General features: G+C 67.3%; 39 protein-coding genes and 1 riboswitch. Of the genes, 24 read left to right on the forward strand and 15 right to left on the reverse strand.

From position 1 onward, the window contains the following. Nucleotides 1-421 precede the first annotated feature (421 nt). The 4 genes from AAF604_18610 (at nt 422) to AAF604_18625 (ending at nt 3,088) form a co-directional block, all read left to right on the forward strand. A complete protein-coding gene (locus AAF604_18610) occupies nt 422-586 on the forward strand; it encodes a hypothetical protein (protein ID MEM7051686.1) in 165 nt (54 codons plus the stop codon). 62 nt (nt 587-648) lie between these two features. Continuing rightward, nucleotides 649-1,056 carry an ATP-binding protein gene (locus AAF604_18615; protein MEM7051687.1) on the forward strand — a complete coding sequence of 136 codons (408 nt, stop codon included), beginning with the start codon at nt 649-651 and terminating at the stop codon, nt 1,054-1,056. Between the two features lie 13 nt (nt 1,057-1,069). Then, on the forward strand, nt 1,070-1,423 hold the full coding sequence (locus AAF604_18620) for an STAS domain-containing protein (GenBank protein MEM7051688.1): 354 nt from the start codon (nt 1,070-1,072) through the stop codon (nt 1,421-1,423). Between the two features lie 120 nt (nt 1,424-1,543). Further along, entirely contained in the window at nt 1,544-3,088 is a 1,545-nt protein-coding gene (locus tag AAF604_18625; protein ID MEM7051689.1) for a SpoIIE family protein phosphatase, read from the forward strand. Between the two features lie 26 nt (nt 3,089-3,114). Here the strand turns inward: AAF604_18625 and AAF604_18630 are convergent, their stop codons facing one another. Then, entirely contained in the window at nt 3,115-4,428 is a 1,314-nt protein-coding gene (locus AAF604_18630; GenBank protein ID MEM7051690.1) for a metallopeptidase TldD-related protein, read from the reverse strand. 126 nt (nt 4,429-4,554) lie between these two features. Here AAF604_18630 and AAF604_18635 point away from each other — a divergent pair, with 126 nt between their 5' ends. Then, a complete protein-coding gene (locus AAF604_18635; protein MEM7051691.1) occupies nt 4,555-6,225 on the forward strand; it encodes an amidohydrolase in 1,671 nt (556 codons plus the stop codon). After that, nucleotides 6,222-6,962, forward strand: coding sequence for a protein-L-isoaspartate(D-aspartate) O-methyltransferase (locus AAF604_18640; GenBank protein MEM7051692.1), 741 nt, complete (start codon nt 6,222-6,224; stop codon nt 6,960-6,962). Before AAF604_18635 ends, AAF604_18640 begins: the two co-directional genes overlap by 4 nt. Nucleotides 6,963-6,996: 34 nt before the next feature. Here the strand turns inward: AAF604_18640 and AAF604_18645 are convergent, their stop codons facing one another. Both AAF604_18645 and AAF604_18650 read right to left on the reverse strand, forming a co-directional pair. Beyond that, the gene (locus AAF604_18645; protein ID MEM7051693.1) at nt 6,997-8,967 is read right to left on the reverse strand and encodes an AAA family ATPase; all 1,971 of its coding nucleotides are present in this window, start codon (nt 8,965-8,967) and stop codon (nt 6,997-6,999) included. A gap of 10 nt (nt 8,968-8,977) precedes the next feature. Continuing rightward, nucleotides 8,978-10,285 (reverse strand): DNA repair exonuclease, encoded by a 1,308-nt coding sequence (locus tag AAF604_18650; GenBank protein ID MEM7051694.1) that lies wholly within the window; start codon nt 10,283-10,285, stop codon nt 8,978-8,980. 231 nt (nt 10,286-10,516) lie between these two features. Between AAF604_18650 and AAF604_18655 the strand changes: the two genes are divergently transcribed. Genes AAF604_18655 through AAF604_18685 form a run of 7 tightly spaced genes read left to right on the forward strand, consistent with a single transcriptional unit; the run spans nt 10,517 to nt 17,358 of the window. Next, nucleotides 10,517-11,200, forward strand: a complete 684-nt coding sequence (locus AAF604_18655) for an RDD family protein (GenBank protein ID MEM7051695.1) — start codon at nt 10,517-10,519, stop codon at nt 11,198-11,200. After that, nucleotides 11,197-12,165: a stage II sporulation protein M gene (locus tag AAF604_18660; protein ID MEM7051696.1), complete on the forward strand. Its 969-nt coding sequence runs from the start codon at nt 11,197-11,199 to the stop codon at nt 12,163-12,165. Before AAF604_18655 ends, AAF604_18660 begins: the two co-directional genes overlap by 4 nt. Continuing rightward, nucleotides 12,162-13,211: a hypothetical protein gene (locus tag AAF604_18665; protein MEM7051697.1), complete on the forward strand. Its 1,050-nt coding sequence runs from the start codon at nt 12,162-12,164 to the stop codon at nt 13,209-13,211. Before AAF604_18660 ends, AAF604_18665 begins: the two co-directional genes overlap by 4 nt. Beyond that, a complete protein-coding gene (locus AAF604_18670; GenBank protein ID MEM7051698.1) occupies nt 13,208-13,993 on the forward strand; it encodes a hypothetical protein in 786 nt (261 codons plus the stop codon). The genes AAF604_18665 and AAF604_18670 overlap by 4 nt, the downstream gene beginning before the upstream one ends. Then, a complete protein-coding gene (locus AAF604_18675) occupies nt 13,990-15,069 on the forward strand; it encodes a hypothetical protein (protein MEM7051699.1) in 1,080 nt (359 codons plus the stop codon). The genes AAF604_18670 and AAF604_18675 overlap by 4 nt, the downstream gene beginning before the upstream one ends. Beyond that, nucleotides 15,062-16,006, forward strand: a complete 945-nt coding sequence (locus AAF604_18680; protein ID MEM7051700.1) for a MoxR family ATPase — start codon at nt 15,062-15,064, stop codon at nt 16,004-16,006. The genes AAF604_18675 and AAF604_18680 overlap by 8 nt, the downstream gene beginning before the upstream one ends. A 53-nt stretch (nt 16,007-16,059) precedes the next feature. After that, nucleotides 16,060-17,358, forward strand: coding sequence for a DUF58 domain-containing protein (locus AAF604_18685; protein ID MEM7051701.1), 1,299 nt, complete (start codon nt 16,060-16,062; stop codon nt 17,356-17,358). A 189-nt stretch (nt 17,359-17,547) separates the two neighbouring features. Here AAF604_18685 and AAF604_18690 read toward each other — a convergent pair whose 3' ends face one another. Continuing rightward, nucleotides 17,548-17,757, reverse strand: coding sequence for a hypothetical protein (locus AAF604_18690; protein ID MEM7051702.1), 210 nt, complete (start codon nt 17,755-17,757; stop codon nt 17,548-17,550). 293 nt (nt 17,758-18,050) lie between these two features. Then, nucleotides 18,051-20,324: a 5-methyltetrahydropteroyltriglutamate--homocysteine S-methyltransferase gene (gene metE, locus AAF604_18695; protein MEM7051703.1), complete on the reverse strand. Its 2,274-nt coding sequence runs from the start codon at nt 20,322-20,324 to the stop codon at nt 18,051-18,053. A gap of 216 nt (nt 20,325-20,540) precedes the next feature. Next, a riboswitch (SAM riboswitch) is annotated at nt 20,541-20,657 on the reverse strand. A gap of 435 nt (nt 20,658-21,092) precedes the next feature. Here metE and AAF604_18700 point away from each other — a divergent pair. Then, the gene (locus AAF604_18700; protein ID MEM7051704.1) at nt 21,093-23,999 is read left to right on the forward strand and encodes a hypothetical protein; all 2,907 of its coding nucleotides are present in this window, start codon (nt 21,093-21,095) and stop codon (nt 23,997-23,999) included. Between the two features lie 113 nt (nt 24,000-24,112). Then, nucleotides 24,113-24,598, forward strand: a complete 486-nt coding sequence (locus AAF604_18705; GenBank protein MEM7051705.1) for a hypothetical protein — start codon at nt 24,113-24,115, stop codon at nt 24,596-24,598. Here AAF604_18705 and AAF604_18710 read toward each other — a convergent pair. After that, the gene (locus AAF604_18710; GenBank protein ID MEM7051706.1) at nt 24,595-24,822 is read right to left on the reverse strand and encodes a hypothetical protein; all 228 of its coding nucleotides are present in this window, start codon (nt 24,820-24,822) and stop codon (nt 24,595-24,597) included. The two genes, AAF604_18705 and AAF604_18710, sit on opposite strands and share 4 nt — an antisense overlap. A 351-nt stretch (nt 24,823-25,173) precedes the next feature. Here AAF604_18710 and AAF604_18715 point away from each other — a divergent pair, with 351 nt between their 5' ends. Next, entirely contained in the window at nt 25,174-27,000 is a 1,827-nt protein-coding gene (locus AAF604_18715; GenBank protein MEM7051707.1) for a hypothetical protein, read from the forward strand. A gap of 1 nt (nt 27,001) precedes the next feature. Here the strand turns inward: AAF604_18715 and AAF604_18720 are convergent, their stop codons facing one another. Both AAF604_18720 and AAF604_18725 read right to left on the reverse strand, forming a co-directional pair. Then, nucleotides 27,002-27,574 carry a YciI family protein gene (locus AAF604_18720; GenBank protein MEM7051708.1) on the reverse strand — a complete coding sequence of 191 codons (573 nt, stop codon included), beginning with the start codon at nt 27,572-27,574 and terminating at the stop codon, nt 27,002-27,004. Next, nucleotides 27,571-28,089 (reverse strand): sigma-70 family RNA polymerase sigma factor, encoded by a 519-nt coding sequence (locus AAF604_18725; GenBank protein MEM7051709.1) that lies wholly within the window; start codon nt 28,087-28,089, stop codon nt 27,571-27,573. The genes AAF604_18720 and AAF604_18725 overlap by 4 nt, the downstream gene beginning before the upstream one ends. Before the next feature lie 139 nt (nt 28,090-28,228). Here AAF604_18725 and AAF604_18730 point away from each other — a divergent pair, with 139 nt between their 5' ends. Beyond that, nucleotides 28,229-28,846 (forward strand): hypothetical protein, encoded by a 618-nt coding sequence (locus AAF604_18730; GenBank protein ID MEM7051710.1) that lies wholly within the window; start codon nt 28,229-28,231, stop codon nt 28,844-28,846. A gap of 156 nt (nt 28,847-29,002) precedes the next feature. Here AAF604_18730 and trmH read toward each other — a convergent pair whose 3' ends face one another. After that, nucleotides 29,003-29,668, reverse strand: coding sequence for a tRNA (guanosine(18)-2'-O)-methyltransferase TrmH (gene trmH, locus AAF604_18735; protein ID MEM7051711.1), 666 nt, complete (start codon nt 29,666-29,668; stop codon nt 29,003-29,005). Nucleotides 29,669-29,831: 163 nt separating this feature from the next. On the opposite strand from trmH, the gene AAF604_18740 reads away from it, so the two are divergent. After that, entirely contained in the window at nt 29,832-30,881 is a 1,050-nt protein-coding gene (locus tag AAF604_18740) for a class I fructose-bisphosphate aldolase (protein ID MEM7051712.1), read from the forward strand. A 99-nt stretch (nt 30,882-30,980) separates the two neighbouring features. Here the strand turns inward: AAF604_18740 and AAF604_18745 are convergent, their stop codons facing one another. After that, complete coding sequence (locus AAF604_18745; protein MEM7051713.1) at nt 30,981-32,297, reverse strand: ADP-ribosylation factor-like protein; 1,317 nt, start codon at nt 32,295-32,297, stop codon at nt 30,981-30,983. A 947-nt stretch (nt 32,298-33,244) separates the two neighbouring features. Here AAF604_18745 and AAF604_18750 point away from each other — a divergent pair. Continuing rightward, on the forward strand, nt 33,245-33,601 hold the full coding sequence (locus AAF604_18750) for a roadblock/LC7 domain-containing protein (GenBank protein MEM7051714.1): 357 nt from the start codon (nt 33,245-33,247) through the stop codon (nt 33,599-33,601). 104 nt (nt 33,602-33,705) lie between these two features. Here AAF604_18750 and AAF604_18755 read toward each other — a convergent pair whose 3' ends face one another. Both AAF604_18755 and AAF604_18760 read right to left on the reverse strand, forming a co-directional pair. Continuing rightward, entirely contained in the window at nt 33,706-34,872 is a 1,167-nt protein-coding gene (locus tag AAF604_18755) for a patatin-like phospholipase family protein (GenBank protein MEM7051715.1), read from the reverse strand. Nucleotides 34,873-34,900: 28 nt separating this feature from the next. Continuing rightward, the gene (locus AAF604_18760; protein MEM7051716.1) at nt 34,901-35,938 is read right to left on the reverse strand and encodes an NAD(P)-binding domain-containing protein; all 1,038 of its coding nucleotides are present in this window, start codon (nt 35,936-35,938) and stop codon (nt 34,901-34,903) included. 85 nt (nt 35,939-36,023) lie between these two features. Here AAF604_18760 and AAF604_18765 point away from each other — a divergent pair, with 85 nt between their 5' ends. From AAF604_18765 to AAF604_18785, 5 genes are all read left to right on the forward strand, one after another. Then, nucleotides 36,024-37,550, forward strand: coding sequence for an NADH-ubiquinone oxidoreductase-F iron-sulfur binding region domain-containing protein (locus tag AAF604_18765; GenBank protein ID MEM7051717.1), 1,527 nt, complete (start codon nt 36,024-36,026; stop codon nt 37,548-37,550). Further along, nucleotides 37,547-40,321, forward strand: a complete 2,775-nt coding sequence (gene fdhF / locus AAF604_18770) for a formate dehydrogenase subunit alpha (protein MEM7051718.1) — start codon at nt 37,547-37,549, stop codon at nt 40,319-40,321. Before AAF604_18765 ends, fdhF begins: the two co-directional genes overlap by 4 nt. 14 nt (nt 40,322-40,335) lie before the next feature. Then, nucleotides 40,336-41,388, forward strand: coding sequence for a nucleotidyltransferase domain-containing protein (locus AAF604_18775; GenBank protein ID MEM7051719.1), 1,053 nt, complete (start codon nt 40,336-40,338; stop codon nt 41,386-41,388). A gap of 19 nt (nt 41,389-41,407) precedes the next feature. Beyond that, complete coding sequence (locus AAF604_18780; protein ID MEM7051720.1) at nt 41,408-41,722, forward strand: HepT-like ribonuclease domain-containing protein; 315 nt, start codon at nt 41,408-41,410, stop codon at nt 41,720-41,722. Between the two features lie 99 nt (nt 41,723-41,821). Then, nucleotides 41,822-41,971 (forward strand): hypothetical protein, encoded by a 150-nt coding sequence (locus AAF604_18785; protein ID MEM7051721.1) that lies wholly within the window; start codon nt 41,822-41,824, stop codon nt 41,969-41,971. Between the two features lie 160 nt (nt 41,972-42,131). Here AAF604_18785 and AAF604_18790 read toward each other — a convergent pair whose 3' ends face one another. From AAF604_18790 to AAF604_18800, 3 genes are all read right to left on the reverse strand, one after another. Next, entirely contained in the window at nt 42,132-43,961 is a 1,830-nt protein-coding gene (locus tag AAF604_18790; GenBank protein MEM7051722.1) for a winged helix-turn-helix domain-containing protein, read from the reverse strand. 192 nt (nt 43,962-44,153) lie between these two features. Next, complete coding sequence (locus tag AAF604_18795) at nt 44,154-46,001, reverse strand: winged helix-turn-helix domain-containing protein (protein ID MEM7051723.1); 1,848 nt, start codon at nt 45,999-46,001, stop codon at nt 44,154-44,156. A 402-nt stretch (nt 46,002-46,403) separates the two neighbouring features. Next, the gene (locus AAF604_18800; protein ID MEM7051724.1) at nt 46,404-48,203 is read right to left on the reverse strand and encodes a winged helix-turn-helix domain-containing protein; all 1,800 of its coding nucleotides are present in this window, start codon (nt 48,201-48,203) and stop codon (nt 46,404-46,406) included. Nucleotides 48,204-48,661 lie beyond the last annotated feature (458 nt).

The following is a 48,661-nucleotide window of genomic DNA, read 5'->3' on the forward strand; positions in this document are numbered from 1 at the left end:
CAGGCTGCTGTAAAAAAGGCCGCTTTGCGGCTTTTCCAGCGCTGCTAGCTGGCTGTTTCAGGAGTGCGCGGCGAGGGGGGCTAGAGGCGCGGAGTGACACAAATGCGGTCGAGTCTCGTAAAGACAGTGAAGAGCTTGCTCTTAGCGTATGGATTTACATGTGGTCCAAAATGACCCGCACGCGACATTTTGTCCCTTTCGATTGAAACGAGCCCCAATTTGGGTCCTTGGGGCATTGCCACGGGACACTTGTCCGACAGGCGCGACAATTTGTCCCGGAAGATGTGGGTCAGTAGTTCTCCTTGACATTGCGGTGAACCCTTTAAGCTTCTGAAAACAGGGATCTTAGATCCAAAGTTCGTGGATTCTCGACGAAGGTGGCAGAGCCTTTGCTTAGTAAGAGGGCAAGGGAGCAGAGGAGATGACCACCATGCTAGAATCCGTCCGCAGGCACGTTGCAGTTCCGCGCGTATCGTCCAAGATCTTGTTCGCCATCGGAACGACGGCTAGTTTTGGCTGGCTTCTGATGAACGACATGATTCACCCGATCGTGATCTATGCTCTCGAGCTCTACCTGACTTTCTGAGTCCTCCTGTACGAGCGCCCCGGAATAAGATGGCTGATCAGGCCATACTGAGGGAGGTCAGTTTGACGCTCCCGCTGGCACCGGACGTCGAAGTTGCGGCGAGCAATGCCGCGACGGCGATGGCCGAGTTCATGAGCATGAGCACGGACAGGATCGACGAAGTGCGCATGGCGGTGATCGAAGCTTGCATCAACGCCATCGAGCACAGTCGAGCGCCGGACCGCAAGGTGTTCCTGACCTATGAAGTCCTCGGCTCGGAAGAGCCCGAAACCCTCCGCATCACGGTGCGTGACGGCGGGATCGGCTTTCATCCGGACGAGGTCGAAGAGCCCAAGCTACGCGAGAAGATCGGGACCGACAAAGACAAGCGCGGTTGGGGGCTGAGGATCATTCGAGGCCTGATGGACGACGTGCAGATCCACTCCGGTGGCGATGGCACGACGGTGGTCATGACGAAGGCGAGAGGATGATGGGGACGCGGAGATGACTGAGAGTCTCAAGGTCACCGTCGATCAGCGGGGTGATGTCTCGGTGATCCACACCGAGGGCTACATCAACAACCAGGGCGGTGAAGAGATCGCCCGGGTGGCCTACCGGCTGATGGATGAAGAGGGGCGTAAGTGCCTTCTGCTCAACCTGGCCGGCACCAAAATCGTCAACTCGATCGGTATCTCGATCCTGATCGAGATCATCGAGCGCATACTCGAAGTCGACGGCAAGATGGCGTTCTGCTGCCTGACCCCGACGATCGAGAAGACCTTTCAGATCATGGGGCTGGCTCAGTACGCCGGAATTTTCGCCAGCGAAGAAGCGGCCCTCGAAGCACTGGCCGCCTAGCCGTCCGTGGAAGAGCGCTCTGAGCGGTTCCGGCTGTGTCGCGCCGCGGCCGGATGCCCCGCAGCTTCAACAACCCGCGCCCTCTCGCCGAGAAATCCGGTGAGAGGGGCCGGCTAGCGCGTGTCGACCCAGGACTACGCCAGCCTGCTGGCGGATCTCGGGAGGCGGGCCAATGGCCGCTCCCTGGCGCGCCATCTCCTCACCCTCTGGTATCAGAGCGTCGGCGCCACCGGTGCCGCCTTCTATCGCCGCAGCGACGACCAGCTCTGCCGTGAGCTGACCAGCGGCGAAGGCACCTTCCCGGCCGAGGCAGCATCGTCCGATGAGCATCTCGTCCTCGGAGACGGCGTGCTGGTCGTCGCGGGGGATGCGCAACCCCGGGTCAATGCCGAAGCCCTGGCCTTGGCGGCGGTGATGCGCGCCGATCGCCTCGAGCAGGAGCTCAAGCGGCAGCATTTTCAGGCCAACTTTCGAGGTGTCGAGCTCGAGGCTCTCTACGACGTCGGCCTCGCCATCGCCTCGACCTTGGACCTCGAGGATCTCTCCGACGAGGTGTTGCTGCGCGCCGTGTCGTTGCTCGATGCGCGCCGTGGAGCCCTCTTTCTCGCCGAGGGCGGGAGCTTCCAATGCCGCCAGACCTTCGGCGGCGAGGCGCGGCAGGCCTGCCCAATGGACCATGCCGGCCTCGAGCGCCTGTTCGCGGCGGCGCCGGGGGCGGACGATCACCTCTTCGCCGATCTGCTGCCGGGGGTGAGCCATCTGCTGGCCGTGCCGGTGGGAGATCGGCGCGGGCTTCTGCTGCTCGGGGACAAGGAGAGTCGACGCGGCATCGGTCCATTTCCGGACGAAGATCGCCGCACCCTCTCGCTGTTCGCCAATCAGGCGGCCATCGCCCTCGAGAACGCTCGCCTCCACCGCCAGGCCCTCGAGGCCGAGCGCCTGGGTCGTGAGATGGAGCTGGCGGCGGAGATTCAAGGACAGATTCTTCCCGATCGTCTGCCCGAGGTGGCGGGTCTCGAAGTGGCGGGCTGGAATCGGCCGGCGCGCCAGGTCGGCGGCGACTACTACGACCTGGTGTTGACCGGCGAGGGGCGCCTCGGTCTGGCCCTGGGAGACGTCACCGGCAAGGGTATGCCGGCCTCGCTTCTGGTCTCGACCCTGCACTCGTCGCTCACCTTGCTGCGCGACCGCAGCGATCTCGGGCCGCGGCTGGTGGAGCGCCTCAACCACCACGTCTTCGAGAGCTCGGCGTCCAACAAGTTCATCACCTTGATCGTCGCCGAGCTCGATGCCACCAGTGGCAATTTGGTCTACGTCAACGCCGGACACAATCCCGGCCTGCTGGTGCGCGCCGATGGCGCGGTGGAAAAGCTCGTCGCCGGTGGTCTACCCCTGGGCCTGCTCGCCGACAGCCGCTATCAGGCGCGTTCGATCATGCTCGAGGCCGGCGATCTCCTCTGTCTCTACTCGGACGGCATCACCGAGTGCGCCAATCCCGAGGACGACGAGCTCGGCGAAGAGCGCTTGGCTGAGATGTTGGTGGAGCGCCGCGAGGTGGCCCTCGGCGACATCATCGCCGACATCGACGCCGAGACCCAGGAGTTCGCTGCCGGCTTACCGCAGGGTGATGATCAGACGGTGGTGCTGGTGAGACGGTCGGGCTAGGTGCCCGCGGCTTCCCAGGTCATCGCTCAGGACAGGCCGACCGCCTCCGGGAAGGCCATCGGCGGCGTGACGATACCCCCCAGGACGGACTGACGCAGGTCGAGACAGAGGGCTTCCCGGCCGAGGCCGGCAATTCGCGAGAAGAGGCGCGAGAGGCGATCCTCCCAGAGCAATTCGCCGATCGACTCGGCGCGCACGCCGCCGCGGATGCGGCGCACTCCCCGTGCCCTTGCCCGGAAGGAGAGGGTCGCCGGGTCGTAGCATTCGAGGCCGTCGATCCAGCCGATCCACAAGCCCTCGCCGGTGAGCTCGACGAGCTCTGTCTCGCGCAGCTTCCCGGCTCCGACGAACAGGTTGCCGGCCACCGATTCCTTGGCGGCGACGGCGAGCGGCGTCACCGGCCGGCCGAGGGTGGTCGAGAGGGCGTGATCCACCGCCGGGCTGCGCACCACACCCTCGACGATCAGCTCGATGTTGCGTTTGCGGGCGCCATAGAAGTCGAAAGGGAAGGGCAGGCCGGCGTCGTCTTCGCCGCGATCGCCGAGCGACAGGGCGGCGTCGAAGACCTGGTGCCCGAGGGAGCTTCGCAACCACGAGCTCTCGTCGTGGAAGGACTGCGCCGACAGGGCGTGGTGGTTGAGTAGGAAGATGAGCTGGGCGATCACTTCCGCCGACAGCACCAGACCGAAGGGCTCCGCCGGGAGCTCGCCACCGGCCGCCGGACCACGCCGCTGACGAGCCCGTTCCAACGTCGCCGCGGCGTCGAGACGGCTCAACTGCCGGGCCGAGGCGGCGGCTCGACCGGCCCCCGCTCCCTGGCCGCAGGTGATCTCCAGGGTGGCGCTGGTGACTTCGGCCTGGCGCTCGAGTCCCTTGCTGTTGGCGACCACCACCCGGGCCTCCGCCCAGGACAGTCGGCCCGCTTCCTGATCGTCGAGGCCACGCTGCAGGATCTCGTGCGCTGCGGCGCCGTCGAGGGCTGCCAGCTCGGGGTCGTAGGCACTGTCGAGGGCGGGGGCGCTGCGCCCCCGCTTCGAGATCGGCCGAACGTCTTCGTCGCTCGGGCCCAGTCGCGCCAGGCCGAGGGCCTCGCGCACCGCTCCCTGGAGCTCGCCGCGGGTTGGAAAGGGGGTGCGATAGGAGCCGTAGCGGCCGCGCTCGAGCACCCGTACGGCGATGGTGCGCTCGACCTTTTCGGGCGGGGCGTCGTCGGCGGTGTCGGCGGAGCGTCGGCGGACCTCGATCCAGGCGAGCTCCGTTTCGTCCGCTGGAGAGGTCTCGAGGGTGTCGGCGATCAGGGCTCGAATGTCGCTCACGGCGAGGAGCTGGGCGTGCGGCACGGCAAAGATCTTAGCAGCCGCTCCCGACCATCGATCGCCGGTGACCTTGCCTCGGCGGATGGCTTGTCCTTTGCATTCTCAAGCGGCAGAATGCGGGACGAGACCAGACTTGAGAGAGCCCAGATCATGATCAGAATGCTCCTTTGCTCCGTCCTCGTCCTCCTTTCGCCTCTCAGCGCGGCCGCTCGAGAGGACGCTGCCGACCTCTTGCTGAGGCAGGGGGTGTTCTATCCGGTGGAGCCGCCGGAGCCGGTGGCGGGTACCTTGGCGGTGCGCGATGGGCGCATCGTCTATCTCGGTCCCGACGACGGTGCCGATTCCTTGGTGGGGCCGGATACGGAGGTCATCGACCTCGCCGGCCGCGCCGTGATTCCCGGGTTGATCGATGCCCACTCCCACCTCGCGGGCCTCGGCGATGCGTTGGTCCAGGTCGACCTGGCCGGGGTCGACACCTACGAGGAGGTGATCGAGCGCATCGCCCGGGCCGCCGCCCAGAGCACTCCGGGGAGCTGGATCCAGGGCCGCGGTTGGGATCAGAACCGCTGGCCGGGCAAGCAATTCCCGCACCACGCGGCGCTCAGCGCGGCGGTGCCCGACCATCCGGTGTGGATGCGTCGCATCGATGGGCACGCGGCGTTGATCAACCAGCGCGCCATCGAGGTGCTCGAGATCCCGGCGGACATCGCCGATCCCTCCGGTGGGCTCTTTCTACGCGATGCCGAGGGGGGCCTGACGGGGGTCTTGATCGACAACGCCATGGCGCCCTTCCGCAACCGCCTGGACCGCGCCACCGGTGCCGAGCTCGAGCGTCGCATCCAGCTCGCCGCCGAGACCTGCGTCGCCCTCGGGCTGACCACCGTGACGGATCTCGGAGTCGGCGACGAGGTGATCGCCGCCTATCGGGCGCTGGCGCGACGTTCCGAGCTGCCGCTGCGGGCGTCGCTGTTCCTGGGCGACGATGCGGCGCTGCTCGATCGCTGGTTCGAGGCCGGGCCGCTGATCGACCCCGAGGCGCGTGTTTCGGTGCGGGCGATCAAGCTCTATGCCGATGGTGCCCTCGGTAGCCGTGGCGCCGCCCTCATCGAGCCCTATTCGGACGATGCCGCCAATCTCGGTCTTCTGACCTCGACCAGTGCCCACCTCGAGACCGTCTCGCGCCGCGCCCTCGAGCGCGGCTTCCAGGTCGGCGTGCACGCCATCGGTGACCGCGCCAACCTGGTGGTGCTCGACGCCTTCGAGCGCGCCTTCGGGGGACCGCGGCCGGCAGCCCGCTTCCGCATCGAGCACGTCCAGGTGGCGCGGCCGGCGGACCTCGAGCGCATGGCCCGCCTCGGCGTGATCGCTTCGATGCAGCCGACCCACGCCACCTCCGATATGCCGTGGGCCGGCGACCGGGTCGGCGACCAGCGCTTGGTCGGGGCCTATGCCTGGCGCAAGGTGCTGGACGCCGGAGGCCGGTTGGCTTTCGGCAGCGACTTCCCGGTCGAGAAGCCCGATCCCCGCCACGGGCTCTATGCCGCCGTCACCCGCATGGATCTCACCGGCAAGCCCGTCGGGGGTTGGCTGCCGGGAGAGCGCCTGACGCGTCAGGAGGCGCTGCGCGCCTTCACCCTCGACGCCGCCTACTCGATTTTCCTCGACCACGAGGTGGGATCTCTGGCCGTCGGCAAGCGGGCCGACCTGGTGGTCTTCGCCGGCGACCCGATGAGCGTTGCCGAGGCCGAGCTCGCTCGTTTGCCCATCGATTTGACCCTGGTCGACGGAGCCGTCGTCTACCGACGGGGAGGTGAACCATGACAGCACTTCGTTGGCGCTCGGCGTCGATCCTGGTCGGCTGGGCCCTGATCGCCCTCGCCGGCGCCGCCTCGGTATCGGCCCAGAGCGCGCCGCTGGCGGGACCGCTGAGCGTCGAGCGCAACGCCATGCTCGATCAGCTCCGCGGCCGCGGGGTGACCGATGAACGGGTTCTGGCGGCGATGGCCGAAGTGCCACGCCATGACTTCGTGCCCGAGTCGCTGCGCTTGCGGGCCTACGAAGACAGCGCCCTTTCCCTCGGTCACGGCCAGACCGTCTACCAGCCCTACATCGTCGCCTTGATGACCCAGCTCCTCGACCTCGGGTCCGGGGACAAGGTGCTCGAGATCGGCACCGGCTCCGGCTACCACACGGCGGTGCTGTCGCGGGTCGCCGGCGAGGTCTACTCGATGGAGATCATCGAGCAGTTCGCCGCCGACGCTCGGCGGCGCCTCGACCGCCTGGGATACGACAACGTCCAGGTACGCGCCGGCGATGGCTACAAGGGCTGGCCCGAGGCCGGCCCCTTCGATGCTGTGATCCTGACGGCGGCGCCGCCGGAGCTGCCCCAGCCCCTGGTCGACCAGCTCAAGGTCGGCGGCAAGATGGTGGTGCCGGTGGGGGAGTTCTTCCAGGACCTGCGGGTGATCACCAACGGCCCCGACGGCCTCGAAACGGAGAGCATCATTCCGGTGCGCCTGCAGCGCATGGAGGGTGCGATCCAGGGCGGACGCGAGTAGGGGACGCCAGCGGCGGGAAGGCGGGCGGGCGGCCTCAGGCGGAGTGGATGTGGCCCTCTTCGATGCGGTAGATGCCGACCGGCACTTGTGCCCAACGCGGCTCGTCGCGCAGATCCGCGACCAGATCGCAGACCTCCGGTTGACAGGAGAAGAAGATCACCTGGCCGTGACGGGCGAGCTCGAGGGCGACGGACATTACGGCCCGCCGACGCTGGGGATCGAAGCGCACGTGGATGTCGTCCAGGATGATCGGAAGGGGGTCGCTCTTGCGCGCCAGCTCGCGGGCCAGGCCGAGGCGCAGGGCGAGATAGACCTGGTCCGCCAGGCCGCTACTCCAGGTGCCTTCGCCCTTGCGGCGTAGGCCCACTTCTTCGAGCTCGAGGGCGCCGGAACCGTCGTCCGTCGACACCAGGCGATAGCGCCCGCCGGTCATCAGCGCGAGCAGGTCCGCCGCGCGCTGTAGCACCCGCGGCCGGCGCTCCCGTTCCCAGGCCGAGGCGGCGTCGCCGAGGAGCGATTGGGTGAGGGCCAAGCGCGCCCAGTCCCGGACGCCGCGGTGGCGCCGCTCGACCAGCGCCTGGTGGGCCATCCGGAGCCGTCCCGGCCCGTCGTCGCCGGCCAGCTTCTCGAGCCTCTCGCGCAGTGCGCCGATGCGGCGTTCGCCCTGTTGAATCTCCTCCTCGAGGCCGTGGAGCTCGACCACCAGGGCGTCCTCCGACTCGAGGGGATCCCCCTGATCGAGGGCGCGTTCGAAGCTCGGCTGCTGGGCCTCGTCGCCGACCAGGGCGGCGAGCTCGAGGCGAGCGCTGTGCTCTTCGTCCCGGGCCCGCTTCCAGAGCTCGTGCTGCCGGGACCGTTCGAGCAGCAGTTGGCGGTTTCCGCCGGCTTCCTCGAGCAGGGCGGTGAGCTCGGCGCGGCGGGCCTCGAGGCGGTAGTCGAGGAAGTGGTCGAGGGACTCGTCCCCGGCGGGTCTTCGCGGTCGCGCCAGGATCCACACCAGCAAGGCGCCGAGAACGGCGACGGCGAGGGCGCCGGTGGGCTCGCCCTGGGAGACCAGGAAGGCGGCTCCGGCACCGACGGCGAGCAGTCCGAAGATCAGGCTCGGCACCGACAGGGCGGTGCCGCGCTGGCTGGAGGCCTGCTCGGCGGTGGCCTCGAGGGAAGCGATCTCCTCCTCGAGATCGGCCAGGCGGCGCTCGCCATCGGCCGGGAAGTCGGCGGCGACGGCGTTCTCTTGCAGCGCCTGGCGGGCTTGCTGCAAGCGCTTCCAGGGGCTGCGAGCCCGCACCATGCGCTCCACCCGCTCGCGCTTGCTCTGGCAGCGGTGACGGGCCTTCTGCAGCTCCGTGAGGTTTTCTTCGAGCTGGCGCAGCTCGCCCTGGCAGCGGCGATACTCGGCGGCCCGCTGGCGACCTTCGGCGAGCGGTTCCTCGAGGTGCTCGAGGCGCTCTTCGAGACGGTCCAGAAGCCGGTTGCCAGGGCGCTGGCCGACGATTTCCGCCATCCGCCGGTCGAGCTCTTCGAGGGCTCCGGGCAAGGCGTCGGCGCCGGCCCCCATGCCGCGTGCGAAGAGCCGGTCGCGGGTCGCCCGATCGGTCAGGATGTCGAGCCCTTGGAGGTCTTCGAGGCCGACCGCGAAGAGGCGTTCGTAGCTCCGTCGGTCCATCCCCCAAAGCCCTTCCGGGGTCAGGGACTCGTCGCGCGCGGCGGTCGGCAGGGCTTCATCGACGATGCGGTGGGTGCGGCCTTCGAGATGCAGGGTGAGGACCCGTCCGGCGTCGGTCACCACCCGCAGCCGACCGCCGTGATTGCCCCCGGCCAGCGGCGGATAGCTGTTGCCCCGGCGCCGGCCGACTCCGAAGAGGGTCGAGCGCAGGAACTCCATCAGGGTCGTCTTGCCGGACTCGTTGGGTCCGTAGAACAGCGCCAGCCCTTTCGGCACGGCGCGCAATCCCTGGTCGTGAAAGACCCCGAAGCCGTCGATGTGAAAGCTGTCGATATGCACCGGCGGGGCCTCAGGTGGGAGTTTCGCCGCCATCGGCGAGCAGGTCGAGGCCGAGGGCTTCGGCTTCGTCGATGAGGGCGAGGAGCTCATGGTCCTCCATCGTCCGCACGATCGCCGCCAGGCGAGCGAACTCGCCGCGTCGGCCAAGGCGCTGCCGAATCTCTTCGGCTGGCGCCGTCTGCTCGCGCAGGCGGTCGGTGGCGCGGAGGAAATCACCCAGGGAGGACTCTTGCCGTCGCAGTTCGGCGGCGTCGAGGGCCGGCCGCGAGGCGATGCGCACGGATTCGATCCACACCTGGTCGTCGCGGTCCTTCTCACCGCGGCGCAGCGGTTGGGCCAGGTCGCGCTCGGCATCGATCTGCTGCAGAAGCTTGTGCAGGGGACCGCGACCGATCAGCTCGAGCCGGAGGACCGTCGGCCGCGGCCGCCCGTCCGGCTCGCGGGAACGCTCCCGTTCGCCGGCGATGACCTGATGGATCTTGTCGAGTAGCCGTTCGAGGTCGGGCACCTCGGCGATGTCGAGCAGAGCCCGGGACCAGCGGACGACGTCCGTGGCGACGAAGCGCGGGTGGGTCCGGTAGCCACCCTCTTCGAGGGCTTCGACATCGACCAGGAAGCAGCCGTGGGGTCCGATCTCGCGCGGGTGCCGGCCTTGGGGTGTGCCGGCGTAGACCACCGTCGGATGTTCGTCGCCGAGCACCCGTGGGGCGTGGGAGTGGCCGAGGGCCCAGTAGTCGACGCCGGAGCGCTCGAGGTCGGTGAAGGAGCACGGTGCGTAGGGTGACGCCGTCTGCCCTTCGACCACCTCGCAGTGGAGCACGCCGATGGAGAAGGTGTCACCGCTGGCGGCGAAGCGCTGCGCCAGGTTCTCCTCGACCACCCGTTGGGCGTAGCTGATGCCGTAGACCGCGGCGAGGTCTTCGCCGCGTCGCCGCACCAGCACGCGCTCGATGCGATCACCGCCAAAGCGGTGGGCTCCCGGTGGCAGGGCGAGGCCGGCGTCCCAGCCGGACAGGGGGTCGTGGTTGCCGTGCGCCACGAAGCAGCGGATGCCCTCGTCGGTCACCCGCTCGAGGCCGGCGCGAAATCGCAGCTGCGCCGCCAGGCTGCTGCTCGCCGAGTCGTAGACGTCGCCGGCGACGATCAAGAAGTCGGCTTCTTCCCGAATCGCCAGGTCGACCACCCGCTCGAAGGCCTGGAAGGTCGAGGCGCGCAGGGTCTCGGCGATCTCCGGATCGACCGTGGCGAGCCCTTCGAAGGGGCTGTCGAGATGCAGATCCGCACAGTGGACGAAGCGCAGGATTCGGCGGGAAGACATGCCAGTCGGGCTCTTTTTTCGATGGATGGATCGATCGATGCGCATGGTAAGGGTTGAGAGGGGGGATTGACAAGCGATGCCCGGCCGACGACTCGACCGAAGACGAGGAAAACGGCCTTTCCGCGCGTTCAATTCTCGGCGGGTCCTCGCCGGTGCTGGGGTACGATGGGCGCCATCGAATCCACCCTCGAAATCGCCGCGCCGGCGTGGTCGTAGACGCCCTGCTCAGAGATGAAAGACGAAACCGTTCTCGGCATCGACAACATTGCCCTCGAGCTGCCCATCGCGGGCCTCGGCAGTCGGTCCCTCGCCGTCACCATCGACTACTTCCTGATGACGGTGATCAATGTGGCGCTGATCTTCTTGCTGATCTTCGTCGGCGACGAGCTCTTCGATGGTGGTTGGATCGTGGCGCTGATGGCGCTGGTCGGATTCTTGGTCCATTGGGGCTACTTTGCGGTCAGCGAGATCGTCTTCGGCGGTCAGACCCTCGGCAAGAAGGCCTTGCGCCTGCGGGTGGTGACCCGCCAGGGTGGGCGACCCGGAATCTGGGCACTGTTGATTCGCAACTTCATCCGGGTCGTCGACCTGATCGTCGGAGTGCCTCTGATCGCCTTCGATCCCTTGGCCCGGCGCCTCGGCGACCGCCTCGGTGGAACCTTGGTGGTGCACGGCCGGGAGCCCGGCCACGAGGTCGTCCTCGGCCGCACGCCGGCGACCTGGGGTAGCCGTGAGGTGGCCCTCGCCGAGTCCTTTCTGCGGCGCAGCGACGAGCTCGACCGGGCGCAGTCGATTCTCCTCGCTCGGCGCCTGCTACGGCTGGTCGAGCGGGACGAGCCGGAGCTGCTCGCCGGCGCCAACCTCGAGGATCCCTTGGAGGCCTTGCGGCAGGCCCTCGACGTCCGCGAGCGATGAACGGCTATCAGCGCTTCGTCGCCGGCCGAGAGCCGGTTTGGGATGCCTTCGAGCAGTCCCTCGAGAAGGCCGGGCCGAAGCTGCGCCGTGTCGGCTACGAGGACCTCGAGCAACTGTCCTTTCGCTACCGGCAGATTCTTCACGATCATGCCTTGGCGGCGCAGCGCTTTCCCGAAACCGGCGCCGCTCGCCGCCTGCGCCGCCTAGCCCTCGAGGGAACGCGCCGTCTCGCCGGCGAGAACCGGGGGCGGCGGCGGGGCCTCGGGCATTTCTTCGCGCAGCGCTTCCCGCGCGCCTTCCGCGCCCAGGCCGGGACGACGGCGGTGGCGGTGATCATCTTCCTCGGGGCGGTCGCCCTCGGGCTGATCGCGGCGGCGGCGCGGCCGGAGCTGGGGGTCGCCTTCGTCGGCGAAGAGGCGCGCCAGGGGCTGGCCGAGGGCGAGCTCTGGACCGAAGCCCTCGGCACCACCGTGCCGTCGTCGACGGCGTCATCGGAGATCGCCACCAACAACATGTCGGTCGCGATGACGGCCTGGGCCGGCGGTGCCCTGGCAGGCCTCCTCAGCCTCTACATCCTGCTCCTCAACGGCGTCATGCTCGGCGCTGTGCTGAGCCTCACGATGCACTACGCCATGGCGGGGCAGCTGTTCGAGTTCATCGCCGCCCACGGTCCCCTGGAGCTGACCCTGATCGTGGTCTCGGCGGCGGCCGGTCTGACCCTCGGGAAGGCTCTGGTGGCGGCCGATGATCGTCCGCGCGGCGTGGCTCTGGCCGATGCCGCTCGCAGCTCGCTGACGGTCATGCTCGGCTGTCTGCCCTGGTTGCTGGTGCTGGGGGTGGTCGAAGGCTACATCTCGCCCGCTCCGGGAGTGCCGGCGGTGGTCAAGACGGCCGTCGGCCTTTCCCTGCAAGGAATCTTTCTGATACTCGCCTGGAACCCCTGGCTGAAGGAGGCTGACTCTTGACGACGGCTCGCATTCTTCCGTTCCGCATGCTCCTCGATGAGGGCATGAAGCTCACCCGCAGCCGCCTCCGGCAGCTCTACCTGCCCTTTGCGTTGCCGATGGTGGGGATTTCGGTGCTCACCGTCCTGGCCCAGCTCGGCATGATGCAGCGCTTCTCGGTCGGTGACATGGCCGGCGGCGCCGTCATCATCTTCGCCATGCTGCTGGTGGCGATGTTGAGCTACCTGGTCTATGTGGCGGTGGCGGTCACGGCTCTCGATGTGGTTGCGGACCGGGCGGTCGACTTCCGACGAGCCTATCTCTTCGCCCTCAGGCCGAGAGCCTTCGGGACTCTGCTGCTGATCGGCATCCTGGTCTTCTTCGCCTTCTTGGCCTGTCTGGTTCCGGCTTTCTACGTGATTCCTCTGCTCAGCTTCTGCCTCCCGGCGATGGTCGAGGAAGGGCGCTATGGGAGCCGCGCCATCGAGCGCAGCGTCGAGCTCGCCGGTCTGAATCCGCTGGACAACTTCCCCCACAACCCCCTGATGCGGGCCTTCGCCCTGGTGGTGGTCGGCATGGTGCTGTCGTGGGCGATCTCGTTTCTCATCCAGTTGCCGTTCGAGATCTTGCGCCAGGTACTGATCTTGCGCGATATCGGCGTTGGTGAAGATCCCTTCGCGATCCAGGCGTCGCCGGTGTCGCTCTCGCTGCAGCTCGCCGGCTCGGTGCTCGGAGTCCTGGCCTCGACGGTGCTCTCCCTCTACATCAGCCATTGCTCGGCGCTGCTCTACCACGACACCGTGCGGCGTCGCGAAGGGGGAGACCTCGAAGCCGCCCTCGGTGAGCTCGACCGCATGGCACCGGGCAGCGGCGACGTCGCCACGGCGCCCGCGGCGGTGAATCCCGGCGTGGTAGCCGGCGGTGGCGGTGCTCCGGCCGCGCCACCGGCGCTGGATGCCGAGACGGCGGTGGAAGGAAGCGCTGCCGGCCCGGCAGAGGGGGGCGCCGCGGAGGAGGATGGCGCGGCCCAGGATCCCTTGCCGCGGGATGAGGATCCCATCCGTTGAGGCGCCGTTGGCTCGTTCTCGCGCTGGTCGCGGGCCTGGTCGGTGGTGAAGGCTTCGCCAGCGCGGCCGGCGAGCCGGCCGCTGCGCCCCGCAGTGCCGACGGTGGTGCCGACCAGACGGAGCAGGAGCCTCCAGAGTCCGAAGCCCCGGCCGGAGACGAAGCGGAGCTCTCGGAGTACGAGCCGGTCGATCTCGCCGCGGTAGCGGCCGATCGTGAGGGTCTCGAGGGCATCTATCGCCAACAGAAGATCGTCGCCCGAGCCGAGGAGCCCGGTGCCGCCGATTACCTGTCCTACGCCATCAAGACCTGGTTCGAGACCCTGACCCGACGGGTGGTCTTGCCCAGCCTGGCTCCGAAGACGGTCCTGGTGTTGATCGCCTCGGTGGTGATCGCCTCGGCGCTGACCGTTTTCGCCTGGTTCCTCCTGGCGCTGGTCGGCCAGCGCCGCCCGCGGCGGCGCGCGACCTTGGCCGGCCCGCTGGTCGGCGAGCCGGCCGACGGGCCCCTCGATGCCACCGCCTGGTGGCGGATTTTCGGTCAGCGGCTGCGGTCTGGCGATGCCGACGCTGCCCTCGAAGCGCTGTGGTGGTGGCTAGCCCGCTCGCTGGCGGGCTCCGAGGCCGATCCGAGCTGGACCGGGCGTGAGCTCCTGAGGCGTGCCGAGCGCCTCGATCTCAGGGATTCCGTGGGGCGCCTCGATCGCCTGCGCTACGGTCCGGAGGGCGCCGCCCTCGGCGAGGTCGAGCGCCTCGCCAGCCGCCTGGAGGCAAGCCTCTCGTGAAACGGCTGCTGATCGTCGGCTCGGTGCTGCTGGTGGTGATGGTGCTGGCGGTGCTGCTGGCCGACCACAGTCCGCCGGCGAGCTCCCTGTCGAAACGCGCCGGTGGGTTGCTGGCGGCGCGGCAGCTGGTGGAGCTTCAGGGGGTGGCGACGGAAACCCTCGATCGCGATCCCGAAACCCTCGAAGAGGAGCTTTCCGGGACCTTGGTTTCGATTTTCCCGTGGCGCCTTTTTTCGCTGCGCTCGGAGGAGCGCGGGGAGTTCCTGCGGCGCTGGCGCGGCACCGCGATCCTGCTCTATTCGGGCAATCTGAACGACGACGAGGACACCACCTTCGGGTCCTTCGACATGCCCCTCGCCGCGGTGCGCGACGATCCCCCGGTGGCGCCGGCGGAGTGGTTTCGCTATACCCGCGAAATCTGGACCGTCGAGGCCGAGGCCGAGGGCTTCGAGCCGCTGGTCATGCCGGCCGTCACCTGGGTTCCGCTGGCGCCGGCGGGGTCGCGGGTGCTCTACCGCGCTCCCGGCGGTGAGCCGCTGGTGTTTGCCGTCGATCGCGGCGTCTCGCGCTTTTGGGTGATGCCGTTGCGGGCGGTGGTCAACTCGTCTCTGCGCCAGGGAGGCAACGCCGATCTGTTGGCTTCGTTGGCCGCCGAGGTGCCGTCGCCGTGGATTTTCGACGAGCACGCTCTCGGCGTGCGGGGAGCCGACGTTGGCGAGGACAACCCCGTCGGGCGGAGGGTCTTTTCCTTGCTCGGCCTGCACCTGCTGGTGCTCTACGGGGTGAGCGCCTGGGCCCTTGGTCGGCGATTCGGAACGCCGTGGCGGGAAGCGCCGGTGCTGGTCGGTTCGACGGCGATCTTCTTGCGCGGCCTGGGAGCGCTGCATCGACGGGCCGGCCACCATCGCGAAGTCGCCGAAGCCCTGGTGGCGCGCTCCGAAGAGCTCGACAGCCGCCTGCGCCTGGCCTCGTCCTGGCGCCGCGAGGCCGCCCGGGTGACGGCGAAGGGTTTCCTGGAGTGGGCGAGAAAACTGGCGGTACGACGCCGCTTGGGAGGAGTCGATAGTGATGAGTGAGACGCAGCAGGGGGCGGCGGTGCAGCGCCTGGTCGACGCCGTGGAAGGCACCATTCTGGGCCAGCGGGCGGTGGTGGAGTCTCTCGTCGGGGCCTATGCCTCGGGCGGTCATGTGCTTCTCGAGGGCATGCCGGGATTGGGCAAGACGCTGCTTGCCCGCACCTTTGCGGATTGTCTCGGGGTGCCCTTCCGGCGGGTGCAGTTCACCCCCGACCTGATGCCGGCGGACCTCCTCGGCACCAACGTTTTCGAGGCCTCGAGCCAGAGCTTTCGCCTGCTCAAGGGGCCGGTGTTCACGCAGATCCTGATGGCCGACGAGATCAACCGCACGCCGCCCAAGACTCAGGCGGCGCTGCTCGAGGCGATGGAGGAGGGGCAGGTGACGATCGACGGCGAGGCCCACCGTCTGGCGGAGGGATTCTTCGTCATCGCGACGCAGAATCCGATCGAGCTCGAAGGGGTCTATCCGCTGCCGGAGGCCCAGCTCGACCGCTTCCAGATGCGCATCCGCCTCGACGTTCCCGCCAAGGAAGCCGAGATCGAGCTCTATCGGCGGGCCTTGGCCGGAACCCTCGGGGCGGCGCCGGCGGAGCCGGCCCTGAACGCCGACGAGGCCCTCGGTCTGCGCCAGGCGGCGGGTGCCGTACACGTCGCCGACGAGCTGCTCGACTACCTGTGGCGCCTCGCCGAGGCGGTTCGCAGGTCACCCCATCTCGAGATCGGGGTCAGTCCGCGGGGAGCCTTGGCGCTGCTCGGGGCGGCGCGCTCGTCGGCCTTGATCGAGGGCCGGGACTTCGTTCTGCCGGACGATCTCAAGCGCTTCCTCGACGCCTGCTGGGGGCACCGCATCCTGCTGCAGGCGGAGTCCGAGCTCGAAGGTCACACCCCTGCCAGCGTCTTGAGCTCCCTGGCCGACGAAGTCGAGGTTCCTCACTAGTGAGGGCGGGGTCGGCGCCGGCGCCGAGAATCCTGCTGAGAAGGCCGGGCTAGATGCCTTCGACTCGCCTGTTGGCGGCCCTCGGGCTGGTCACCTTGCTGCTGCCGGCGGGGCTGCTGCTGCCCTGGATGGTGCCGATGGCCTTCGCCGTCGATGCCCTTCTGCTGCTCGCCTTCGCGGTCGACTTGCGGCGCGCCGCGGGGGCCTCCCTGGAGGCGCGCCGGGAGTGGCCGCCGCTGCTGGTGCAGGACAGCCCGGCGGTGGTCGAAACGGCGGTCACCTCGCGGGCCAGCCGAGCCCTGCGGCTGCGCCTGCGGGAAGGCTTGTCGCCGGCCTTGGCGCCGGCGCCGCGGCGGCACGAGATGGAGCTACCGGCCGGTGGTCGTGGAGAGTGGTCGGTCGAGCTCTCGCCCAGCCGCCGCGGCGATCACGCGGTGGCGCCCTTGACGGTGCGTTGCCTCGGGCCGTGGGGGTTGGCCTGGTCGCAGCGCGACCTGCTGCCGGTGGAGCGCCGGGCGGTCTTCCCGCAGGTTCGCTGGCAGGGCAAGGTCGGTCAGCTCCTGGTGCTCGCCCAGCGCCGCCAGCTCGGCACTCCCGATCGCCACCTACGGGGCGTCGGCAGCGAGCCCTACGGATTGCGCGAGTACCTCCCCGGGGATCCCCTCAACCGCATCCACTGGAAGGCGACGGCGCGTCATGGGCGGCTGGTGACGCGCGAGGAGACCTGGGAGCGCGGCGCGCGGCTGGTGGTCTTGATCGACGGTGCTCGGGCGATGGCTTCCCTCGACGGCGCGCGCAGCAAGCTCGATCATGCCCTGGCCGCGGCCCTCGCCCTGACGCGGGTGGCCGCCGCCCGCGGAGACCAGGTCACGGTGGTCGGGTTCTCCGATCGCGTCGAGCGTACGGTGCGCGTCGGGCGCAGCATGGCGGCGGCCTATCGCGCCCTCTACGACTTCGAGGCCCGGCTGGTGGAGCCGGCCTATGACCTGGCGGTGGAGGCGGCGATCGACGCTTCGCCGCGGCGGGCGACGGTTCTGTTGTTCACTTCGGTGGTCGACTTGGTAGCTGGCGAGGTCCTGCGGGATGCTCTTTTGAAGCTCGAGCGGCGCCATCGGCCGATGTTGATCAACCTTCAGGATGCCGAGCTCTCTCACCTCGCCCTCGACCCGCCGGTCGATGCCGACGCCGCCTATGCCCAGGCGTCGGCGCTCGAGATCCTGCTCGCCAACCGGCGCCTGACCCAGCGCATGCGCCGCGCCGGCGTGCGAGTGGTGCAACCGGTCGCCGATCGACTGGCTCTGGAGACTCTGGAGAGTTACCTCGAAATCTTCCGCGGTCGCGGTTCTCGCTGACCGTTGGCTCCGAAGGTGATTCCGGGCTGCTCGCCGACGCTCTCGGCCCTTGGGGAGGATCAGGCGCCTGAGATCCCGTCAGCGCGCAAAGAAAAACCCCCGCTCTCTTCAGAGAGGGGGGATTCTCGAGTCGCCGCGGCGCCCCTGGCCTTTCCCCACGGCAAGCCACCGGAAAGGTGGCGATGAGGGTCAGTCGTCGAGTCCGAGGGTTCCGCGCAAGGCCTGACGGATGATGTCGGCCTCGGTCCGGCGCTCGTTGAAGGCCTTCAGGCGGAGAGCCTCGGCTTCGTCCACCGGCAGCCAGAAATTCTTCCGAACCATCCCACTCTTGGTGAGAGTCGTGGTGCCTCCCCGCGGTCCGACCCTTTCGTCGAGCTGGTTTGTTGCATCACTGATCATGGCAGTTTCCTCCTGAGAGTAGGGGGTGAAGGTCTTGGGCATCGCATCGCATTCGAAACCGGCCTTGGCCGGCGGTCTAATTGACCTACTCTCTTAAGTAAGTGGGGCTAGGGTACTTTTTTGGGACACCTCGCGGGAAAACTGTCACTCGAACCTGCGATCTGGCCTCTTGAGAGGCGGAAAAGTCCTGTCAATGATGACGATTTCGACGACCCAAAGAAACCCCCGTCGGACCGTTTTCCGGCCCGACGGGCGGCTTTCCTGGGCTCGTCCTGGTGGTGTCGGCGAGACCTCTACCCGCTGGCGAGCTCCTGGCGCACGGCGCGCGCCGCGGCCACCAGATTGCGCAACGAAGCTTCCGTTTCGGAGAAGCCGCGGGTCTTGAGGCCACAGTCCGGATTGACCCACAGGCGCTGCGGCGAGAGCACCTTCGCTGCGCGCCGCAGGAGGTCGGACATTTCCTCGACGGACGGCACCCGTTCGCTGTGGACGTCGTAGACGCCGGGGCCGATGCCGCGGTCGTAGTTGAAGTCGCGGAAGGCTTCGAGGAGCTCGCTCGCCGAGCGCGAGTTCTCGATCGAAATCACGTCGGCGCCGAGGGCGTAGATGGCGGGCATCAGCTCGTTGAACTCGCTGTAGCACATGTGGGTGTGGATCTGGGTTTCGGCGCGCACGCCACAGGACGACAGCCGGAAGGCGCGCGTCGCCCACTCCTCGTAGGCGGCGCGATCGGCGCGCTGCAGCGGCAGCCCTTCGCGGAAGGCCGGTTCGTCGATCTGGATCACCGGAATCCCGGCGGCCTCGAGATCCCGCACCTCGTCACGAATGGCGAGTCCGAGCTGGTTGGCGATGTGATCCGGCGACACGTCGTTGCGCGGGAAGCTCCACATCAAAATGGTCACCGGCCCGGTGAGCATGCCCTTGAGGGGGCGGTCGGTCATCTTCTGAACCCGGCTCGAGACCTCGACGGTCATCGGCTCGGGGCGCGACACGTCGCCGTAGATCAGCGGCGGTCGCACGCAGCGGGTGCCGTAGGACTGCACCCAGCCCTCGATGAAGGCGACACCGTCGAGCTGCTGGGCGAAGAAGTCCACCATGTCGCTGCGCTCGAATTCGCCGTGCACCAGGACGTCGAGGCCGAGCTCCTCCTGCAGCGCCACCACCTCGCGGAACTTCTCGTCGAGGAACTGGTCGTAGCCCGCCGCATCGAGCTTGCCGGAGCGGTACTTGGCGCGCGCCTGGCGGACCTCGGCGGTCTGCGGGAAGGAGCCGATGGTGGTGGTGGGGAAGAGCGGCAGGCCGAGCTTCTCGTTCTGCCGCCGCAGCCGCTCCTGATCCTCCGTGTCGCGCTGGAAGTCGTCTTCCGTCAGGGCCGCGAGGCGCGCCGCGACGGCGGCGTTCGAGAGGCGCGGGTCCTGGCGCCGCCGGGCGGCGATCTGGTCGCTTTCGGCGAGGGCATCGGCCACCGCTGAGGCGCCCTCGTCGTGGGCCCGCCGCAGGGCGGCGATCTCCGCCAGGCGCTCGTCGGCGTAGGCCATCCACTCACGGATGCTGGGGTCCATGGCGCCTTCGAGGCCGAGGTGGACCGGCAGGTGGAGAAGGCTACAGCTCGGTCCGAGGTGCGCCTGGGACAGGTCGCAGTGGCGGCCGACGCGCTCGAGGGTGCCGAGGGCGGCGCGCAGGTCCGTGCGCCAGACGTTGCGGCCGTCGATCGCGCCGATGCCGAGGGCTTTGTCCGACGGGAAGCCGTGGCGATCGAGCAGCTCGAGATTGTCGGCGCCGCGCACCAGATCGAGGCCTATGCCGGCGACCGGCAGATCGACCACCGTCGACCAGTTGTCGCCGAGATCCTCGAAGTAGGTCTGCACCATGAGCTTGGGGGTGCTGCCCTGGGAGAGGGTGCGGTAGCAGTGGGTGAGCAGCTCACGGTGCTCGTCGCCGAGGTCCATGACCGCGATCGGCTCGTCCATCTGCACCCACTCGACGCCGGCTTCGGCGAGCTCCGCCAGCACCTGGCCGTAGAGCGGCAACAGGCTGTCGAGGAGGCCCGAGAAGGCGAGATCGTTGGGGTTGTTGGCCAGCGCGAGGAAGGTCAAGGGGCCGATGATCACCGGCTTGGTCTCCAGGCCAAGCTCGTCCTTGGCTTCGCGCCAAGCGGTCAGCGGACGGTTCTCGGTCAGCGAGAAGCGGCCGTCGAGCTCCGCCGAGATGTAGTGGTAGTTGGTGTTGAACCACTTGGTCATCTCCATGGCGGTGACCCCCTGGTGGCCGCGCGCCATGGCGAAGTAGGTCGCCAGGTCGACGTCGCCGCCCTGCCAGCCGTAGCGCTCCGGCACCGCTCCGAACATCGCGATGTGGTCGAGCACCTGGTCATAGAGGGAAAAGTCGTTCGACGGCACCAGGTCGATGCCCGCCTCGGCCTGCTTGCGCCAGCCAGCGAGACGCAGCTCTTTGGCGCCGGCGAGGAGCTGCTCGGCGCTGACCTTGCCGCGCCAGTGCCCTTCCACCAGACGCTTGAGCTCGCGGTCGGGGCCAATCCGTGGATATCCGAGGTTGGTCGTGATCATGAGTGAACGCTCCCTTTCTGAAAATGGCGGTCGGTGAAGCGGAAGATGCAGACACGGATCGCCATTGCGCCGCAGCGTCGCGGAGTCCGTGGAATCGACTGACTGGGGGTTGGATTTGAGGCCATCGGGCAATCCTCCTTGCGATGAGCTCGTCGTCGAGAACCCTGCGTGAGGATCGCTGCCACTTCCTACCGCGCCGAGCGCTAGCTCCGTGGCAACTCATCTCTCGGTAAGCCTTCGGCTCCCGTAGGATTTGGCACCGTTCCGAAGTGGTTTGCTTCGAAGGTTGCCCCGGCATCAAAGGGCCTCTCCCTCTGCCGGTCTCGATGAGCGAGGAGAATTTACGGCAGAGTGCGGCGTGGGTCAAGGGTGAACCCGGGCCCAGCCGGCCATGTGCTCGCGACAAGGCCGTGGGCCCGCTCTCTGTTTGGGCCGATCGGCCGCCGCCGTGGGCGCTGGCCGCGGTCGACCGTCGACGGTGTGTTCGTTTTTCTGGACACCTTGCCGCTTCGGCCCGACGGGCGGCTCCAGGCGGTGTAGTCCGGGGGCCCGCGGAGCGCCCTTTCGGCGTTGGCATCCGCGATGCAAAGAGTGGTTTCGAGCCGGTTCGAATCCCATTGCAGGGACGGATCGAATAACCTTTGAGACCCACCGGGTCGCCGTCGGGCCCGGTGCGGCCCGCGAACTCCCGAGATCACCCCCGCGGTGAGCGTTGAAAGGCAAGACATGTCGGCAAGCAGAAAAGTGACTTTGTGGACGGTGGCCGTGATGTTGACTGTGATGTCTGGTGAGCTGCGGGCTGCCCGCCTCGACTGCGCGCCCTGCGCCGGCGTGCGGGTCGAAGCCCCGATGGCCGCGTTGGCGGCGCTCGCCGGGGACCCCGCCCTGGGGTCCGACGATCGCCTGTTCGTGGCCTGGACCGTCGAGCTCGGCGGCGAGGTCGACCTGGCGGCGGCCGACGCCGTGCGGCGCGCCGGGGCCGAGCCCTGGGTGCGCACCGTCTTCCGCACGCCGGCGCCCTTGCGCCAAAACCTCGAGCGCTTCGAGGGCGAGATCCGCACCCTGACGGCGCTCGCCGGGGGAGCCGGTGGTGGCGGCACTATCCAGGCCGTCTGGGAGCCCGCTGGCGGTGCCATGACCGCCGACGACCTGGCCTACCTCATCAAGCGCGCGGCGGTGGCGGTGACCGGAGCCGCCGGTCGTTCCGGCACCGGCGAGGCGGCGTTCTTCGTCGGCCCGGTGAGCGGCGACGAGAGCTTTCTGCGGCAGCTCTACGGCGAAGAGGTGGCGGCCTATGTCGACGGCATCGCGGTCACTCCGGGCGCCGACCTGGAGGCCTTGACCATTCTGCTCGCGGAGCTCGATCCGGGGGTGCCGCTGGCGGTCGATGCGCTGGCCTGGCCGGACGCTCCGGCCGGCGCTCTGGCGCGGGCGGCGGAATCGGCCGTCGCTGGTGCCGCGGTGACCTTCTTCGATTTGCCGCGACCGACAGCCGAGGCGCTGGCCCCCCTCAAGGTCCTGGCCCGGGAGTTCGCCGGTGACCTCTCTTACTCGCAGACCGCCTCTCCCACCGGTGCCGCCGGCGCCTGGGCCTTCGTGCGCGGCGAGGATCTCGATCTGCGGGTCGTCGTCGAGCCGGCGGCGGGTAGCGACAAGGTTTCCTTGTCCTTCGACGATCCGCAGCTCGCCAGCCCGCGACAGGTCAGCCTGGAGAGCGGCGAGGACGACATCATCTTCGACCAGAGCCGTGGCGGCGGCCGTCTCTTCGTCACCCTCGACGACCCGACGGCGGCTCTTCTGCTGCGCGTCGACCGGCTGAGTGCCCAGGAGCTCCAGGGCCTCGACGAGCGCATCGAGGTGGCCGACGAGCGCCAGATGCCGGTGGAGGAGATCCTGCGTCGCCTGCAGGCCTTCGAAGACGACCAGGCGCGGCGTCTCGACCACTACCAGTCGCGCAACATCCTCCATCTGCGCATCCAGGCTGGTCCGGGCTCGATCGAAGCCTCCTATGCCGGCGACTTCTTCTACCGCCGGGGGCAGGGCTTCGACTGGGTGTGGCAGGACTTCTATGTCGATGGCGTCAAGTGGAAGTCGAAGCAGCTACCGGAGCTGCCCCTCTTCCAGCCCGAGAAGGCGGCGGCGCTGCCGGTCGAGATTCGCTTCACCAAGGACTACCGCTACTCGCTGCGCGGCACGGATACCATCGATGGCCGTGACTGCTGGGTGGTGGACTTCGAGCCGGTCGATGGCGGCGCCGGCGGCAACCTCTTCCAGGGCACCGTCTGGGTGGATCGCGAGCTCTACGCGCGGGTGCGCACCCGAGCCTCCCAGATCGGCCTCGAAGGCGACGTCATCTCGAACGAGGAAACCACCTTCTTCGAGCCCGTCGACGACGTCGGCAACGCCAGCCAGTGGGGCCAGCAGGCCTTCGTCCTGCCGCTGCGCATCGTCAGCCAGCAGGTGCTGTCGCTGTTCAGCGCCACCGTGCCCCTCGAGCGTGAAACGGAAGTCACCGAGCTGCGCCTCAACGGTGCCGGCTTCGAGCAGGCGCGGGAAGCGGCCCTGGCTTCGGACTTCACGATGGTGCGCGATACCGAGAAAGGGCTGCGCTACCTGCGTAAGGACGAGAGCGGCGAGCGCTATGTCGAAGAAGAGCAGGACACCAGCCGACTGTTCTTGGTGGGCGGTGTCTTCTGGGACGAGACTGTCGACTTCCCGCTGCCGCTGGCCGGTCTCAACTACCTGGACTTCGATTTCCGCGACTCCGGCAACCAGCTCAACGTCTTTTTCGCCGGTCCCTTCATCAACGCCAACCTCGCCGAGCCGGAGCTGTTCGGCAGCCGCTGGAATGCCGGCGTCGCCCTCTCCGGCTTCTTCGTCGATTTCGGAGACGAGCTCTTCCGCGACGGTGAAGAAGTCGAGGCGGAAGAGGTCGAGAGTCGCAGCTCCTCGGTCTCTCTGTTCCTCGGCCGCCCCCTCGGTCGCTTCGCCAAGCTCGATCTGACCTACCGTTTGGGCACCACCTCCTACGGCCGCGCCGACGACACGGCGGAAGACTTCGTGCTACCTCAGGACACCCTCACCCACACTGCCCAGGCGGAGCTCTTCTACGATCGCTCCGGCTACCGCCTGGGAATCTCCGGCAGCCTCAACCGGCGCGCCGACTGGGAGTTCTGGGGGCTGCCCGGCAACACCGAGTTCGACCCCGACCAGGAAGAGTACGTGCGCTGGCAGGTCAACCTGTCGAAGACCTTCTGGCTGCGCAACTTCCGCGCCTTCACGGTCAACCTCGAGCACCTCGACGGTGAAAACCTCGACCGCTTCTCGCGCTACGACTTCGGCCTTTTCGCCGACAGCAACGTCGCCGGCTATCCGAGCGGCCTGGTGCGCGCCGACGAGGTCCAGGGAGCCCACCTCGAGTACGGCATCAACGCCGCCGACAAGATTCGCTTCGAGGTCGAAGCCGACGCCGTCTGGGCCACCGCCGAGGACATCGGCCTCGACCGCGAGCTGCTCGCCGGCATCGGCGTCGGCGGCACCCTCACCCTGCCCTGGCAAATGCTCGTCGACTTCGAAATCGGCACCGCCCTCGACGGCCCCGCCGAAGGCGACGTCGCGGCGCGCATCTTCTTCCTGAAGCTGTTCAAGGGAAAGAATAAGCGCAAGGCGCGGTAGGGCTAGCCATCTGCTGAAGAGCTCTCCGGTGGGGGCGCCTCTGGCCGGGCGCCCCGGGCGGGGAGCCCCACAGCAGGCTTCCTGCTAGGCTTCAGAGGGTGAACGAAAACTCGATGGAGTCGGCAAAGACGCCCTCCGGAGCGCCGGTCACGGTCGGTCGCTACCTGTCCCTGGTCGAGGCGCAGCTCGCTCGCTCAGCCCTCGAAGGCTCGGGCGTACCCGCCTGGATCCCGGAAGAGCAGATGGGCGGTGTTCACTGGCAGCTCGGGGTGGCCCTGGGTGGGATTCGTCTCCAGGTGGCCGCGACCGATTCCGAGGCGGCGGAGAAGCTGCTCGCCTCTCACGGCGAGGAAGCCGGCGCGGCCGTTGACGAGGCCACCGATACCGCGTTCGAAGTCTGTCCTCGCTGCGGCTGCCAGGACTACTATTCCGTGCCCCAGAAACGCCGCGCTGCCGGTCTGACCATGCTGCCCTTGCCCGGCCTTCTCCTGCTCATCCCCGCGATCCTCGCCTACTTCAAGCTGCAGAGCCCGTTTCTGGTCTGCCGTCAGTGCGGACATCGCTGGGAGGAGAGAAAGCCGGTTCCGGTCCCGGACTAGTCTGCGGTCGGAACTTCTGGCTCGGCATCCAGAGTGTCGTCGAGAAGGCTCTCGGATGTGGCTTCCTTGGTCTGTCCGAAGGCAGGTGCCAATGGACCGAGGACGCCCCGCACGATCGCCTGGAATCGCTCGTCCGAGCGCAGCGGAGCATAGAGCGGATAGACCGCGAGGAACGGCAGCTCCCAGCCGTCGCGAGCTTCGTAGGCGTCTTGTAGCGCCAGCACCGCCTCCTCGAGCGGCTGGCGCCTTGGGCGGCGGTGAGTCGAGCATCGCTCACCGCCATGGCAGCCGACCCGGACGAAGCTCCGCTGCTGCGCCAGCGAGCTCGAGGCCTGCTCACGCGGTTGCCCGAGTAGCAGGCGATGGCAGGGGCAACCGCCGTCGATCGCGGTGGCCCCTGCCCAAGACCTGTTCCCGGTCCGGTACTCTTCCCACGGTGAGTCCCCTTCTTGACGACGGGTTGGGACGGGGTCGCGAGCCGGGTGGTTCAGGCGCAGCTTTCGCCGAGCTGTTGGATTCGAGCCGCAGCGCCCTCTCACCTCCCATCAACGCTTTCGACGAAAGGAGCCGGTCTCGTGAGGACGATTTCGGACGCTGCAACCATGCTCGCCTTTTTGACCGCTGGCTTGCTGAGCCTGGCGTGTGGGGTGAGCTCCCCGTCGCTGCCGGATGCGCCGCCAGAGGCCGATGCCCGAGCCGTTCCGCGCGTGCTCCACTCGGTGACGCCTTCGGGCTGGTTCGAGCCCACCTTCTCGGAGTCGCACACCAGCCGCGATGGTCGCCTCCTGTTCTGGACGGTGGGCGGCAGGCCTTCGCTCCTCGACACGGAGTCTGGTGCGCTCTTGCCGGCGCCGGCGCAATTCGCCACTCAGCGCGGCGACCGCGATCTCGCCTTCTTCACCTTCTCGCCGTCGCGCACCTGGCTGGAGCTCGGAACGGGAACCGAACCACGGCCCATGGCCGATGCGCCGCCGCACCGAACCGCGGTGTGGAGCCGAGCCGGTGCCGAGGTGGCCTGGACGGAGCGCAGTCCCGAAGCAGGGGAACGCCTGGTGATCCGCCGGCAGGGCGCGACCGAGGAGCACGATCTCGAGGGCCCCGCGCGGGGCATGGTGTGGAGCGATGACGGCGATCAGCTCTTCGTGCTGGTCCAACAGCCCGATGGCTCCTGCACCTTGTTCGCCTACCGAGCGGGCGAAGGTTCCCACGCCATCCGCCGGGGACTCGATGCGCCGCTCTTTTGGAGTCCGATTGCTTATGCAGAGGATCCCGCGAGGGTGCTCGTGGCCCTGGCTTCTCCGGGCCCACCGGTCGCCGCCGAGCGTCACGCTCCCTTTTCCGATCGCGACCTCGATCTGTGGGCGGTGCGGATGGACGGATCGTTGCAGTACGTCGCCGGGGCTCCGAGCGCCGACGACTTCTCGCCGTCGATCGCTGATGGCCGCGTGACCTGGACCCGCAACGAAGTCGTCCAACAAGTCGTCCGCATGGCCGCTGGCGGTGGCCCGATGGAGGTGATCGCGCGCCACGGCCAGCTTCCCGTGTGGTCGCCGGACGGCGAGGCCATCGCATACACCGTCGGCCCCTGGCGCCTGGCCGACATGGTGCTCAATCTCGATGCCTGGATCTCCACCATCGGTGTCGATGGCCGGGTTGGTCCGGGTCGGCCGCTCGTCGTGGGATGGCACGAGGACTTCACGCCGACATGGTCGCCGAACGGCCGGTGGATCGCCTACCACTCTCACCGCGCTCCGCAGCCGGTGTCGTCCTACTCGGAGCCAGGCAGCACGGACGACGTCTACCTCAAGCGAGCGGACGTGCCGGAGGCTGCGGAGATTCGCCTCAGCGACTTCGGATTCGACGTCGGGATGGTCGATTGGTCGCCCGACTCCCGCAAGCTCGCCTTCTGCTCCCATCGCCACGACGAGGGCAATGCCTCCTCCGCCTGGGTGATCACCATCGACCCGACATCCGGAGAGCTCTTGGAGCAAATCCAGGTGAGGACGCCTGCGGGCGCCTTCGGTGTCGACAATGTCATCTTCGGACCCCAGGGCGAGCTCGCTCTGGTGACGAGCGAAGGAGACCAGCGCAAGGCCCTCTGGGTCCGGAGAAGCGAAGGAGGGCAGCCCGTCCGCATCGCCGAGTTCGAGAGCTCGACCATCGGCGACGTGGACTGGTCACCGGACGGAACGACCTTGTTGTTCTCGGGCCTGGCCGGCGAGCGCATGGGCCTGTGGGAGGTCGCCGCGACCGCCGCTATCGATGATGGCGCGAGCACCGCGCGACTCCTCGCCTTCGACCCTGGCGCCGACCTCGTGCATCCCCGCTTCTCGGACGACGGCCTGTGGCTGGCCGCCTCTCGGATTCAATGGCGCAAATCCCTGCTGAGCGCGCCGCTTTAGCCTAGCGCCGCGGGGGAGAGGTGTCGCCGTAGAGGCGGCGGACGCTGATCTCGCCGTCGTAGGCCAGGTGCGGACAGGTGGCGGCAATGGCGCGGGCGGTCTCGAGGTCCGGCGCGATCAGGATGAAGTAGCCGGTGACCTGGGCGATCTCTTCGCCGGTCGGGCTTGCCGGCGGTTTGAGGTGCTCGCCGCCGGGCCTGAGTCGGGCGGCGGCGATGATCTTGCCCTCTTCGGCGAGCTCGGCGCCCCAGGCGGCGTACTCGGCGACCAGCTCGGGCATCGGCTTGTCCGTCGCCAGGGGGCGGGGCTCGGTGAGCAGCAGCAGGTAGTGGTCGCCGGCCGCCCGGGGCGGGGTCGACGTCTCGACCAGAGAGCGTCCCCACCAGCCGCCGAGGGCGGCGAGCAGACAGGCGGCGAGGAGCCAAGGGACCCTCGGTCGGCGGGGCGCGGGCCTGACCAGGCCGCGCTGGCGCAGCGCGCTGACGACGCGCTCTTCGAGGGCCGCCGGCGGCTCGAGGCGACTCGGAAGCTCGAGATCCGGGGGCAGGAGGTCGCGCTCGTCGGGGCGGCTCATGGGCTTTCTCCCGGGGATGCCTCGAGGTGTCGCCGAAGGGCACGGCGAGCTTCGAACAAGCGGCTCTTGGAAGTCCCCGGTGCGATGTCGAGGAGGGCCGCGATCTCGTCGTGGGTGAAGCCTTCGAGGTGGTAGAGGGCGAGGACCTCGCGCTGGCCCTGGGGCAGGGTGGCGACCAGCCGTTCGAGGTCGAGGCGCTGGTCCGGTGAGTTGCTGGCGGTTGCCGCTGGCGTTTCCGTGAGCTGGGGAGTCCGCCGCCTCAGCACCTCGCGGCAGCAGTTGAAGACGATGCCCGCCAGCCAGGTGCGCAGGGCTGACCGACCCTGAAACTCGGCGAGGCGCTCGGCGGCCCGGATCCAGGCTTCCTGAAGGGCGTCCTCGGCCTCGCTGCGTCGTCCACCGCAGGTACGCAGGGCGAGAGCCCAGAGGTAGGGCGTGTGCTGTCGATAGAGCCGCCGAAAGGCCTCTTCCGAGCCTTCCCTCAAGAACTGGTCGACGATGCGGGCCTCGCCCATGGCCCCATTCTCTTCCATGGCACTGGGTGACGGGGGCCGGCCAAAGGGTTCGATGGCCGCTGAGATCGAACCCATCCGGCGAGTCGGTCCACCCAGGAGAGACAACCATTCCGGTCGATCCGGAGGAAGGAGATCTCTCATGACGCGGACGACGCGATTCTGGCTAGTGACCTTGATTTTCGCCCTGTTGGCGACCAGTACCTCGGCGCAGGCCTGGCGGCCGAAGGTTCCCGATCTCGAGAGTGAGATGGCCGGGGCCCTCGAGGCGGCTCCCGAGACCATCCGCGAACAGGCCGGGGTCTACGTCCTGACGGCGACCGGCTACGAGCTGGCGCGGCCGAGCCGCAACGGCTTCCACTGCATCGTCGGGCGTAGCCAGAAGGATGCCTGGGAACCGCAGTGCCTCGATGCCGAGGGCTCGGCGACGCTGCTGCAGGAGATTCTGTTGCGCGGTGAGCTGATGATGGCCGGCAAGGAGGCCGCCGAGATCAAGGCCGAGCTGGCGGCGGCCTGGGCACGGGGAGATCTGCGCTCCCCCTCACGGCCGGGGATCAACTACATGCTGTCCCCCAACAACCGCGTGCCGGTGGCTCCGGACCGGGTGATCTCCTACGGCGCCCACGTCATGTTCTACGCCCCCTACATGACGAATGAAGACATCGGCGGCGATCCGCGCGGCAAGAGCCCGGTGTTCATGGTCAACAGCGGTCGGCCGGGGGGTTACGTCATCGTGCCCGTGGGCGAGCACGGCGGCTGACTTTTCGGCCGCCTGAGCGCGGACTCTTTTCCGACGCTGTTCTCGTGATGGGATTCCCCGGGACTTTCGGGGCAACTCGCCGGGGCAACTCGCCGGGGCAGCTCTGGAGTCCCGGTGCTTTTTCTCACTCCGGCCGAGCCTTGGCCTTGCCGTCCCCTAACGTGGGACCTCGCCGAGGAGCTCGCCGTCGTCGTCGAGCTCGGGATAGGGCACGCCGAAGCGTTGGCAGCGCTCGGCGAGGATCGGGTAGGTCCACTCGAAGAGGGTGCGGCGGTAGATCTCCGGGTCGAGGCGGCTCTGCTCATAGAGGCCGGCTTGTTGGCGCTGGCGCTGGGCTTCGAAGAGGATCAGCGCGTTGGCGACGGAGACGTTGAGGCTCGGCACCATGCCGAGCATCGGAATGACGATCCAGCCATCGGCGCGCATCGCCGCCTCCTGGGTGACGCCGTCCTTCTCTTGCCCGAGGAGCACCGCCGTGGGCCGCGTGAAGTCCGCCTGCCGGTAGTCGATGGCACCCTCCGCCGGGTGGGCAGCGAGGATCTGGAAGCCCTGCTCGCGGAGGGTGTCGTAGGCCGAGTGGATGTCGAGATAGGAGCGCACGCGCACCCATTTCCCGGTGCCGCTGGTGACCGCGTTGTGCAGTCTGGGCAGCTCACCGGTCGGAGTCACGGCGTGGGCCTCGAAGACGCCGACGGCGTCACAGCTGCGCAAGATAGCCGAGAAGTTGTGAGCCTTGTGGACGTTCTCGAGCAGCACCGTGAGGTCCGGTTGCCGGCGATCGAGGACGGAGCGGACGCGGTGAAAGCGTTGCGGGGTCGTCATGGTCTTCCGGGTTACAATGACGCCTTCCGGCGGGTGGGAGTTTCTCGCTTCTGCCGGCGACGCGGCACGACTCGTGTCTCTATCAGAACACGGCCCTTGATCGGAAATCGACGCCACCCGAAAGCGCCTCCGGTTGGGAGGAGACGAAGGGGAAACCATGACCATCGAAAACATTCGCCAGCTTCTCGGAGCCGACGCCGACGATCTGCTCGGGCATTCGTGCGCCGTCTCGAAGGACGACCTCTACTTGCCGGGACCGGATCACATCGACCGCTCGTGGCGCGACTCGGACCGCAAGCCGCAGGTGTTGGTCAACCTGGCCCGGCTGCACGACAGCGGTCGCCTGGCGGGCACCGGCTATCTCTCGATCCTGCCCGTCGATCAGGGCATCGAGCACTCCGGGGCGGCCTCCTTCGCCCCCAACCCGGCTTACTTCGATCCCGCCAAGATCGTCGAGCTGGCGATCGAGGGCGGTTGCAACGCGGTGGCTTCGAGTCTTGGCGTGCTGGGAGCCGTGGCGCGTCGCTATGCCCACAAGATTCCCTTCCTGGTCAAGCTCAATCACAACCAGATGCTGACCCACCCGTCCTACTACAGCCAGGTGATCTACGCCCAGGTGGAGCAGGCCTGGGACATGGGAGCCGCCGCCGTCGGCGCCACCGTCTACTTCGGCAGCGAAGACTGTGACCGCGAGCTGGTCGAGATCGCCGAGGCCTTCGCCCGCGCCCATGAACTCGGCATGGTGACGGTGCTGTGGTGCTACCTGCGCAACAGTGCGTTCAAGAAGGACGGCACCGATTACCACGCGGCGGCGGACCTCACCGGCCAGGCGAACCACCTCGGCGTCACCATCGAGGCGGACATCGTCAAGCAGAAGATGGCGACCAACAACGGTGGTTATCCGGCGATCGGCTTCGGTCACACCCACGATCGGGTCTACGGCGATCTGGTTTCGGACCACCCGATCGACCTGGTGCGCTGGCAGGTGGTCAACTGCTACCAGGGGCGGGCCAGCCTGATCAACTCCGGGGGCGCTTCGAAGGGCGACAGCGACCTCGCCGACGCGGTGCGCACGGCGGTGATCAACAAGCGCGCCGGTGGTGCCGGCCTGATCTCCGGCCGCAAGGCCTTCCAGCGGCCGATGGCCGAAGGGGCGGCGCTGCTCCACGCCATCCAGGACGTCTACTTGGAGGACGGCGTCACCATCGCCTAGGCGGCGGTCGCCGCCGGACCTGGCTCGATCCCTGACCGGGAGCCTAGCGGTCTGTCGTTGGCCTCGGGACCCGTCCCTCTAGGGCCGGCTTACGGCGGATCAAGGGCGGTTGGCGATTTGCCGTCGGTAGCGTGCGATTTGGCGAAGCAGGTCGCTGGATTCGAATGCCGTGGAGCGGATATCGCTGGCCGGCGAGGCGAACTCGCGGAAGGTGACCTTCCGATCGACGTTGGTCAGGCTCGAAAGATCTGCATAGGCAAGCAGGTTCTGGGTCTCGTGATGCTCGGCGGCGGTTTGTGCCCACACCTCGGCAGCATCGAGCAGGCGGTGGGCCTCGTCAAACTGCCACGAGCCCAGGAGTCGGTCGAGCTCGAGGTCGAGGGCGGGAAGTTCACGCACCACCTGCCAGAGGCGCCAACCCTGCTCGCCTTCGTCGTGCGCCAGAGAGAGCACCCGCTGGGTCGAAAGGAGGCTCTGAAACTGGGCGTGCCAGCGGCACCAGTCGATCAGCCTGCGGCGCGCGGAATGGCGGTTGTGAAAGGCGGCTTCGGCGTCGGAACGATAGCGCCAGCTCGGTGAGGTGGCCAGCCAGGTTCCCGAGGGGTGCTGTTCGAGAACCGCCTCCTCCTGCTCCGCCTCCGCCATGAGGACTCGACCGGCGATCGGAGGCCAGAGGTGTCCCACGGGAATCGTCGAGTCGGGAAGACGGGGCGAGCTCCTGACACCGCTGCCGGGATCTCGCTTCAGAAGGCTCTCGCGGGCGTCCGAGAGGTCGAGCCCTTGCAGCTCGGCGAGGAGTTGATCGGGATCGTGGTCCTCAGGATTCAGCTCCGCCAAAGCGCCACTCTGGAGCATCACCTTGAGTCGTTCGAGAGCCAATCGAACCGCCAAAACATAGGTCGCGCGCACGCCGGATCCGGTCGTCGCGAGAGTCCCAGTGATGCCGATCAGCGGCTCGAGGCCGAGACGGGACCGGATCTCGGCAAGGGGTAGCGCCTCCGGAAGGTCGCGCTTGTTGGCTTGCAGCAAGAAGGCGGCCGGCGGGTCGAGATGCTCGATCTGCTGGCGCAGCTCGCGCAGCGGCTCGCGGGCTGCGTCGCAGCCCGCGGGCGACGAGTCGACGACGAAGACGACCGCATCGGCGGCTTCGAGAAGATGTCGACGCCGGGCCAGGAGGGTTCTCTGCCCGGGTACGGTGACCAGGCTGCACTGCAGGATTTTGCCCTGGAAATTGCCGCCGGAGTGCTCGAGCCAGTCGAAGAAGGTCGTCCGCCCTGCGACTTCTTTGGGGGTCTCGGTCTTGCCGCCCAACAGCTCGGCGAGGGAGCGGAGGGTCGTGGTCTTGCCCGCTTCGCTGGCGCCGTCATAGGCGATTCGCAGGGAGAAACTGTTGGTCTCTGGGTCGAATTTGGGCATATTGGGCTTCAGAGCGAGGGATTGGGGCCGAACCCATCGGAATGCTAACTCAATCCTCTTTCGGGCCTAAAAAAACACCTCGACCGGATTTTCCCGAGATTTGCACTCATGAATTTTATGTAGAGTGATTTAAAATTTCCTAATCAGATGAGGTAGAGTGGCATCGTGAGCTTCGGCTTGCAAGTGTCGGTGAGCACTTACATTCTGTTCGATTGGAGGCCTGACGATGACTTATGTCTCGCTACGCCTCGGCGGCTCCTGCGATGGCTCTTCTTGAGATCCAGCAGGAGCGCGAGGTTCTTCCCGTAGCTCCCGAGAATACCCCCAACACGCTGGTGGTTTCGCGATCCCGCGACCTGCAGGAACTCCTTGAGCAGGTCGTCTCGACGACCAGCGCACGAGTCTGGATCTGCGATTCCGCCAACGAGGCTCTAGACGTCGTAGGAGATCAGGCTCCGAAGAATTTGATCTTCGATTCCCGCGAGGGAATCGGGGACGCTCTGGACGTGCTTTCGGCGCTGCCGGGGTGGGAGTGGTCACATCTCGCCTGTTTGTGCCATAACGCTGAAGATCTGGTACCCTTCGGATCGGGAGTTTCTTTCATTGCTCCCGACCGCCTCGCGGAATTCCTGACCTCGAACCTGGAGCCCGATGACGCCGATTTTCGGCTGTCGACGGCGGATCTGGCAGACCTCTGCCGCTCCGGCGAGGGTTCCTTGGTTCTGCGATTCGGTTTCCCCGGCTCCGATCATGAGATTGCGGAGCTGCAGATCGTCAGGGGGAAGGTCGTGCAGGCGGTAGCAGGCAGTTTGTTTGGACTTCCAGCTTTGCTGGCGGTTCTTTCTCAGCGCCCTGAGACGGTCTCGGTGCGCCCTTTGCAGCAGCTTCTTCCGGAGGCCGAACTGAATGAGGAAGCTGCGTTCGATTTGATCGAAAGGAAAGTCCAAATGGCACAGGTCAATCTGGATAAGTTGACGGAAATCGATGGTTTCGTGGGAGCTTGCCTGGTCGATAGCGAGAGTGGGATGACCCTCGGAGCGGCGGGTGGCGGCATGCTGAACATGGAAGTTGCCGCGAGCGGCAACAGCGAGGTGGTCAAGGCCAAGAACAAGACGATGGATGCCCTGGGCCTCGACGACTCGATCGAGGACATCCTGATCACCCTCGGTGGCCAGTACCACCTGATCCGGCCGCTGGCGAAGGACAAGACGATGTTCTTGTACCTGGCTCTCGACCGCAAGAAGTCCAATCTGGCTCTTGCCCGTCACTCCCTCAAGGCCTTCGAAGGTATCTTCAGCCTCTAGGTCTCGCGGGCTCCGCGGTGGTTCCGCGGAGCCCCGGCAGTTCCCTACCCTCTCTCCGAGAACGCTCCCACCATCGGCCTCGCGGCCTCCCAGGCCGCCGGCGTCTACGCCTCCTGTTCTTCGGGTCCGTCGACCAGCCGTAGCAGGTCGTCGATGCGGGCCTCGGCATCGGCTTCGCCGATCTCCATCAGCTGCTGCAGGTAGTCGTGCTGGAACATCAGCAGCGACAGGAAGTCCGGGCTCTTGGTCTCGCGCGTACCGAGGCCGCGGGTGAGGAAGCGGAAGGCTCTGGGCAGCCGAACTTCGAACTGTCCGGCGAGCTTGCCGAGATCCACCGACGGACGGAGCACCTCGATGTCGATGGTGCGCAGGTTGCCACGCCGTTCCGGTGGCAGATCTGAGATCACCTGGTTCATCAGCTTCATGCGCAGCACGTCCTGATCCATCAGGTCGAGGAAAATGGCGTTCATCAGCAGGCCCAACACCTGCGCCGGCGGCGGATAGCCGGTGATCAACGGGACATCCGCCTCTTCTCGGCTGCGGTCGTAGCGCGTCGACACCGCCAGAATGCGGGAAGCCCCCAGGTGCAGGGCCGGGCTCAGCGGTGCCGCCAGGCGGACGCCGCCGTCACCGTGCCAGCTGTCGGTCAGCCGAACCGCCGGGAAGAGCAGCGGCAGCGCCGCCGAGGCCATGACGTGGTCGATGCTCATCCGGCAGCGGGCGCTCTTGCGGTGGGGACGCTCCCAGTCTGCGATGTCCCGGCCTTGGTACCAGGTGACGGTTTGGCCGGTGCCGTAGTCGAGGGTGGTCAAGGCCATGGCGTGGAGCTTCCCGGCCTCGATGTTGCGCTCCACGCCGACGACCTCCCGGTCGCGAGTCTGCAGGCAGCGGTGGAGGAGGGCATCGAGCGGGGCCGTGTCGACCAGAGAGCCGCGGCCGGTCGACTTGCGAACCCCGCCGGAGATCAGCCGTAGGCCCCAGCTCAACACCATACGGCTCAAGCTGGGAGCGTCGACGCGGAAGACCTGATCCGTTTCGAGGTCGCTCCAGATCTCTTGCAGGCCCTCGGTGGCCTGGTAGAGGTTGCCGCCGTGGGATGCCAGATAGATGGCGTTGATGGCGCCGGCGGAGACGCCGGTGATAATCGGAAACCGGATGTTGGGGCGATGCCGCGCCAAGGTGCGCAGGAGGCCGACCTGGTAGGCCGCACGGGCTCCGCCGCCACCGAGAACGATGGCGAGATCGGAGCGGCGCGATGGAGAGGGAGGCACGGGATCGCAAGCATACCGCTTGCGCGGTTCAGCTTTCGGGTAGCTCGTAGGTCGGAGTGGCGAGGTCCGCCGTCGGCTGGCCGGTGATCGTCGCCAGGATGCGGTCGACGTGAACGTGGCTGGTTTCGATGAAGGCCTTGACGCCGGCGAGCTGGGTGCCGGCGGCGCCGGTGCCGGCGACGAACAGGCCCGGCACGTTGGTCTCCATGGTGGCCTCGTCGTGGCGCGGCTTCTTGCCCGGTCCCTCGAGGACGATGCCGGCCTGCTCGAAGAGCGTCGGGTCCTGGGTGTAGCCGGTCATCAAGAGGACATCGTCGGCGGCCACGGTTTGCTCGTCACCACCGGTGGTCGAAGCCAGCCTCACCCGATCCGGCAGGATCTCGCTGGGCACCGTCGACGGCAGGAAGGGCACCCGGCGGTCCCGGATCAGGGCCCGGATGTCGGGCATCAGCCAGAACTTGATGCGCTCTGGGTCGAGGTCTTCGCCGCGATAGCTGAGGATCGGCGAAGCGCCGACCCGCTGCAGGCGAATCACCGCTTCTACCGCCGAGTTCTTGCCCCCGACCACCAGCACTCGACGGCCGAAGTAGCGGTGCGGCTCGCCGAGATAGTGGCTGACGTGGGGCAGGTCTTCGCCGGCGATGCCGAGGCGCCGTGGCTGGTGCATGTCGCCGATCGCCAGCACCACCCGGTCGGCGCTCCAGTGGTGCTGTCGCCCCCGCCGAACGGTGGTGACGGCGAAACCGCCGCCCTCTCGCGGCGTGACTCGGGTCACCGGCTCGTAGGTGGCGATCTCGAGCCCGAACTGCAGCACGACGTTGCGCAGGTAGAGCAGATACTCCTCCCGGGTGGCCTTCGACTGATCCTGAGTCTGCAGGGGCACGCCGGCGATGGCGATGCGCTCCGGAGAGGAGAAGAAATGGGTCTGCGGGGCGTACCAGGCGATGGTCGCACCGATGGCGGCGGCCTCGAAATGACGATATGAAATGCCGGCACCTTTGAGGGCCACCGCCATCTCGATTCCGATCGGCCCGGCGCCGATCACGATGACATCGCTGTGCTGCACCGCTCGTCGTCCCCTTCCTCGCGCTGCGGGAAGCGCCTGCGGTGCTCCCCGGGGGTAATTCGAGGAGCGACTATAATCGACACCTATGCTGCCGAAGAAAGCAAGTCGCGAGGAAGTTCTCGAAAGGCTGGAAAAGGCCGGCGGCTTGCGTTCCGGCGCGGTGCGTCAGGTGCACCGCGAGACCGGGGTCCCGGAGGCCGACATCTACGGGGTCGCGACCTTTTATCACCTGATCGCGGAGCCCGAGGTCGCCGTGCGGGTCTGCCAGGGGCTGTCTTGCAAGATCGCCGACTGCGACAGCGTTAAGGCGGAGCTCGATGGCCTCGGCGAACCGGCGGCCTTTGCTTCCTGCCTCGGCCTGTGCGACCAGGCGCCGGCGGTTTGGCGCCCGGGAGCCAATGGTCCCGATCCGGCCTGCGGCCTCTCGCCGAGCCATTCCGAGCTCGCCATGGACCTGGCGGCCGCCGACACGGCCCCCTGGGAAGGATTGCCGCTGGCCCTCGAACGGGGCGGCGACTGGGTCTGCGGCGAGCTCGAGGCGGCGGGTCTGCAGGGGCGGGGTGGGGCTGGCTTTCCGGCCTACATCAAGTGGAATGCGGTGCGTGGCCAGGGCGAGACGGAACGCTACGTGGTGCTCAACGCCGATGAAGGCGAGCCCGGGACCTTCAAGGATCGCGAGGTCATGCTGCGGCGCCCGCACCTAGTGCTCGAAGGTCTCGCCATTGCGGCCCATGTTCTCGGTGCGCGCGACATCTACCTCTACATTCGCGGCGAGTTCGGGTTGCCGCGCCGCGCCCTCGAAGGCGCCCTCGCCGAAGCCCGCGATCGGGGTGATCTCGGCGATCGCCTCGCCTGGCACTTCGTCGATGGTCATGGCGCCTATATCTGTGGCGAGGAAACGGCCCTCCTCGAGGCCCTCGAGGGCAAGCGCGGCATGCCTCGCCTCAAGCCGCCGTTTCCCGTCGAGCAGGGCTTTCGCGGCAAGCCGACGTTGATCCAGAACGTCGAGACCATCGCCTGCGTGCCCGCGATCCTGCGCCGTGGTGGTGAGTGGTTCCATTCCCTCGGCCGCACCGGCGCCGGTTCGAAGCTGTACTGCCTGTCGGGCCATGTCGCCCGGCCCGGGGTCTACGAGGCCCCCCTCGGCATATCGATGGCCGAGCTCCTCGAGCTCGGTGGCGGGGTCCTCGGCGAGCTCAAGGCCTTCTCCCCCGGGGGAGCCTCGAGCGGCTTCTTGCCGGCGTCGCAGGTCGATATCGCGCTCGATTTCAAGACCCTCGGCCAGGTCGGCTCGATGCTCGGCTCGGCCGGCGCGGTGGTTCTCAACGACAGTGTCGACATGGTGGAGGCAGCGCTCACCCAGGCGGTCTTCTTCGAAGACGAGAGCTGTGGCCAGTGCGCCCCCTGTCGTATCGGCACCCAGATGATTCGCCAGACCTTGGCGCGCTATCTCGAGGAGCGCTCGCCGGCGGTTCTCGAACACCTGACGGAAGTGACCTGGGGGATGGGGGAGGCGAGCATCTGTGGCCTCGGCCAAGCGGCCTTCTATCCGTTGACTTCCGCGATGAAGTATTTCCCAGCAGAATTCGGCCTCCCCGGAGGAACGACGTGAGCAAATCGAACGGTCGACCGGTCCTCAATCTCGACGGCAGGGAAGTTTCCTTCAATGCCGGCGAAACCATCCTGCAAGCGGCGCAGCGGGCGGAAGTCACCATTCCGACCCTGTGCCATGATCCCCGGCTGACGCCGGCGGCGGCCTGCCGTATCTGCCTGGTGGAAGTCGAAGGCGCCCGGCTGATGCAGCCGGCTTGCGCCACCCGCGCCCAGGACGGCATGGTGATCAAGACCGAGGGCGAGCGGGTGGACCGCAATCGCCGCTTCATTCTTTCGCTCCACCTGGCCGACACGGTGGCCGATCGTGAGCGCGCCGAGGACAACAATCCGTCGCGCGTCTTTGCCCACGTCGACACCTACGGCTGTGCCGGCGCCTGGCCGTCGGTGGAGTCCCCGCGCCAGGGGCGGCCGGAAGACGTCAATCCGTTCATCGAGTTCCGTGCCGACCGCTGCATCGCCTGCTCGCTGTGCACTCGCTACTGCGACCAGGTGGAGGCGGTGAGCGCCATCAGCCTGGCCGGCCGCGGCGCTCACACCACCATTTCGACGGCCGATCGCAAGGGCCTCGTCGATTCGACCTGCGAGCTCTGCGGTGGCTGTGTCGACGTCTGTCCCACCGGCGCCATGACGGAAAAGCAGGCGGTGCTCTACGGCAAGCCCGAGTCGGAGCTCGAGAAGGTCCGCTCGACCTGCAACTTCTGTGGCGTCGGCTGCCAGATCGACCTCAACGTCGATCGTGCCGCCAACCGCGTGGTCAAGGTCACCAGCCCGCCGCCGGGGACCACCGTCAACGACGGCAACCTGTGCGTCAAGGGGCGCTTCGCCAACGACTTCATCCATCACGAAGAGCGCTTGACGGTGCCGCTGGTGCGGGGGGAGGACGGCGAGCTTCACGAGGCCACCTGGGACGAAGCCCTTGACCGCGTCGCTGAGGGGCTCGCCGGCGTGTCCGATCGCCACGGCGCCGATGCCCTGGCTTTCATCAGCTCCAGCCGCTGCACCATGGAGGAGAACTACCTGGTTCAAAAGATGGCGCGGGCGGCATTCCAAACCCACAATGTCCATCAGTGTGCCGCCACTTGACACGCTCCCACGGTCGCCGGTCTGGTGACCACGTTCGGGGCGGGGGCGATGACCAACTCGATCCCGGAGATCCGCGACGCCGAGTTCCTCTTCGTCATCGGCTCCAACACCACCGAGGCCCATCCCATCATCGCCATGGAGATGAAGCGCGCGGTGCATCGCGGCGCCAAGCTGGCAGTGGCGGATCCGCGGGCCATTTGGCTCACCCAGGTGGCGGACTGGCATCTGCAGCTCGCCCCGGGGAGCGATGTTTGGTTGCTCAACGCCATGGCCCACGTCATCGTCACCGAGGGTCTGGTGAAGGAAGACTGGGTCGCCGCCAACACGGAAGGCTTCGAGGCGGTCCGGGACACGGTGCTGCGTTACTCGCCGGAAGAGGCGGAGAAGATGACCGGCGTGCCCGCGGCGACCATCCGCGAGGTCGCCCGCGCCTACGCGACGACCGAAAAGGCCGGGATCTACTACACCCTCGGGATCACCGAGCACACCCACGGGACGGACAACGTCTACGCCCTCTCCAACCTGGTGCTGATGACCGGCCACCTCGGAATCCGGTCGGCGGGCCTCAACCCGCTGCGCGGCCAGAACAACGTTCAGGGAGCGAACGACGCCGGCGCGACGCCGGTCTTCTATCCCGGCTATCAGCGGGTCGACGAGCCTGGCGTGGCGGAGAAGTTCGCCGAGGCCTGGGGCGTGCCGCAGAGCTGCGATCCGGGGCTCAACCTCAACGAGATGATGAAGGAGATGTCCAAGGGCAAGATCAAGGGCGTCTTTCTGATGGGCGAGGACATCGTCATCTCGGAGCCCAACGTCGGACGGGTGGAGGAGGCACTCAACGGCATCGAGTTCCTGGCCGTGCAGGACATCTTCTTCAATGAGAGCTGCCGCTGGGCCGACGTCATCTTGCCAGCCGCCTGTTTCGCCGAAAAGGAAGGCACCTTCACCAACTCGGACCGCCGGGTGCAGCGGGTGCGCAAGGCGATCGAACCGCCAGGCCAGGCCCGCGCCGACTGGCGCATCCTGCTCGACATCATGGAGCGCTCCGGCTTCGAGCAGCCGGCCTATGCCGGTCCGCACGAGATCTACGATGAGCTGGCGGCGCTGGCACCAAAGTTCTCCGGCATCTCCCACCAGCGCATCGAGGCCGAAGGTGGCTTGCAGTGGCCGGTGACCTCGGCGACGGACCAGTCCACCGAGTTTCTCCACGGTGGCGGCGTCCTGCGGGGCAAAGGGCTGTTCCAGGCGGTCGATTACCGGCCGCCCTTCGAGGTCGCCGATCCCGAGTACCCACTGGTGTTGTCGACCGGGCGCACCCTCTATCACTACAACGCCGCCACCCAGACGCGGCGTAACCAAGGCTTGGCCACCAAGCAGCCCGAGGCCTTCGTCGAGATCCATCGCTCGAATGCCCGCAAGCTGGGTCTCGAAGATGGCCAGATGGTCGACGTGGTCAGCCGCCGGGGCCGGGTGCGCTGCCGCGCCATGATCAGTCGTCAGGTGCGTCCCAATGCCATCTGGATGCCCTTCCATTTCCCGGAGGCCCGCACCAATTACCTGACCACCGACGCTGGCGACGCGGTGACCGGTACCGGCGAGTACAAGGTTTGCGCCGCCCGCATCGAGCCGGTGGTGGAAAGCCGGGCCGAGAAGGTCTTCCCGGGCGCCTTCGCCCTCGCCGAAGGTTGAGGGTTGTCGGAGCCATGCGACTAGCCGACGGCGCTGAGGATCAGAGGGAACGATTCTTCGGTTCCCAGAAGACGCTTGAGGCAGGTGATTCTCGATCCCTTCGTGATCGGCTCGCGGCCGTGAATATTGCGGTTCCTGGTCGAACCAAAGGGCGAAAGACCGACGACGGCGAGCGGTACTGCATCGTGCAGTACCTTCGTACCCTTGACCAGGTTGGTTGTTTGGATTTCCCCATCCGGGTAGAGAAGCGCGAGCGGCCTGACTTTGAGGTGCTATCGGGGGAAAAGGTGGTCGGCCTCGAGTGCACTGAGGCAGGAAGCACGTCGGCGCATCGTGCTGACGCCGAGCTCGAGAAGGCTCCCAGGGGATCGGTTCTCGAAGGCACCAAGCTTAGGAAGCCGGGCGAGAGTTTGAAGGACTCTCCGATGTTCGGAGACGAGCCAGAGCGCCTTTGGGTCGAGGACATCCTTGACACATTGCGGAGCAAGCAGGGGAAGCTCTCCGGTTATCAGGAGTTTCCCGAGCAGCACCTCCTTATCTATGACAATTCTCAGTATCGTACGTTGACGGCTTGGACGGTGACCGATCTCCCCAGGCGGCTAGCAGATGGGATCAACGAATTGCCTGGCTATGGTTCGGAGCCTGGGCAACGCTTTCAACGGGTTTCGGTTCTGCGCGATCGAGTGCTGATGTACGACATCACCGGTTCTCCTCTCTTGCTGCCGGTTCCCGTGGGCTCCGCCTTGCCGCCCCTGATGCCCCTCGACCGGCTCGGAGTTTCGGAGCTTGCGTTGCGAGAATTCTGCCGCAAGTATCGGATCCGGAAGTTGGGATTCTTTGGCTCCGTGAGGGAAGACGATCGATTCGGACCCCAGAGCGACGTGGATGTCTTGGTGGAGTTCGAACCGGAATTCGGGCTCGGACTCCTTCAGTTGGCGCTGATCGAATTTGAGCTAACCAATCTGCTGGAGCGCAAAGCCGACCTCAGAACGGTCCTCGACCTCAGCCGATACTTTCGGGAAGAGGTAGTGCGCGACAAGACCGAGCTCGCCTATGTCGCCGGCTGACGTCGTTCGAGTTCGTCACATGCTCGAGGCGGTTCGCAAGAGCCGGGAGTTCGCTCAAGGCCGCCGACGGGAAGATTTGGACAACGATGAGCAACTCTCGTTGGCACTACAGCGGCTTCTCGAGGTACTAGGTGAAGCAGCCTCCAAAGTCACTTTGGAGGGGCGGCAACTGGCTCCGGAAATTCCTTGGAGAGCGATATCGGGCATGAGGAACCGTCTGATCCACGCTTACTTCGACGTCGATCTCGACATCGTCTGGAGGACGATTTCGGATGAGCTGCCTCCTCTCGAAGGTGTGCTCGAAGCGCTCCTCACGTCTGTCGATAAGGAGTGACGCATGGTGCCGGTACCCGGTCGTTCTCGGCGCCCGACCGAACAGCTCTCTCCCCTAAACCGGGATGGGATAGCCAGGACCTGGTAGCTTGCTGGGCCGATGAACCAACAGGAACGGCAGGGAGTCCAGGCACCGGCGCGACGCCTGCCGCTCTTCTACCTCGCCGTGGCCCATCTCTCGCTGGCGCTTGTGGCTCTGGAGCTGGCCCTCGATCCCTTCGCCTTCGCGGGTTTTTTATGTGCATCCTAGGATGTTGGCGGTCACCCATTTGGTGACCCTTGGTTGGATCACCGGAAGCATTCTCGGAATGACCTAATTGCTGGCGCCCATGGCCTTGCGGATCCGTCTTCCTGCGGGCAAGGGCGATGGTTGGCGGCCCGACGGCATCGCCGCTCGTGTTGGTGGGCCGTTACAGCGGCTGCAACCAAGGTCGATCGAGCTCGAGGGTCGAGCGGACTTCCCTCTGCAAGGCGATGAACTCGGGTTGGTCGCGCAACGGGTCGAAAAGCTGAAACTGCAGCGCCGCCGGCAGCAGGGGAGTTCTTTGCTCCCAGCCCTGGCGTAAGTAGGCGAGGGCGCGCTGGTGCTCGCCGGCGCCGGCGGCGGTCAGGGCGCCGAGCTCGGGGAAGAGCGGCGTGGTGGCGTGAATCGCCTCGAAACGGTGGTGGAGAAGCTGCCAGAGGAGCCTCGCCTGTCCGCGGTCGCGAATCGCCTCGACGATGGTCGCGATGGTGTCTTGCGGAATGCCGCGCGGTTCCAGGAACAGGCGGGTTTCCTCGGCGAGCTCGCTCCAGCGACCCTGATTCTGGAAGATGACGATGCGCACCAGTCGGCCGGCGTCGTAGGGGTAGGCGAGGGTGAGCCCCTTTTCGGCGTGCTCGAGGGCGCACTCGAAGTCACCGGAGGCGTAGAGAAACCAGTCGATCTCGGAGGCCAGCCCCGGGTGGAAGGGGGTCAGCTCGGAGAGCTGGAGGGCGGCTTCTCGGGTGCCCTCGCGGTTGCCTCGCGCCAGCTCCAGGGCGGCGACTAGAGCCCAATAGCGGGGCTCGTGTTCGGCCCTTCCGGCGAGCTGGGCGAGATGCTCATAGGCTTCCTCGGGGTTGTGTTCGCGATAGAGGGCCAGGCTGGCGAGGGCGACCCGAGCGGGGACTTGCTGCGGGGCGAGCTGGAGAGAGCGGCGGGCGGCGCGGGCGCTTTCCTCGGCGGCCTCAGGATTTGGAGCCGCGTGCCAGCGATCGAACTGGACCACCGCCAGAAGGCCGAGGGCCTGAGGGTCGTCGGGGTTGTCGGCGAGGGCACGCCGCACCAGGGCGAGGGCGATGTCGTGATTCGCCGGGCCGCCGCGGCTGAGCTGAAAGCCGACCTGGATCTCGAGACTGGCGGTCTCGTCCGGCGCCGGGATGTCGAGGGACGGAGAGATCAGCGGCCGGACCAGGGCGTCATTGAGCACGTAGGCCAGGGAAGCCAGTCGGTTGGGGACGAACTGGAAGCTCGCCGTCTCCAGGATCCTGCCGCTCTCGACTTCGACGATCTCGGCGAGGGCTTCGACTCCGGTCACGGTCTCGGCGATGCGTCCCCGGATCAGGTGACTGGCCTGCATCTCTGAGTCGGGAGTCTCGGCCCGCAGAGCAGTGCTCACCGCAAGACGATTCGCCCATCGCTCCTTGAGATCCTGGGAGACGCTGAAGGCGATCAGCTCTCCCTGTTCGGAATCGCTCGATTCGAAGGGCAGCACCATGACGTTGGCGTCCGTCGGCACCTGGTTTTTCGCCATCACGAAGGCGACGGCGCTCGTCAGCACGAACGCCGCGGCGGCGATCACCGGCCAGCGTCGCCTCGCCCTGCGGGCCGGAGCGGGCGTCGAAGAGGCTTCCACCGGGGCGAGAAAACGATAGCCCTGACCGCGCACTGTCTGGATGTATTGCGGCTGGTGGGCCGAGTCGCCGAGGACCTCCCGGAGATTGCGAATGATCGGCGGCAGACTCTGGTCGTACTCGACCAGGGTCGGGCCCCAGAGCTCGGTGATGAAGTCCTCCCGACTCACCACTTCACCAGCTCGCGCAACCAGCAAGCACAGGGCACGAACGCGGAGTTGCTGGAGGGGCACCGGCTGGCCCTCGCGAGAGAGGGAGAGCCGGTGGAAGTCGAGCTCGAAGGGCCCGAAGGTGACGCGACCGCTGCCGAAACCCTCGCCGGGAAGGGAGCTCGGGCCGAGACTGGATTCCGTGGTGTGATTCATCGAAGTTCTCCAGGGTAGCGAGAGACCGAAGCGGGATCTTCCCGAGTTTCCGTACTTGGCCGTTTCGAACCGATCATGTGATTCTGCCATGGAAGGAGAGGATTCGCCTCTTCGGTCCGAGCCTTTGCGAAGGTGCGGTCGAGAGAACCCTTCCCTCGCGGTTCGAGCTCGGCGGCAGCGGCGCTTCCGGGCTCAGCTTCGAGGTCTCGACGGAAGCGGGCGATCGAGAGCGAGGGCCTCCGTGACCTCTGCTTGAAGGGCGACGAAGTCGGGGTGGTCCCGCATCTGGTCGAACAGTGGGTACTGCAGCGCGGCCGGCATCCAGCAGGTGCGCCGCTCCCAGGCCTGGCGCAGATAGTCGATGGTCTGTTGCTGCTCGCCGGCGCCGGCGGCCGCGATGGCGAGCAGCTCCGGATAGAGCGGTGCCTGGGCGTGGACCGCTTCGAACCGTCGTCGGATAAGGCGCCAGAACAGGTCCGGCCGGCCCTCGGTTCGGATGGCCTTGACGATCGCGTCTTGGGTCGCGGCAGGGATTCCCCGCGGCTTCAAGAACAGGTTGGCTTCCTCGGCGAGATCGTCCCAGCGCTCCTGGGACTGGAAGACCAAGGCTCGCACCAGCCGTGAGCCGTCGTATGGATGGGCCAAGGCCAGGCTCTGCTCGGACTGCTCGAGGGCGCCCGCGGGATCGGTGGAGGCATACAGGATCCAGTCGATATCGGCCGCCAGGCCAGGGTGAAACGGCACCAGGTCGGCGAGCTCGAGGCCTGCCTGACGGGCCGCTGGGAGGTTCCGCCGGGCGAGCTCGAGGGCGCCGATCAGGGCCCAGTACCGGGGGCTGTCGTCGGCCTTTCCGGCGAGCGTCGCGAGGTGCGCCAGGGTCTCCTCGGGATTGCGTTCGCGATAGTAGGTGAGGCTGGCGAGGGCGACTCGGCTGGCGATCTGATCCGGGTCTCTGCGCAGGGCTCGACGTGCCGCTCGAGCACTTTCGTCACCGGCCTCGTCATTCAGGCTCGCCAGCCAGCGATCGAACTGCACGACAGCCAGTAGGCCGAGAGTCTGAGCATTTTCCGGGTCGGTCTCCAGGGCTTGGCGGACAAGGTCGAGAGCGGTCGCGTGGTTCACCGGACTTCCCCGGCTGAGCTCGAAGTCCACCTGCAGTGCGAGATTGGCGCCGTCATCAAGACCGAGACGAGAGTGAGCCGGTGGAACCAGCGGTCGCACCAGATCGTCGTTGAGGAAAAACGCCACCGGTGCCATCTGGTTGGTCACGAACTGGTTGCTGCTGGTTGCGATGATGGTGCCGGTCTCGATTTCGAGGAGCTCGGCCTCGATGATCTGGCCGACGACGGAGGGAGTGATCCGACCTCGAATCGCATAGGTGGCTTGCGAAGTCGTCGGGATGCCCTTGTCGTCCTCGGTGAGCAGGACGGTGCTCACCACCAGGGAATCCCGCCAGCGCTGCTTGAGGTCGTGAGAAAGGCTGAAGGCGACGAGCTCGCCATGCTCCGGATCGGCGGCAGTGAACGGCATGACCAAGATGCTGGTGCTCGCCGGCCTGCTCGCCTTGGTCAGCACGAAGGCGAAGGTGCTGGCCAGCAGCAAGCTGGCCACGAGCAGCATCGGCCGGAAGCGGCTTGGCCGGGATTCGGGTATCTCGGTGGGGAGCTCTTCGACCGCGGCGAGAAAGCGATAGCCCTGACCTCGGACGGTCTGGATATATCTCGGTTGCTGGGCCGAATCTCCAAGGACCTCGCGCAGGTTGCGGATGATCGGCGGCAGGCTCTGGTCGTACTCGACCAGCGTGGTTCCCCAGAGCTCCTCGATGAAATCCTCCCGGCTCACCACTTCGCCGGCGCGAGCCACCAGCAGACAGAGGGCGCGGACGCGCAGCTGCTGCAGCGGCACGGGCTGGCCGTCACGAAACAGATTCAGGCGATGGAAGTCGAGCTCGAAAGGGCCAAAGGCGGCGCGGCTGCGGCCTGGCGCGGGGGGAACTTTTGAGGACGGCGAAGGGAGAGGAGTCTCGGCGCTGCGATTCATGAAGGGGCTCCCGAAGAGAGGACGGCATCGGCTCCGAGGAGATTTTCCCACGTTTGCCCGGGATTGCCCCCGCTGGCGCGGACTTGCGAATCTGGCGCTGTCTTGCGGAGCCTTGTCAATCAAACATTTACGCCTCGCGAGGTGCTGTACTCGGGCTCCGATCGGGGCCCGGGAATCTCACGCCTTCTCGCCGCATCACCGATCGGAACCCTCTGGTTCGTCTTGACAGGTCCTCCCGTCTCGGCGGACCGCGGGACTCGTCGCTAGCGGTCGGCGAGTCCCGCCTTTTTATCCCTCACTCTCGAATCTTTGCTGGGCGGATCGGTCTCTGGCCTGGGCCGGCTGTGCTGGCGATCGATCGCGGATCGATCTGGTCGGACTGGGGCGTCGCCGGCGAGGGGCTCAGGGCAGTGGCAGTGGCTCGGCCAACGCCAGGGCCTCGTCGATCTGCTGCTGTAAGGCGGCGAAGGCAGGGTCTTCCCGGTACGAATCGAACAGTGGAAACTGCAGGGCGACGGGACTCCAGGCGGTGCGCCGTTGCCAGCCCCGTCGCAGATGCGCGACGGCGGCGGCACGATGGCCGGCGGCGGCGCTGGCGATCGCCTGAATCTCGGGGTAGACCGCGTAGGACTGGGAGATGCGCTTCAAGCGCTGGCTCTGGAACCGCCAGAAGGGTCGCAGATCGCGTCGACCGGTGGCGGAGATCAAGCCGTCGAGGCTGGTGTCGTCGAGGCCCCGGGGAGCGAGAAAGAGCTCGAGCTCTCGGGTCGCCGCTGGCCAGCGCTCGAGATCCCCGAGAAGCAGCAAGCGGACCAGTCGGTCGGAATCCGTCGGATGATTGAGGGCGAGGCTGGTGCTCGAGTGGTCGAGGGCGCGCTGTGGTTTCCGGGCGCCGTAGAGCATCCAGGTGGCGTGGGATGAGATCAGGGGCGAAAGAGGTGCGAGGCGGGACGCTCTTTCGGCGGCTGCGATGGCCCGGTCGTGATCGCGACGGGCGAGGTGGAGGGTTGCCAGCGTGGCCCACAGGCGGGGTTCCTGGGGAACCTGCTCGGCGAGCGTTGCGAGGGCTTTCCGGGCCTCGTCGGGCCGACGGCGGTGGAAGAACTCGAGACCGACGCGAGTGACCAGGGCGCGGGGCTCGTGAGGATCGACCCCGAGGGCTCGCCGCGCCCAGCGGTCGGCTTCGCGGGCGTGGGCGGGTTCGAGGGTGCTGACCCAGCGGTCATGCTCAATCAGAGCGAGGAGACCGAGGGTGCGGGCATCGCGCGGATTGGTCAGGGCGGCTTGTTGTGCCAGCTCCGAGGCGCGGGCGAGCTCGGCGGGGCGGCCGCGGTCGAAATGATGCAGAGCGCGCAGCAGCAGATCCGGCGGATGACCGGAGGGTTGGCTCAGGATGGTCGAGGGAGGGAACTTGGGCAGCAGCAAGGCGTCGTTGAGCAGGAAGGCGAGATTGGATTCCTCGTGGTGCGGAAGAACCAGCCGATTCGAGGCCAGGAGGTCGCCGTCCCCGGTGCGGACCAGCTCGGCATGAACTTCCCGCCCGACCTCCGTGGCGAGGATCTTGCCGCGGATCTCGAGATCGGCGAGGGATGCGCGGTCTGGTGAATGCTGTTCGTCCAGAACCACCAGTTGAAAGTGGCCCTGCCAGCGCTCGATGAGGTCGCGCGAGACATCGAAGGCGAGGGCGCGCCCGGCGCCTGGGGGCTGTGACTCGAAGTCCCGGACCACCAGCTTCGGTCGCTGCGCCGACCGGTCCTGAAGCAGGACAGCGAGCAACGCCAGGGCGACGACGATGGCGGTGGCGAGGGCGATGTGGCGCCGGCGGGGTCGGCTCGAGTCGTCGACTGCCGACACCGGCGCGATGAAGCGGTAGCCCACGCCGCGGACGGTCTCGATGTAAGTCGGCCGCTGCGCCGAGTCGCCCAAGGTCTTGCGTAGATTGCGGACGATCGGCGGCATGTTGCGCTCGTAGTTCACCGGCGTCGAGGGCCACAGCTCGGCGATGAAGTCTTGGCGCCGGACCACCTCGCCGGCGCGCTCGATCAGCAGCCTCAGGGCTCGGGCGCGTAGCTTCTGGAGCGGCACCTCGTCACCACCGCGGCGCAGAACCAGGGTGTCGAGCTCGAGCTCGAAGGGACCGAAGCGGGCCCGCACGGCGCGCCCGCCGGTCGAGGTGCGGTGAAGCGGTTCAGAGATCGTCATCGAAGTGCGACGCCGATTGGAGACGGGGCTCCTGACGGCGTCGGCAGGAATGGCGAAATCCTCTCACGCCAATCCCCAGGGGACGGAAGCTCGAGCATCCTGGTCTTCTCTGGTCTACGCCTTGCGAACCGCCTCGGTGGGCCTGGGAGTTGCTCTACTGCGGGCCGGACCTGCTGAGTGCGAGAAGGATCTCCGAAGGCCGGATCCGTCCACATTGCCGTTAGATTGGCATCCGGATGGCTGCGGCAAGGTTGGGGATTGTCCCGGGAGCGGTGTGTTCTAGCAGGCTGCTGAAAAAGCCGCGTGGCGGCTTCTTCAGCGCCTGCTGTTTATTTTCAGGGGGGCTAAAAGGCGCCCCCCTCAGGCGCGCGCGCATTTCGCGCGCCGTAACCCCCGTCCTCGGCGCCCAAGGCGCCCCCACACCCCCAGGGCGAGGGGGTACACACCGGCCAGAAGCC

This window comes from Acidobacteriota bacterium, from assembly GCA_039028635.1.
Classification (GTDB): Bacteria; Acidobacteriota; Thermoanaerobaculia; order Multivoradales; family JBCCEF01; genus JBCCEF01.

What these genes read in the sequence shown, in the direction of transcription:
- AAF604_18610 (MEM7051686.1), top strand. Translation starts at nt 422, where the DNA reads ATGACCACCATGCTAGAATCCGTCCGCAGGCACGTTGCAGTTCCGCGC.
- AAF604_18620 (MEM7051688.1), top strand. Translation starts at nt 1,070, where the DNA reads ATGACTGAGAGTCTCAAGGTCACCGTCGATCAGCGGGGTGATGTCTCG.
- AAF604_18635 (MEM7051691.1), top strand. Translation starts at nt 4,555, where the DNA reads ATGATCAGAATGCTCCTTTGCTCCGTCCTCGTCCTCCTTTCGCCTCTC.
- AAF604_18640 (MEM7051692.1), top strand. Translation starts at nt 6,222, where the DNA reads ATGACAGCACTTCGTTGGCGCTCGGCGTCGATCCTGGTCGGCTGGGCC.
- AAF604_18650 (MEM7051694.1), bottom strand. Translation starts at nt 10,285, where the DNA reads ATGTCTTCCCGCCGAATCCTGCGCTTCGTCCACTGTGCGGATCTGCAT.
- AAF604_18655 (MEM7051695.1), top strand. Translation starts at nt 10,517, where the DNA reads ATGAAAGACGAAACCGTTCTCGGCATCGACAACATTGCCCTCGAGCTG.
- AAF604_18660 (MEM7051696.1), top strand. Translation starts at nt 11,197, where the DNA reads ATGAACGGCTATCAGCGCTTCGTCGCCGGCCGAGAGCCGGTTTGGGAT.
- AAF604_18680 (MEM7051700.1), top strand. Translation starts at nt 15,062, where the DNA reads ATGAGTGAGACGCAGCAGGGGGCGGCGGTGCAGCGCCTGGTCGACGCC.
- AAF604_18685 (MEM7051701.1), top strand. Translation starts at nt 16,060, where the DNA reads ATGCCTTCGACTCGCCTGTTGGCGGCCCTCGGGCTGGTCACCTTGCTG.
- AAF604_18690 (MEM7051702.1), bottom strand. Translation starts at nt 17,757, where the DNA reads ATGATCAGTGATGCAACAAACCAGCTCGACGAAAGGGTCGGACCGCGG.
- metE (MEM7051703.1), bottom strand. Translation starts at nt 20,324, where the DNA reads ATGATCACGACCAACCTCGGATATCCACGGATTGGCCCCGACCGCGAG.
- AAF604_18700 (MEM7051704.1), top strand. Translation starts at nt 21,093, where the DNA reads ATGTTGACTGTGATGTCTGGTGAGCTGCGGGCTGCCCGCCTCGACTGC.
- AAF604_18705 (MEM7051705.1), top strand. Translation starts at nt 24,113, where the DNA reads ATGGAGTCGGCAAAGACGCCCTCCGGAGCGCCGGTCACGGTCGGTCGC.
- AAF604_18720 (MEM7051708.1), bottom strand. Translation starts at nt 27,574, where the DNA reads ATGAGCCGCCCCGACGAGCGCGACCTCCTGCCCCCGGATCTCGAGCTT.
- AAF604_18725 (MEM7051709.1), bottom strand. Translation starts at nt 28,089, where the DNA reads ATGGGCGAGGCCCGCATCGTCGACCAGTTCTTGAGGGAAGGCTCGGAA.
- AAF604_18730 (MEM7051710.1), top strand. Translation starts at nt 28,229, where the DNA reads ATGACGCGGACGACGCGATTCTGGCTAGTGACCTTGATTTTCGCCCTG.
- trmH (MEM7051711.1), bottom strand. Translation starts at nt 29,668, where the DNA reads ATGACGACCCCGCAACGCTTTCACCGCGTCCGCTCCGTCCTCGATCGC.
- AAF604_18745 (MEM7051713.1), bottom strand. Translation starts at nt 32,297, where the DNA reads ATGCCCAAATTCGACCCAGAGACCAACAGTTTCTCCCTGCGAATCGCC.
- AAF604_18750 (MEM7051714.1), top strand. Translation starts at nt 33,245, where the DNA reads ATGGCACAGGTCAATCTGGATAAGTTGACGGAAATCGATGGTTTCGTG.
- AAF604_18765 (MEM7051717.1), top strand. Translation starts at nt 36,024, where the DNA reads ATGCTGCCGAAGAAAGCAAGTCGCGAGGAAGTTCTCGAAAGGCTGGAA.
- AAF604_18775 (MEM7051719.1), top strand. Translation starts at nt 40,336, where the DNA reads ATGCGACTAGCCGACGGCGCTGAGGATCAGAGGGAACGATTCTTCGGT.
- AAF604_18780 (MEM7051720.1), top strand. Translation starts at nt 41,408, where the DNA reads ATGCTCGAGGCGGTTCGCAAGAGCCGGGAGTTCGCTCAAGGCCGCCGA.
- AAF604_18785 (MEM7051721.1), top strand. Translation starts at nt 41,822, where the DNA reads ATGAACCAACAGGAACGGCAGGGAGTCCAGGCACCGGCGCGACGCCTG.
- AAF604_18790 (MEM7051722.1), bottom strand. Translation starts at nt 43,961, where the DNA reads ATGAATCACACCACGGAATCCAGTCTCGGCCCGAGCTCCCTTCCCGGC.
- AAF604_18795 (MEM7051723.1), bottom strand. Translation starts at nt 46,001, where the DNA reads ATGAATCGCAGCGCCGAGACTCCTCTCCCTTCGCCGTCCTCAAAAGTT.
- AAF604_18800 (MEM7051724.1), bottom strand. Translation starts at nt 48,203, where the DNA reads ATGACGATCTCTGAACCGCTTCACCGCACCTCGACCGGCGGGCGCGCC.